Source organism: Streptomyces sp. NPDC045778, from assembly GCF_056431945.1.
Map to the genome: position 1 here is coordinate 1 of NZ_JBWKJZ010000053.1, position 43,620 is coordinate 43,620.

The 43,620-nt window shown below is 72.5% G+C and carries 34 protein-coding genes and 1 pseudogene; 22 read left to right on the forward strand and 13 right to left on the reverse strand.

Features of this window, described 5'->3' with window-relative positions; translation table 11 throughout:
- The 5 genes and pseudogenes from AC07GB_RS37795 to AC07GB_RS37815 all read left to right on the forward strand — a co-directional run.
- Positions 1-153: pseudogene (locus AC07GB_RS37795) on the forward strand (flavodoxin-dependent (E)-4-hydroxy-3-methylbut-2-enyl-diphosphate synthase); the annotation flags it as partial.
- A gap of 707 nt (positions 154-860) precedes the next feature.
- Positions 861-2,657 carry an alpha-L-fucosidase gene (locus tag AC07GB_RS37800; protein WP_478853736.1) on the forward strand — a complete coding sequence of 599 codons (1,797 nt, stop codon included), beginning with the start codon at positions 861-863 and terminating at the stop codon, positions 2,655-2,657.
- A gap of 104 nt (positions 2,658-2,761) precedes the next feature.
- Positions 2,762-3,610: a GNAT family N-acetyltransferase gene (locus AC07GB_RS37805; RefSeq protein WP_478853738.1), complete on the forward strand. Its 849-nt coding sequence runs from the start codon at positions 2,762-2,764 to the stop codon at positions 3,608-3,610.
- Between the two features lie 40 nt (positions 3,611-3,650).
- Positions 3,651-4,199 (forward strand): GNAT family N-acetyltransferase, encoded by a 549-nt coding sequence (locus AC07GB_RS37810; RefSeq protein ID WP_478853740.1) that lies wholly within the window; start codon positions 3,651-3,653, stop codon positions 4,197-4,199.
- Positions 4,200-4,353: 154 nt separating this feature from the next.
- Positions 4,354-6,048: a proline--tRNA ligase gene (locus AC07GB_RS37815; protein WP_478853742.1), complete on the forward strand. Its 1,695-nt coding sequence runs from the start codon at positions 4,354-4,356 to the stop codon at positions 6,046-6,048.
- 175 nt (positions 6,049-6,223) lie between these two features.
- Here AC07GB_RS37815 and AC07GB_RS37820 read toward each other — a convergent pair whose 3' ends face one another.
- The 3 genes from AC07GB_RS37820 to AC07GB_RS37830 form a co-directional block, all read right to left on the reverse strand.
- The gene (locus tag AC07GB_RS37820; RefSeq protein WP_478853744.1) at positions 6,224-7,129 is read right to left on the reverse strand and encodes an aminoglycoside phosphotransferase family protein; all 906 of its coding nucleotides are present in this window, start codon (positions 7,127-7,129) and stop codon (positions 6,224-6,226) included.
- Positions 7,130-7,192: 63 nt separating this feature from the next.
- Positions 7,193-7,657 (reverse strand): DUF4439 domain-containing protein, encoded by a 465-nt coding sequence (locus AC07GB_RS37825; protein WP_478853746.1) that lies wholly within the window; start codon positions 7,655-7,657, stop codon positions 7,193-7,195.
- Positions 7,654-8,187 (reverse strand): hypothetical protein, encoded by a 534-nt coding sequence (locus AC07GB_RS37830; RefSeq protein ID WP_478853748.1) that lies wholly within the window; start codon positions 8,185-8,187, stop codon positions 7,654-7,656. The genes AC07GB_RS37825 and AC07GB_RS37830 overlap by 4 nt, the downstream gene beginning before the upstream one ends.
- Positions 8,188-8,460: 273 nt before the next feature.
- Here AC07GB_RS37830 and rimP point away from each other — a divergent pair, with 273 nt between their 5' ends.
- The 9 genes from rimP to AC07GB_RS37875 all read left to right on the forward strand — a co-directional run bounded on the left by rimP (position 8,461) and on the right by AC07GB_RS37875 (position 20,491).
- Positions 8,461-8,970 carry a ribosome maturation factor RimP gene (rimP, locus tag AC07GB_RS37835; protein ID WP_478853750.1) on the forward strand — a complete coding sequence of 170 codons (510 nt, stop codon included), beginning with the start codon at positions 8,461-8,463 and terminating at the stop codon, positions 8,968-8,970.
- A gap of 2 nt (positions 8,971-8,972) precedes the next feature.
- On the forward strand, positions 8,973-9,977 hold the full coding sequence (nusA, locus tag AC07GB_RS37840) for a transcription termination factor NusA (RefSeq protein ID WP_478853752.1): 1,005 nt from the start codon (positions 8,973-8,975) through the stop codon (positions 9,975-9,977).
- Between the two features lie 135 nt (positions 9,978-10,112).
- A complete protein-coding gene (locus tag AC07GB_RS37845; protein WP_478853754.1) occupies positions 10,113-10,412 on the forward strand; it encodes a YlxR family protein in 300 nt (99 codons plus the stop codon).
- A 147-nt stretch (positions 10,413-10,559) separates the two neighbouring features.
- The gene (gene infB / locus AC07GB_RS37850; protein ID WP_478853756.1) at positions 10,560-13,649 is read left to right on the forward strand and encodes a translation initiation factor IF-2; all 3,090 of its coding nucleotides are present in this window, start codon (positions 10,560-10,562) and stop codon (positions 13,647-13,649) included.
- A 212-nt stretch (positions 13,650-13,861) separates the two neighbouring features.
- Positions 13,862-14,155 (forward strand): DUF503 domain-containing protein, encoded by a 294-nt coding sequence (locus tag AC07GB_RS37855; RefSeq protein ID WP_478853758.1) that lies wholly within the window; start codon positions 13,862-13,864, stop codon positions 14,153-14,155.
- Between the two features lie 48 nt (positions 14,156-14,203).
- On the forward strand, positions 14,204-14,659 hold the full coding sequence (gene rbfA, locus AC07GB_RS37860; protein WP_478853760.1) for a 30S ribosome-binding factor RbfA: 456 nt from the start codon (positions 14,204-14,206) through the stop codon (positions 14,657-14,659).
- Positions 14,656-15,564, forward strand: a complete 909-nt coding sequence (gene truB / locus AC07GB_RS37865) for a tRNA pseudouridine(55) synthase TruB (RefSeq protein WP_478853762.1) — start codon at positions 14,656-14,658, stop codon at positions 15,562-15,564. Before rbfA ends, truB begins: the two co-directional genes overlap by 4 nt.
- A 295-nt stretch (positions 15,565-15,859) precedes the next feature.
- Complete coding sequence (locus AC07GB_RS37870; protein ID WP_478853764.1) at positions 15,860-19,390, forward strand: serine protease; 3,531 nt, start codon at positions 15,860-15,862, stop codon at positions 19,388-19,390.
- A 141-nt stretch (positions 19,391-19,531) separates the two neighbouring features.
- Entirely contained in the window at positions 19,532-20,491 is a 960-nt protein-coding gene (locus tag AC07GB_RS37875) for a bifunctional riboflavin kinase/FAD synthetase (RefSeq protein WP_478853766.1), read from the forward strand.
- Between the two features lie 25 nt (positions 20,492-20,516).
- Here the strand turns inward: AC07GB_RS37875 and AC07GB_RS37880 are convergent, their stop codons facing one another.
- From AC07GB_RS37880 to AC07GB_RS37915, 8 genes are all read right to left on the reverse strand, one after another.
- On the reverse strand, positions 20,517-21,557 hold the full coding sequence (locus AC07GB_RS37880; protein ID WP_478853768.1) for an ABC transporter ATP-binding protein: 1,041 nt from the start codon (positions 21,555-21,557) through the stop codon (positions 20,517-20,519).
- A 55-nt stretch (positions 21,558-21,612) separates the two neighbouring features.
- Positions 21,613-22,602, reverse strand: coding sequence for an ABC transporter ATP-binding protein (locus tag AC07GB_RS37885; protein ID WP_478853800.1), 990 nt, complete (start codon positions 22,600-22,602; stop codon positions 21,613-21,615).
- Positions 22,603-22,685: 83 nt separating this feature from the next.
- Positions 22,686-23,612: an ABC transporter permease gene (locus AC07GB_RS37890; RefSeq protein ID WP_478853770.1), complete on the reverse strand. Its 927-nt coding sequence runs from the start codon at positions 23,610-23,612 to the stop codon at positions 22,686-22,688.
- Positions 23,609-24,703 (reverse strand): ABC transporter permease, encoded by a 1,095-nt coding sequence (locus tag AC07GB_RS37895; protein ID WP_478853772.1) that lies wholly within the window; start codon positions 24,701-24,703, stop codon positions 23,609-23,611. Before AC07GB_RS37895 ends, AC07GB_RS37890 begins: the two co-directional genes overlap by 4 nt.
- A 41-nt stretch (positions 24,704-24,744) precedes the next feature.
- Positions 24,745-26,625 (reverse strand): ABC transporter substrate-binding protein, encoded by a 1,881-nt coding sequence (locus AC07GB_RS37900; RefSeq protein WP_478853774.1) that lies wholly within the window; start codon positions 26,623-26,625, stop codon positions 24,745-24,747.
- A gap of 393 nt (positions 26,626-27,018) precedes the next feature.
- Positions 27,019-29,877: an SCO5717 family growth-regulating ATPase gene (locus tag AC07GB_RS37905; RefSeq protein ID WP_478853776.1), complete on the reverse strand. Its 2,859-nt coding sequence runs from the start codon at positions 29,875-29,877 to the stop codon at positions 27,019-27,021.
- Positions 29,878-30,249: 372 nt separating this feature from the next.
- The gene (locus AC07GB_RS37910) at positions 30,250-30,558 is read right to left on the reverse strand and encodes a DUF397 domain-containing protein (RefSeq protein ID WP_478853778.1); all 309 of its coding nucleotides are present in this window, start codon (positions 30,556-30,558) and stop codon (positions 30,250-30,252) included.
- Positions 30,559-30,669: 111 nt separating this feature from the next.
- A complete protein-coding gene (locus AC07GB_RS37915) occupies positions 30,670-31,533 on the reverse strand; it encodes a hypothetical protein (protein ID WP_478853780.1) in 864 nt (287 codons plus the stop codon).
- A 209-nt stretch (positions 31,534-31,742) separates the two neighbouring features.
- Between AC07GB_RS37915 and AC07GB_RS37920 the strand changes: the two genes are divergently transcribed.
- From AC07GB_RS37920 to AC07GB_RS37945, 6 genes are all read left to right on the forward strand, one after another.
- Entirely contained in the window at positions 31,743-33,377 is a 1,635-nt protein-coding gene (locus tag AC07GB_RS37920; protein WP_478853782.1) for an outer membrane protein assembly factor BamB family protein, read from the forward strand.
- Positions 33,378-33,748: 371 nt separating this feature from the next.
- A complete protein-coding gene (gene rpsO / locus AC07GB_RS37925; RefSeq protein WP_055568703.1) occupies positions 33,749-34,036 on the forward strand; it encodes a 30S ribosomal protein S15 in 288 nt (95 codons plus the stop codon).
- Positions 34,037-34,473: 437 nt separating this feature from the next.
- Positions 34,474-36,702, forward strand: coding sequence for a polyribonucleotide nucleotidyltransferase (locus tag AC07GB_RS37930; RefSeq protein WP_478853784.1), 2,229 nt, complete (start codon positions 34,474-34,476; stop codon positions 36,700-36,702).
- Positions 36,699-38,078 (forward strand): M16 family metallopeptidase, encoded by a 1,380-nt coding sequence (locus AC07GB_RS37935; RefSeq protein ID WP_478853786.1) that lies wholly within the window; start codon positions 36,699-36,701, stop codon positions 38,076-38,078. The genes AC07GB_RS37930 and AC07GB_RS37935 overlap by 4 nt, the downstream gene beginning before the upstream one ends.
- Before the next feature lie 60 nt (positions 38,079-38,138).
- Positions 38,139-38,891 carry a 4-hydroxy-tetrahydrodipicolinate reductase gene (dapB, locus tag AC07GB_RS37940; RefSeq protein ID WP_478853788.1) on the forward strand — a complete coding sequence of 251 codons (753 nt, stop codon included), beginning with the start codon at positions 38,139-38,141 and terminating at the stop codon, positions 38,889-38,891.
- Positions 38,892-38,905: 14 nt separating this feature from the next.
- The gene (locus AC07GB_RS37945) at positions 38,906-39,358 is read left to right on the forward strand and encodes a tetratricopeptide repeat protein (RefSeq protein ID WP_478853790.1); all 453 of its coding nucleotides are present in this window, start codon (positions 38,906-38,908) and stop codon (positions 39,356-39,358) included.
- A gap of 20 nt (positions 39,359-39,378) precedes the next feature.
- Here the strand turns inward: AC07GB_RS37945 and AC07GB_RS37950 are convergent, their stop codons facing one another.
- Both AC07GB_RS37950 and AC07GB_RS37955 read right to left on the reverse strand, forming a co-directional pair.
- A complete protein-coding gene (locus AC07GB_RS37950; protein WP_478853792.1) occupies positions 39,379-39,939 on the reverse strand; it encodes a PH domain-containing protein in 561 nt (186 codons plus the stop codon).
- Positions 39,940-40,093: 154 nt separating this feature from the next.
- Positions 40,094-40,333, reverse strand: coding sequence for a hypothetical protein (locus tag AC07GB_RS37955; RefSeq protein ID WP_478853794.1), 240 nt, complete (start codon positions 40,331-40,333; stop codon positions 40,094-40,096).
- 428 nt (positions 40,334-40,761) lie between these two features.
- On the opposite strand from AC07GB_RS37955, the gene dapA reads away from it, so the two are divergent.
- Positions 40,762-41,661 carry a 4-hydroxy-tetrahydrodipicolinate synthase gene (dapA, locus tag AC07GB_RS37960; protein ID WP_478853796.1) on the forward strand — a complete coding sequence of 300 codons (900 nt, stop codon included), beginning with the start codon at positions 40,762-40,764 and terminating at the stop codon, positions 41,659-41,661.
- Between the two features lie 129 nt (positions 41,662-41,790).
- Positions 41,791-43,476 (forward strand): ribonuclease J, encoded by a 1,686-nt coding sequence (locus AC07GB_RS37965; RefSeq protein WP_478853798.1) that lies wholly within the window; start codon positions 41,791-41,793, stop codon positions 43,474-43,476.
- The last annotated feature ends 144 nt before the right edge of the window (positions 43,477-43,620 follow it).

Here is a 43,620-nt window from a genome sequence, read left to right on the forward strand (position 1 = left end):
GGCAAGGGGCAGATCTTCGTGAAGGGCGAGGTCATCAAGACGGTGCCCGAGTCGAAGATCGTGGAGACGCTGATCGAGGAAGCGATGAAGATCGCTGAGCAGATGGAGAAGGACGGCATCCCTTCGGGCGAGCCTGAGGTCACCATCAGCTGAGGCCTGGCCTCACCGGGGCGGGGCCTGGGCGGCGGCCCGCCCGTCCCGTCGGCTCGGCCGGCCTGTCTTTCCCACCCGCCCGCCCGTACCTCCCGGGCTTCGCGGGACGGGCCCCGACGCGTTGCGCTTTGCGTCCGTGCCCGTCCCCGCCGCTACCGCGGCGGTTTTCCCGCCCGCCCACCCGTGACGTCCTTGCTTCGCGGGCCCGGCCCGAAGCGTCGCGCTCTCCGTCCCTGCGACCGGGCCCACCCGCAGCGCGGAGCCGCGCCCGCCCCGCCTCGCTGTGGGCAATCGTCCCGCGGGGCGGGACGGGTGGGCACAGCGCCAGGTGCCGCCCGACCGTCGAGGTAGGGCCCGGGCTGGGTGTCGCACGGCAAGCGGCAGCCAGCCCCAGCGCCCCGCCCAGGCGCCGCCGGCCCCCGGGCCAAGACGCCCAGGCCCCAGCCCCAGGCCGAACCGCTCCCCGTTGCGCTGCACTTTCGTGATTCCACGAGCACACCGCCTTGACAGCTCCGATGTATGGCAGGACCTTGTTCGGGCGGCTCGACCACGGAAGCGCTCTCTCGCAGAGTCCTCGCACGTTGCCGGGCTGAACTCGGCCGGGTTCGAGTAGGCCTGGCGGTGATTCATCCGATGACGGGGGAGTCGGAGCTGCCCCGTGCCGAGGCGCCTCAGCCGCTCTTCGTCATCGGAACCGAGGTGCATCCATGAGACGCCGTGGTGCCCTGCCCCTGTGGGCCACCGTCCTGTCCCTCGTCGGGGGGCTGCTGCTTGCCGGGGCCGGGGCCGCGATCGGGACCCCCACCACCCGCCCGGCCCGGGCCGTTGCCGACCCGCCCCGCCAGCAACCGCTCAGGGACGCCACCGCCGGGCTCTTCCTGCACTGGGGCATGTTCACCAGCCCCAAGCACTACGACTGCGCGGCCTGGGAGAAGGCCGTCACCGACAGCGGGTGGACCCCCGGCTACTGGGTCGACGAGGCCAGGAAGCTGGGCGCGAGCTACCTCGTCCTCGCCACCTTCCACTCCCGCCTCGGCTACGCCCGGCCCTGGCCGTCGAAGATCCCCGGCAGCTGCTCCACGACCCGCGACTTCCTCGGCGAGGTCATCGCGGCGGGCGCGGCCGAGGGCGTCAAGACGATCCTCTACATGACCGACGACCCCAAGTGGCACGCCGAACAGGGCGTCGAGACCCTCGACTCGGCCGCGTACTCCGCCCACAAGGGCCGCGAGGTCGACCTCACCACCCGCCCCGGCTTCGGCGAGTTCAGCTACGAGAACTTCTTCGAGGTCATGGACAACTACCCGAAGCTGTCCGGCTTCTGGATCGACAACGACAACGAGTACTGGGAGCGGCACAAGCTCTACGAGCAGATCCGCGAGCGGCGCCCCGACCTGACCCTGAGCAACAACAACGAGGACACCCCGATCATGGACATGGTGTCCCACGAGCAGAAGACCGGCATGACCCCGCCCTACGACCAGCCGGCGGCGATCTGGACGCCCATGCCGCGCCTGACGGAGTCCTGCTACAAGGTGCCGAGCACCGGCGCCTGGTGGTACGACGGCCAGGACCGCCCCGTCGACACGGGCCTCAACGTCGGCCGGTACGTCGCCAACGCGGGCACCTCCATCAAGTCCCTCATGGACCTCCAGGCGATGGTCGACGGCCGCTTCCCGTCCCAGCAGCAGAACTTCACCGACTTCATGAAGGACTACCTGCCGCCGATCCGGGAGTCCCTGCACGGCGTCCACGGCGGCGGCTACGCCCACGGCGGCATGCAGCCCGGCGCCTGGAACGACGGCGCGTACGGCTACGTCACCGTCAGCCGCGCCCGGCCCACCACGCAGTACGTCCACGTCACCACCCGGCCCACCGGCGGCGACCGGATCCGCCTGCGCGACAACGGCTACCGCGTCACCGAGGTCACCGACCTGCGCACCGGCGAACGCCTGCCGTTCGGCCAGAGCGACGGCAGCCTCACCATCCGGTCGATCGGCCACTGGGACCCCTACGACACCGTCTTCAAGGTCGAGACGGCCCCGCGGCGCCACGGCATCTACCCCACCGGCTCGGTCAAGGCGAGCCAACCGCAGCTCACCGACGGCGACTTCACCACGTACACGGACAACGAAGGCACCCTGCCCGTCTCCTTCACGCTCGACCTCGGCCGCGTCAAGAAGGCCACCCGCCTCGGCGTCAACCAGCGCGAGTGGTCTCCCACCCACAACCGCTCCACCTTCGGCAGGCCCGAGGACTCCGCCCGGATCAAGGACTACACGGTGTCCGCGAGCCACGACGGCGCACACTGGCGGCAGGTCGCGGCGGGCGAGTTGGAGAGCGCCCGCGGCATCCGCTTCGTCGACCTCGGCGACCGCCTGCGGACCCGCTATCTGAGGCTCGACGTGGCCACCACCTGGAGCGCCCCCGGAGCCCCGGCCTTCCACCGCCAACTCAAGATCGACGAAATCCAGGTCGGCCACGACCACGTGCGGCGCCGCTGACCGACGGGCGCGGCTGCCCGGCCGCCCTCGGCGACCGGGCGGCGGCACGGAACCTCGCCAGGTACAGTGCGGAGATCAGCAGACCGTATGGTGAGGCCCCGCCCGTGTTGACCCAGACCACCACCAGGGTCCTCGAACCGAGTGACCTGGACGCCGCGCTCGCCGTGCTCGACCGCGAGCCCGTCGCCAACGCCTTCGTCACCGCCCGGGTGCAGGTCGCGGGCCTCGACCCGTGGCGCCTCGGCGGCGAGATGTGGGGCTGGTACGCCGACGGCATGCTGGAGTCCCTCTGCTACGCGGGCGCCAACCTCGTGCCGGTCTGCGCCACCCCGCGCGCCGTGCGGGCCTTCGCCGACCGGGCCCGCAGGACCGGCCGCCGCTGCTCCTCCATCGTCGGCCCCGCCGAGCCCACCGCCCAGCTCTGGCGTCTCCTCGAACCCTCCTGGGGCCCCGCCCGCGAGGTCCGCGCCCAGCAGCCGCTCATGGTCGCCGACCGGCTCCCCGACGACGTCACGCCCGATCCGTACGTCCGCCGCGTCCGCAAGGACGAGATGGAGACGATCATGCCGGCGTGTGTGGCGATGTTCACCGAGGAGGTCGGCGTCTCGCCGCTCGCCGGCGACGGCGGCCTGCTCTACCAGGCCCGGGTCGCCGAACTCGTCGGCTCAGGACGCTCCTTCGCCCGCCTCGACGCGGACGGCCGGGTCATGTTCAAGGCCGAGATCGGCGCCGCCACGCCCCGGGCCTGCCAGGTGCAGGGCGTGTGGGTGGCCCCCGAGTACCGCGGCCAGGGCCTCGCCGCCCCCGCCATGGCCTCCGTCCTGCGCTACGCCCTCGCGGACGTGGCACCCGTCGTCAGCCTCTACGTCAACGACTACAACACCCCGGCCCGGGCCACCTACCGCAAGGTCGGCTTCGAGGAAGTCGGCGCGTTCATGAGCGTGCTGTTCTGACCGAGCGCGGCCCCGTACGGCGGCGAAGTAGGGTTCCCGCATGACTGACGACGTCGTGATCGGCCCCCTCGACCTGGCCGCCAGGGTGGACGAGGCGCTGCGCGTGCAGGCGCTCGCCTTCGGGCTCGGCGACGACGAGGTGGCCGTACGGCGGCAGATCGTGCTCCGGCACCTCACCTACCCGGGCGCGCGCTCCCTCGGCGCCACCACCCCCGACGGGCGGCTCGTCGGCTTCGTCTACGGCATGCCCAACGACCGCGCCCACTGGTGGTCCACCGTCGTCGAGCCCTATCTGCGCGCCCAGGGCACCGACGACTGGCTCGACCACTCCTTCGTGATCACCGAGCTGCACGTGCGGCCCGGCTACCAGAACCAGGGCATCGGCCGCGCCCTGATCACCGACATCACCGACAGCGCCACTGAGCCCCGCTCGATCCTCTCCGCCATCGACGGGGAGAGCCCGGCCCGCGCCCTGTACCGCTCGCTCGGGTACACCGACCTGGCCTGCCAGGTGCTCTTCCCCAGCGCCCCCAAGCCGTACGCCGTGATGGGCGCCCCGCTGCCGCTCGCGCGCCGATCGGCCCACTGACCGATTTCCGCCCGCGCCCGTGCCCCGGATAACCTGCGCCCATCATCTTTAGGTAGCAGCCAGGGGGGATTCAGCCCGTCCGGCGCTTGAGGACGAGGCCGAAGGCCGATTCACGGCACCGGACGCCCCCGTCAGAGGAACGCAGGAGTTCATCATGGCCCAGGTCCAGCGCATGTCCCGGTTGATGGTCAAGACACTGCGCGACGACCCGGCGGACGCGGAGACGCTCAACCACAAGCTGCTGGTCCGCGCCGGTTACGTACGCCGCACCGCCGCCGGCATCTGGACCTGGCTGCCGCTCGGCAAGAAGGTCTACGAGAACGTCGCCCGGGTCGTCCGCGAGGAGATGGACGCCATCGGCGGCCAGGAAGTCCTCCTGCCCGCCCTGCTGCCCAAGGAGCCGTACGAGGCGAGCGGCCGCTACGAGGAGTACGGCGACCTGCTGTTCCGCCTCAAGGACCGCAAGGGCTCCGAGTACCTGCTCGGCCCCACCCACGAGGAGATCTTCACCCAGGTCGTCAAGGACCAGTGCGCGTCCTACAAGGACCTGCCGGTGATCCTCTACCAGATCCAGACCAAGTACCGCGACGAGGCCCGGCCCCGCGCGGGCGTCCTGCGCGGCCGCGAGTTCCAGATGAAGGACTCGTACTCCTTCGACACGACCGACGAGGGCCTCGCCGAGGCCTACGCCCTGCACCGCGCCGCCTACCAGCGCATCTTCGAGCGCCTCGGCCTCGACTACCGCATCGTCTCCGCGGTCTCCGGCGCGATGGGCGGCTCGGCGTCGGAGGAGTTCCTGGCCCCGGCCCCGGCCGGCGAGGACACCTTCGTGGACTGCCCGGCGTGCGACTACGCCGCCAACACCGAGGCCGTGACCTTCGCCCTGAAGCCGGTCGAGGGCGCGGAGCACCCCGCCGCCGAGGACCTCGACACCCCGGACACCCCGACGATCGAGACCCTCGCCGATCACCTCGGCGTCCCGGCCTCCGCGACGCTCAAGAACCTCCTCGTCAAGGTCGACGGCGAGATCGTCGCCGTCGGCGTGCCCGGCGACCGCGAGGTCGACCTCGGCAAGCTCGCCGAGCACCTGGCGCCCGCCGAGGTCGAGCTGGTCACCGCCGAGGACTTCGAGGGCCGCGACGACCTCGTCCGCGGCTACATCGGCCCGCAGGGCCTGGAGAAGGTCCGCTACCTCGCCGACCCGCGCGTGGCCCCCGGCACGGCGTGGATCACCGGCGCCAACAAGCCCGACACGCACGCGAAGAACGTCGTCTGCGGCCGTGACTTCGAGGTCGACCAGTACCTGGACGTCGTCGTGGTCGAGGAGGGCGACCCCTGCCCCGCCTGCGGGGCCGGGCTCAAGCTCGACCGCGCCATCGAGATCGGCCACATCTTCCAGCTCGGCCGCAAGTACGCCGACACCTTCCAGCTCGACGTCCTCGGCCAGCAGGGCAAGCCCGTGCGCGTGACCATGGGCTCGTACGGCATCGGCGTCTCGCGCGCCGTCGCCGCCCTCGTCGAGCAGACCGCCGACGAGCAGGGCCTGTGCTGGTCCAAGGAGATCGCCCCCGCCGACGTGCACGTCGTCGCCGCGGGCAAGGCCGTGCAGACCGAGCTGGCGCTCGACGTCGCCGAGCAGCTGAACGCCGCCGGGGTGCGGGTCCTCGTGGACGACCGCGCCGGAGTCTCCCCCGGCGTCAAGTTCACCGACGCCGAGCTGATCGGCGTACCGAAGATCCTGGTCGCGGGCCGCCGTTCCGCCGAAGGGGTCCTGGAGCTGAAGGACCGCCGCACCGGGGAGCGCGAGGAACTGTCGGTCGCCGACGCGATCGCCCGCCTCTCGGCGTAGGCCCGCGTGGGACGCCCCTGACCCGCCCCTTCCCGATCCGGGGGCCGCGCCCCCGCTTTTCCGGCGCTCCGCGCCTCGTCCTCAAACGCCGGACGGGCTATGAATAGCCCCTCCGGCGTTTGAGGAGCGGGGGTCTGGGGGCGGAGCCCCCAGGAATCGGGGGCTCCCGGCAGGGCTACAGCCAGCCCGCGAACTCCAGGAGCAGTTCCGCGTCCTGGGCGCGGCCCACGCGCAGGGCCCGGACACCCGACTCCACGGCGCGGAACAGCGTCCAGCCGCGCAGCCGCTCCTGCTCCACGTCGAGGGACTCGGCGAGCCGCTTGACGCGCCGCCGCGTCACCGCCGCCCCGGACGGCGTCGCGATCAGGTCCTCGACCCGGTCCCGCACGAGCCGCGCCAGGTCGAACGCGCACTCGCCCACCACCGGGTCGGGCCCCACGGCCAGCCACGGCACCCGCTCGGCCGCGAGCACCTTGCTCTGCCGGAAGGTGCCGTGCAGCAGCCGCTGCTCCGGCGCGTCCGCGAGCAGCTCCGCGCGCGCCGCGAGCGCCGCGTCCACCAGCGGGGCCACCTCCGGATCGGGGCAGGCCCGCATCGCGTCGGCCTGCCGTCCCGTCCGCTCGGCGACCGTCTCGAAGCGGTGCCCTTCGGGCGGGGCCACCCACAGCCGCCGCAGCGTCCCCGCGGCCTCCAGCATGGACTTGGCCTCGGGCAGGGAGCGTACGGAGACGTCCCGCTGGAGGCGTTCGAGCAGCAGCACACCGTCGGCCGCCGCCGCGTCGGCGTCGAGCAGCCGCACCGCCCCGAGCCCGCCCCAGTGCGCGAGCGCGGCCCGCTCGCTCGCGGGGCGCGAGCGCGGCGGCACCAGCTTCAGGACGGCGGGGGTCCCGTCGGCCCGCCGCACGAGCACCACGAGGCTGCTGCGGCCCCCGGGCACCTGCACCCGCTCGACGGTCAGGCCGAGCCCGGAGACGGCCTCACCGGCGGTCTCGGGCAGGTTCCGCAGCCAGTCGTCGGTGTCCGCGGCGCCCGGCGTCTCGCCGAGCGCACGGACGAGGCGCGGCGGCGGTTCGAAAGCCATGCGCGAGGTGTTCCTTTCCCAGGCCGGTCCCGGCCGCGCCGGGATGCGTGTGCGGTGGCGGGATCACGCCCGCGGTGCCGCGGACGGGTCCCCGGAACCGCCGGCCCGCTCCGCGAGCCCAGGGAAGGCTACGCTCCCGCCGCGCCACCGCGCCGCCCGGACGGCCGCCTCCCGCAGCGCCTCGGCCGCACCGTCGCGCCGGGCCCCCTCGGCGGCCCGCACCAGATCGGCGTACACCCCGGCGAGACGCTCCTCCAGGGCGACCGCGAGCCGCACGGCGGCCGCCGCGTCCGGCACCGCGAACGGCAGCGCGTACGCGGCCGCCGACGGCTCCGGGTCGCCGTCGAGCCGCCGCACCGCGCGGCGCAGCTCGTCCCGGCGCGCCCGGTGCGCGTCGTAGGCGGCGCGGGCCTCGTCCCGGCGCGCCGCGCCGACGCGGCCACCGACCACCCCGTAGCCGTACACGGCCGCGTGCTCGGCGCGCAGCGCCGCCTGCACCGCCGTCAACTCGTCGTCACGCGCGCTCACTTGTCGCCCCCCTTGCCGTTGCCCTCGGCACCCTTCTCCGTCAACAGGTACGCGTGCGCCGCGCCCGCGGCGGCGACGGACGCGAGCAGCCGGGCCAGCTCGCCCGGCGCCTCCAGGAGCTGCTCGCCGCGCCGCCGGGCCAGCTCGCGCTCGGCCCTCGCGAGCACCCGCAGGGCCTCCTTGCCGTCGCCGGGCACGGGCTCCGGCGCTCGCTCCGAGGAGGCAGGAGCCGGCTTCGGCCCGCCGTCCGCGAAGAGCTTCGCGTGCCGGGCCACCTCGTCCCGCAGCGGGCGCAGCCGGGCGGCCAGCGGGGCGTGGGCCACGAGCACGGCGTCGTAGCGGCGCAGCAGCGCGGCGCTGTCACGGGCCGCACGGGCGCGCAGCCGCTCTGCGTCGGCGGAGCGCCCGTCGCCGTCGCCGGGCCCGGTGTCCGAGCAGCCGGTGAGCAGCACCGCGCCGGCGGCCGAAGCGAGCAGACTTCTGCGGCGCGGCCCCGGTCGGGACCGCGAGGGGGTGGGAAACGACGGCACGGCAGGCGTCCTCGGGAGGCGGGCCGCGAGGGCACGGGGCAGGCGGCCCACAGGCGGCGAACGGTGGCGGCGGCACAGAACGGGCCGAGGCCCGGTGATCACCGTACCTGCGCCCGCTCCTCGCACGCGTGACCGGCTCGGTCCCGTACGCGCGTACGGAGCCGAGGGGCGGGCCCCGGGCCCGGTGGACGGCAACACCCTCCCGGACCGGATACCCTTTGACCTGACACGCGACGATCCCACAACAGCACACGCGGCCGAGGAGTCACCCGGATGAGCACCACCCAGAGCGAGAGGCTGCGGGAGCTGCTGGAACCGCTCGTCAGCTCCCAGGACCTGGATCTCGAAGAGATCGAAGTGGCCTCGGTCGGACGCAAGCGGGTGCTGCGAGTCGTCGTCGACTCCGAGGACGGCGTGGATCTGGACCGCATCGCGGATGTGAGCCGCGCGCTCTCCGCGAAGCTCGACGAGACCGACGCCATGGGCGAGGGTGAGTACACCCTGGAGGTCGGTTCCCCGGGCGCCGAGCGCCCCCTCAAGGAGCAGCGCCACTACGAGCGCGCCGTCGGGCGCCTCGCCCGCGTCCAGCTCGCCGACGGCGCGGAGCTGGTGGCGCGCATCGTGCGGGTGGACGACGAGGGCGTCGACCTGGAGGTGCCCGGCGTGAAGGGGCGCAAGCCCACCGCCCGCAGGCTGGCCTTCGGCGACGTCGTCAAGGCGCGCGTGGAAGTCGAGTTCAACCGCAAGGACGACAAGAGCATGAAGGAAGAGGAGGAGGCGTAGCCGTGGACATCGACATGAGTGCCCTGCGGGGCTTGGTACGGGAGAAGGAGATCTCCTTCGACCTGCTGGTCGAGGCGATCGAGTCGGCCCTCCTCATCGCCTACCACCGCACCGAGGGAAGCCGCCGCCACGCGCGCGTGAAGCTCGACCGGGACTCCGGGCACGTGACGGTCTGGGCGAAGGAGGACCCGGAGGACATCGAGGAGGGCCAGGAGCCCCGCGAGTTCGACGACACCCCGTCCGATTTCGGCCGGATCGCCGCCACCACCGCCAAGCAGGTCATCCTCCAGCGGCTTCGCGACGCCGAGGACGACGCCACGCTCGGCGAGTACGCGGGGCGCGAGGGCGACATCGTCACCGGTGTGGTGCAGCAGGGGCGCGACCCCAAGAACGTGCTCGTCGACATCGGCAAGCTGGAGGCCATCCTGCCCGCGCAGGAGCAGGTCCCGGGCGAGGACTACCCGCACGGCATGCGTCTGCGCAGCTACGTCGTCCGGGTGGCCAAGGGCGTGCGCGGCCCGTCGGTGACGCTCTCGCGCACGCACCCGAACCTGGTCAAGAAGCTGTTCGCCCTGGAGGTCCCCGAGATCGCGGACGGCTCCGTGGAGATCGCCGCCATCGCGCGCGAGGCCGGGCACCGCACCAAGATCGCGGTCCGCTCGACCCGCTCGGGGCTCAACGCCAAGGGCGCCTGCATCGGCCCGATGGGCAGCCGCGTGCGCAACGTGATGGGCGAGCTGAACGGCGAGAAGATCGACATCGTCGACTGGTCGGACGACCCGGGGGAGATGGTCGCCCACGCGCTGTCCCCCGCCCGGGTCAGCAAGGTCGAGATCGTCGACATGGCAGGCCGCTCCGCCCGTGTGACGGTGCCGGACTACCAGCTGTCCCTTGCCATCGGCAAGGAGGGCCAGAACGCCCGCCTCGCCGCCCGGCTCACCGGCTGGCGGATCGACATCCGTCCCGACACCGAGCAGCCGGGCCAGGACGGCGAGAGCCGTTCGTGACCGAGGGGGCGTCCGCGCGTCCGGAAAACCGGTTGCGCGAACCCCCCTCGTCCTGGTCACGTTACTGATCAAGACAACAACCGTTCGATTTTTGCCCCAAAGGGGTGAGGTCGCTACGGGGAGGTAGACTTAAGCGTGTCTGGCCGGACGCCTGCCCGCGCACGCCCTGAGCGCACCTGTGTGGGGTGCCGGGAGCGAGCGGCCAAGAGTGAGCTGCTGCGCATCGTGGCGGTCGAGGGCGCCTGCGTCCCCGATCCAAGCGGTACGCTGCCCGGCCGGGGTGCGTATGTACACCCCGCCCTGGTCTGTCTCGACCTGGCGGTCCGCCGCCGGGCGTTCCCTCGGGCCTTCCGGCTCCAGGGACCGCTCGACACGGCGGAGCTGCGCGGGAATCTCGAGGCAGCCGAGACCGTTGCCGAGCAGGCAACACCGTAAGACGTGCCGCACGGAGCCCCTGTGCGGTCCTGGTACCTCGCGAGTTGGAAGTAGGTCGAGATTGCGATGAGCACTCGATGAGTACGCGATGAGTACGCCCATGAAGTAGCGACGGTCCGGCGGTAACCCGGACCTAAAAGGAGCGAAGTGGCTAAGGTCCGGGTATACGAACTCGCCAAGGAGTTCGGAGTGGAGAGCAAGGTCGTCATGGCCAAGCTCCAAGAACTCGGTGAATTCGTACGTTCGGCGTCCTCGACGATCGAGGCGCCCGTAGTACGCAAACTGACTGACGCACTGCAGCAGGGCAACGGCTCCGGTAAGCCCGCCCCGCGCAAGTCCGCCGCGAAGCCCGCGGCACCGTCCCCCGCGCAGGCCGCCCGTCCGGGTCCGGCCGCGCCCAAGCCCGCGGCGCCGAAGCCCGCCGCCGCGGAGACCCCGGCGAAGCAGGCCCCGGCGGCTCCGGCCGCCCCCGCGGCCCCGGGTCCGCGCCCGACGCCGGGCCCGAAGCCGCCCGCCGCGCCCAAGCCGGCCCCGGCGGCTCCGGCCGCGCCCGAGTTCACCGCGCCGCCGTCGCCGAACCCGGCCCCGGCAGCGTCGTCCGGTGCCCCGGCAGCGCCGCGCCCCGGCGCCCGTCCCGGTGCCCCGAAGCCCGGCGCCCGTCCGGCGCCCGGCCAGGGCCAGCGCGGCGGCGACCGCCAGGGTGCCCCGCGCCCCGGCGGCCAGGGTGGCGCACCCCGTCCCGGCGGCCGTCCCGCGGGACCGCGCCCGGGCAACAACCCCTTCACGTCCGGCGGCTCCACCGGCATGGCGCGCCCGCAGGCGCCCCGTCCCGGCGGCGCCCGTCCCGGCCCCGGTGGACCCGGTGGCCAGGGCGGTCCCGGCGGCGCCCCGCGCCCGCAGGGCCAGGGCGGCCCCGGTGGCGCTCCGCGTCCGCAGGGCCAGGGCGGCGCCCGCCCGACCCCGGGCGGCATGCCCCGTCCGCAGGCCCCGCGTCCCGGCGGCGGCCCCGGTGGTAACCGTCCGAACCCGGGCATGATGCCGCAGCGTCCCGCCGCGGGCCCGCGTCCCGGCGGTGGCCCCGGTGGCGGCCGCGGTCCCGGCGGCGGTGGCCGTCCGGGCGGTGGCGGCGGCGGTCGTCCCGGCTTCGCCGGTCGTCCGGGCGGTCCCGGTGGCGGCGGCGGCTTCGCCGGTCGTCCCGGTGGTCCCGGTGGCGGCGGCGGTCGTCCGGGTGGTCCCGGTGGCGGCGGCGGTGGCTTCGGCGGCCGTCCCGGCTTCGGCGGTCGTCCCGGCGGTCCCGGTGGCCGTGGTGGCACGCAGGGCGCCTTCGGCCGTCCCGGCGGTCCCGCGCGTCGCGGTCGCAAGTCGAAGCGGCAGAGGCGCCAGGAGTACGAGGCCATGCAGGCCCCGTCGGTCGGCGGCGTGATGCTGCCTCGCGGCAACGGCGAGACCGTTCGCCTGTCGCGCGGTGCCTCCCTCACCGACTTCGCCGAGAAGATCAACGCCAACCCGGCGTCGCTCGTCGCGGTGATGATGAACCTCGGCGAGATGGTCACGGCCACGCAGTCCGTCTCCGACGAGACGCTGCAGCTCCTCGGCGACGAGATGAACTACACGGTTCAGATCGTCAGCCCCGAGGAGGAGGACCGCGAGCTGCTCGAGTCGTTCTCCATCGAGTTCGGCGAGGACGAGGGCGGCGAAGAGGCGCTCATGTCCCGTCCGCCGGTCGTGACCGTCATGGGTCACGTCGACCACGGTAAGACCCGCCTGCTCGACGCCATCCGCAAGACGAACGTCGTCGCGGGCGAGGCCGGTGGCATCACCCAGCACATCGGTGCCTACCAGGTCGCCACCGAGGTCAACGGCGAAGAGCGCGCGATCACCTTCATCGACACCCCGGGTCACGAGGCGTTCACCGCCATGCGTGCCCGTGGTGCGAAGTCCACCGACATCGCGATCCTCGTGGTCGCGGCCAACGACGGTGTGATGCCCCAGACGATCGAGGCGCTCAACCACGCCAAGGCGGCCGACGTGCCGATCGTGGTCGCGGTCAACAAGATCGACGTCGAGGGCGCCGACCCGACCAAGGTGCGCGGTCAGCTCACCGAGTTCGGTCTGGTGGCCGAGGAGTACGGCGGCGACACGATGTTCGTCGACATCTCCGCCAAGCAGGGTCTGCACATCGACTCCCTGCTCGAGGCCGTGGTCCTGACCGCGGACGCCTCGCTCGACCTGCGGGCCAACCCGGAGCAGGACGCGCAGGGCATCGCGATCGAGGCCCACCTGGACAAGGGCCGCGGCGCCGTCGCGACCGTCCTCGTCCAGCGCGGTACCCTCCGCGTCGGCGACACGATGGTCGCCGGTGACGCCTACGGCCGCGTGCGCGCCATGCTCGACGACAAGGGCGAGAACGTGGAAGAGGCGGGTCCGTCGACCCCGGTCCTCGTCCTCGGTCTCACCAACGTCCCGGGCGCGGGCGACAACTTCCTGGTGGTCGACGAGGACCGTACGGCCCGTCAGATCGCCGAGAAGCGCGCCGCCCGCGAGCGCAACGCCGCGTTCGCCAAGCGTGTCCGCCGCGTCTCGCTCGAGGACCTGGACAAGGTGCTCAAGGCCGGCGAGATCCAGCAGCTCAACCTCATCATCAAGGGTGACGCTTCTGGTTCCGTCGAGGCCCTGGAGTCCTCCCTGCTCCAGCTGGACGTCGGCGAGGAGGTCGACATCCGCGTCCTGCACCGTGGCGTGGGTGCGGTCACCGAGTCGGACATCGACCTGGCCATGGGCTCCGACGCCATCGTCATCGGCTTCAACGTCCGCGCGGCAGGCCGTGCCGCGCAGATGGCGGAGCGCGAGGGCGTCGACGTCCGCTACTACTCGGTGATCTACCAGGCCATCGAGGAGATCGAGGCGGCCCTCAAGGGCATGCTCAAGCCGGAGTACGAAGAGGTCGAGCTGGGCACGGCGGAGATCCGCGAGGTCTTCCGCTCCTCCAAGCTGGGCAACATCGCGGGTGTGCTCATCCGCTCCGGCGAGGTCAAGCGGAACACCAAGGCCCGACTGCTGCGCGATGGCAAGGTCATCGCGGAGAACCTCAACATCGAGGGCCTGCGTCGCTTCAAGGACGACGTCACCGAGATCCGCGAAGGGTTCGAGGGCGGTATCAACCTCGGCAACTTCAACGACATCAAGGTCGACGACGTCATCGCGACGTACGAGATGCGCGAGAAGCCGCGGGCCTAGCGCTCGCAGGGTCGGGGGTTGCTCCGGGGCTTCGGCCCCGGGCGGCCCCCGACCCCTTTTCGGCGCTCCGCGCCTCGTCCTCAAACGGGGCTGTTCCCCTGGGGCGGGGGCGAAATCCCGTCGAGCCGGGCCGCCGTTCGTTGTACGGTTCTGGTGACCCTGCCTACCACGCGCGGGGCGCGATCCCGCACCGGCGGGTTATCCGGGCACACATGTTTGTGGGGACTCTGTCCTTCGACCTGCTCCTCGGCGACGTACATTCGCTGAAGGAGAAACGCTCCCTCGTCCGCCCGATCGTGGCGGAACTCCAGCGGAAGTACGCGGTGAGCGCGGCCGAAGTAGGCCACCAAGAGCTGCACCGCAGGAGTGAGATCGGCCTCGCGCTGGTCTCCGGGGACGCGGCGCACCTCACCGAGGTACTGGACCGGTGCGAACGGCTCGTCGCCGCCCGGCCCGAAGTGGAGCTGCTTTCGGTACGGCGGCGCCTCCACGGTGACGACGATTGAACGACCTGAACGACCAGCGACGAGCACAGCACAGAAGGAGACGGAGCAGTGGCCGACAACGCGCGGGCGAAGAGGCTGGCGGACCTCATCCGAGAGGTGGTGGCCCAGAAGCTGCAGCGCGGGATCAAGGACCCGCGGCTCGGCACGCATGTCACCATCACGGACACCCGGGTCACGGGTGACCTGCGGGAGGCGACCGTCTTCTACACGGTCTACGGCGACGACGAGGAGCGCGCGGCCGCGGCCGCGGGCCTGGAGAGCGCCAAGGGCGTCCTCCGCTCCGAGGTCGGGCGCGCGGCGGGCGTGAAGTTCACGCCGACGCTGACCTTCGTGGCGGACGCGCTGCCCGACAACGCGCGCGCCATCGAGGACCTCCTCGACCGGGCACGCGCCTCGGACGAGAAGGTCCGCGAGGCCTCCGCGGGCGCCGATTTCGCCGGTGAGGCGGACCCGTACCGCAAGCCCGGTGAGGACGAGGAGACGGGCGGCGACGCCGCCTCATGACCAAGCGCACCACCACCACGCCGGACGGCCTCGTCATCGTCGACAAGCCGTCCGGCTTCACTTCGCACGACGTGGTCGCGAAGATGCGGGGCATCGCCAAGACCCGCCGCGTCGGCCACGCGGGCACCCTCGACCCGATGGCGACGGGCGTCCTCGTGCTCGGCGTCGAGCGCGCCACCAAGCTCCTCGGCCATCTGGCGCTGACGGAGAAGGAGTACCTGGGCACGATCCGGCTCGGCCAGTCCAGCGTCACGGACGACGCCGAGGGCGAGATCACGGCCTGCGCGGACGCCTCCGGCGTCAAGCGGGACGCCATCGACGCGGCCGTCGCCAAGCTCACCGGCGACATCATGCAGGTGCCGTCGAAGGTCAGCGCCATCAAGATCGACGGCAAGCGCTCGTACAAGCGGGCGCGCGACGGCGAGGACTTCGAGATCCCGGCCCGGCCGGTGACGGTGTCGTCCTTCCAGGTGTACGACATCCGCGACGCGGTCGCCGACGACGGCACCGCCGTGCTCGACCTGGTCGTGTCGGTGGTCTGCTCGTCCGGTACGTACATCCGCGCGCTCGCCCGGGACCTCGGCGCCGACCTCGGCGTCGGCGGGCACCTCACGGCGCTGCGCCGCACCCGCGTGGGGCCGTACAAGCTGGACTCGGCGCGGACCCTCGACCAGCTCCAGGAGGAGCTGGCCGTGATGCCGATCGCGGACGCGGCGGCGGCCGCCTTCCCGCGCTGGGACGTGGACGCCAAGCGGGCGCGGCTGCTCACCAACGGCGTGCGGATCGAGATGCCCGAGGAGTACGCGGGTGCGGGGCCCGTGGCGGTCTTCGACCCCGAGGGGCAGTTCCTGGTCCTGGCCGAGGAGTCGCGGGGCAAGGCGAAGAGCCTCGCCGTGTTCGTCTGACGGCTCGGCTCACGGGCGTGTCGCCGCGGGGGCGCTTTGAGCGCTGCTCAAGTCCGATGGGCCTGGCGGCGCTTGCCCCTCCCTGTCGTGGAGCGGCGCACAGTCGTCCGCCGCTCCACATCCCCCCCAAGGTAGGTGTATCCACGCCCGGCCGCCCTTTCACCCCAACGGGCAGGCGCTCGGAGTGAACCACAGGAGCGGAAGGGGGCGCGTTCGGCTCGCGTTCTGTCCCGCTGATCACCGCCGACCTACGGTCGGAGGAACGGGGGTCGGGAGCGGGCGGGGAGGTGCGCGCATGGCGGGACGGGGCCCGCGGGCCCGGGGCGGCGGGGACCGGACCCGGGGCCGCAGCGGAGCGACCAAGGAGCAGGACGACCGGGGCGCGCCCCAGTGGTCCCTGGTGCGGATCTGCGACCTGGCGGGGCGCCCGCGCGGCGCCGGGTTCGCCGCCGACGAGCTGGGCACCGTGATCACCAGCCACGAGGCCGTCGACGGCCTCGCCCGGATCGTCCTGCACGCGGCCGGCGAGCGCACCTGCGTCGTGGCCGCCGACGCCGTGACGGCCCTTCCCGAAGCCGACCTCGCGCTGGTGCGCACCGAGGGCCTCGGCCTCAAGCCGCTGCCCGTCACCGTGCGCGACACCGTGCCGGTGGGCTCGTACGTGCGGATCGCCGCGGGCGGCTGGCGGCAGGCCCGGGTCCTGGACTCCGTGGCGGTGACGTACGCGGCCACGGACCGCTTCCACGTCCTGGACGCCGCCATGGAGCTGGCCATCGGCACGGACGGCGCCGACGCCCTGCGGCTCGGCGGCGGAGCCGCGGGCGGGCCCGTCCTCGACGCCGCGTCCGGCGCGGTGCTCGCCGTCCTCGCCACCGCTCTGCACGCCCCGCACCGCGCCGCCGGATTCGCGGTCTCACTGCGAGAGGCCGCCGCCGCCGACCCGCAGGGCCCCCTCGCCGCGCTCCTCGACCGCAACGCGGCCACCGTGCCCGCGTACGGACCCGATCTGAACCTCGCGGGCGCCCTCCAGCTGACCGCCACGTCCCTGGGCTCCGACGGCCCGGCCCCTCCCGACCCCGACCCGGTCGAACGGCCGGACACGGCACGGGAGTTCACCGACTTCACCGAGGGCCCCGCGCGGGTACTCGGCCTTGTCGGCGACCCCGGCACCGGGCGGACCACGGAACTGGCCGCGCTCGCCGCCCGCCGCGCCCGGGGCGGCGCGCCCGCGCCCACCCTGTGGCTGCGCGGCGCCGACCTGCGCGACGCCGACACCTCCGTGGCCGACGCGGTGGCGCGCGCCCTGGAGCGGTCCTGCCGCATCCTCGCCGCCTCCGACGACGACCGGCCGGCGGGCGAGGGGCTCGGGGACGTCTCCGCGAGCCGTGTCGCACGGCTCGTAAGGGACGCGGGCCGGCCGCTCCTGCTGCTGCTCGACGGGCCCGAGGAGATGCCGCCCGTCCTCGCCCACCGGCTCGCCGAGTGGAGCACGGGCACCGCCGGCTGGCTGCGGGACACCGGGGCGCGGCTCGTCGTCGCCTGCCGCGCTGAGTACTGGGAGCAGGCAGGCGAGCACTTCCCCGCCGCCCTGCTGCACACCGGGGGAGAGGGCGGCCCCCACCCTCTGGGCGCGGCGGCCCCGGGCGCCTTCGGGGACGCGCTGCCCGGCTGCGTACGGCTCGGAGACCTGCCGGAGCCCCAGGCCCGCCGCGCCCGCGCGCGGTACGACATCCCGGACGAGGCCCTCGCCGCCGCCGACGCCCGGCACCCTCTCGCCCTGCGGCTGCTCTCCGAGGTGCGGGCCGCGCTGCCCGGCGCGCCACCGGGACGGCCGGGGCGGGAGGAGATCCTCGCCGCCCACCTGGACCTGATGAGCCTGCGCGTCGCCGTCCGCCTCGCGGCGGCGAACGGCCTGCGCGGGACGGCCGTGCGGCGGCTCGCCGCACGCGTCGCGGGCCAGATCCACGAGGCGGCGCGGCGCTGCCTCGGGCCCGGGCAGGGGGAGCTGGACCGGGCCGCGTTCGAGGAGGTCTTCCCGTGGGGCGCCCTGCCGGGGCGGGACGGCTGCACCGGCTGGGCCTCGGCCGTCCTGGCGGAGGGCCTGCTGGTCCCCGCGGGCGCCGGGTACCGCTTCGCGCACGAGGAGGTCGCCGACTGGCTCCAGGGCACCCACCTGGACGTGGAGGGCGCCCTGACCTCCCTGGTGTACCGCCACGCCGAAGGCCCGTCCCCGGCCACCCGCTCCCTGCCGGTGCCCCGCCACCGGATCGGCCCCGTGCTCCAGGCCCTGCTGCTCCTGGAGCGGCAGCAAGGGGCGGGGGAGCTGGCGGTCTGCCTGGGGCGGCTCGCGGCGGCCCTGGAGGCGCTCGACGCGGCGGCCTCCCGCGGTGCCGAGCAGCCGGAGGGCGCGCGGGACGCCACCTGGTGGGCCAGGCACCTCCTGGGCGAGGTCCTCCTCAGGGTCCCCGACGCGGGGCCGTACGTGGACGTGCTCCGCACGCTCGCCGCGCGACGGCGGTTCCCCCCGGCCTTCTGGATGACCCTCCCGCTGCCCCAGGCCACCCGCTACGACCTCCTGCGGGCCGTCGTGCCCCACGACGGCCCGCCCGGCACGGCCGGGCGCGTCCTCGACGCCGTGGCCGAGCACCTCGCCGCCGACCCCGGCGCCGTCCAGCGCCACCTGACGCGCTGGTTCACCGACGAGAGCCCGCTGCGGGCCACGCCGGACGCCACCGTCGCCTCCGCCGCACAGGCCCTGCTGTACACCCACCGGCACCGCGCCATCGACGACCTCACGGAGGCCCTCGCCGACTGCGCGCACACCCGCGCCGACGAACTGCTCGGCGCGCTCGCCGAGGACGAGCCGTCCGCCGTGTGCCGTGCCGTCGACCGCTGGGCGCGCGACGACCGTGCGGCGCGCCGCGTGGCCGCCGTGGTCTGGGGCCTGCGCACCGCCCGGCACGCCACCGGCGACGCCGACCGCACCCTGCTGCGGCACGCGGCCTACGCGCTGCTCGCCCGGCCCGGCGACGCCTCCCTGCACGGCGCGGCGCTCGCACTGCTCGTGCGGGACCCGCAGACCCGGGCCCGGCATCTGCCGACCGCCCTGAAGGCGTTCGCGGCGGGTGACCCGTGGCTGCCCGGGAGCGCGCTCGCCGCCGCCCTCACGACCGACCCCGAGCCGGTGCTCGCGGCCTTCCGCGCCCGCCTCCACGGCCCCGGCCCGGCAGCCGGTGACCTGCTGCGGGACCTCGCCGGAGTCACCTCGCCCGCCCTGGCGCGCCGCGTCGCGGCCCTGGTCCGCGACCACGCGGAGCAGTGCCCGGAGTCCGCGGGGGCCGTCGCCAGGTACGTCGACCTGCTCCTCGACCACGGCCCTGGCGTGCGGGCCGTGCTTTTCCCGACGGTCACCGGGCTGCTGCGGAGCGGCGCCGTGGAGGTGCGCCGGGCCCTCGCGCCGGTCCTCGCCGCGCCCGGCGGCCGGGCCTCGCGGCCGCTGCGCGCCGAGCTGCTCGACCTGCTGCTCGCGCGGGAGGAGGACCCGGACGTCGTCGAGGCCGTGCTGCGCGCGGTCGGTGAGCGCGGTGGCGACGCCGAGCACGACCGCCACCTCGTCCAGCGCGCGGGCCTGCTGCTCGGCCGCACACCGGAGGGCGCGACCCGGTTCGATCGCGCCCTGGTGGACCTCGCGCGGCGCGCGCCGGGCTTCGCCGCGCGCCTCGCCCGCTGGATGGCGGACGCCCCGCAGGACTGGGCGGCCCTCATCGGCCCGAGCGCCCGCCGCACCGTCGAGGGGCTCGCGGACGCGGTCCCCGTGTCGGCGTGAGCTTCCCAAGTCGGCGTGAGCACCACCACCCCGGCCGATGCGAGCGACAACCTGTCGGCATGGCACTCTTAGACCTGCGCAATCGGCAAGGGAACGTACACACGTACGGGACGTACACGGGTTCGGCGAGGAGCGAAGACAGTGCAGCGCTGGCGTGGCTTGGAGGACATTCCCCAGGACTGGGGGCGCAGCGTCGTCACCATCGGTTCCTACGACGGCGTGCACCGCGGGCACCAGCTCATCATCGGCCGCGCGGTGGCCCGCGCGCGCGAGCTGGGCGTACCCGCCGTGGTCGTCACCTTCGACCCGCACCCCAGCGAGGTCGTGCGCCCGGGCAGCCACCCGCCGCTGCTCGCCCCGCACCACCGGCGCGCCGAGCTGATGGCCGACCTCGGCGTGGACGCCGTCCTCATCCTGCCGTTCACGACCGAGTTCTCGAAGCTGTCGCCCGCCGATTTCGTGGTGAAGGTCCTCGTCGACAAGCTGCACGCCAAGGCCGTCGTCGAAGGTCCCAACTTCCGCTTCGGACACCGCGCCGCGGGCGACGTGGCGGTCCTGGCCGACCTCGGCGAGACGTACGACTACGAGGTCGAGGTCGTCGACCTGTACGTCAGCGGCGAGGCGGGCGGCGGCGAGCCGTTCTCGTCGACGCTCACCCGGCGCCTCGTCGCCGAGGGCGACCTCGCGGGCGCCCGCGAGATCCTCGGCCGCCCGCACCGCGTGGAGGGCGTGGTCGTCCGCGGCGCCCAGCGCGGCCGCGAGCTGGGCTTCCCCACGGCCAACGTGGAGACGCTCCCGCACACCGCGATCCCCGCCGACGGCGTGTACGCGGGCTGGCTGCACGCCCAGGGCGAGGCCATGCCCGCGGCGATCTCCGTCGGGACGAACCCGCAGTTCGACGGCACGGAGCGCACGGTCGAGGCCTACGCCATCGACCGCGTGGGCCTCGATCTGTACGGGTTGCACGTGGCCGTGGACTTCCTGGCCTTCGTGCGGGGCCAGGCCAAGTTCGAGTCCATCGACGCGCTGCTGGTCGCCATCGGCGACGATGTGAAGCAGGCGCGGGCTCTGGTCGAGGGCTATGAGGCCGACCGGGGCTGAGGCGGATCGCCCTTCGGGCTCGTCCTCAATCGCCGGACGGGCTGATGGGGTCGCTCGTCGTCGCCCAGTGGCAGGCCACTTGGGCACCGCCGCCGCCCGACAGGACCGGCAGGTCCTTCGTGCGGCAGTCCCGGGCCACCCCCGCCCGCTCCGCCTCGCCGCCGGCGAGGACCTGGCAGCGGACGTGGAAGCGGCAGCCCGCCGGGACGCGGGACGGGTCCGGGGGCTCACCCGTGAGGACCACGGGCTCGCCGCCGGCTTCCGGCAGGACCGACAGCAGGGCCTTCGTGTACGGGTGCTGAGGCGCCGTCAGGACCTCGTCGACGGCGCCCGTCTCCACGATGCGGCCCAGGTACATCACGGCCACGCGGTCGGCGATGTTCCAGGCGAGGCCCAGGTCGTGGGTCACCACGAGCGCGGAGAGGCCGAGTTCCTCGCGCAGCCGCAGCAGCAGGGCGAGGATCTCCCCGCGTACGGACGCGTCGAGGGAGGCCACCGGCTCGTCCGCGACGATGAGTTCGGGTTCGAGGACCAGCGCGCCCGCGATGACGACGCGCTGGCGCTGGCCGCCGGACAGCTCGTGCGGATAGCGCAGGAAGAACCGCTCGGGCGGGCGCAGGCCGGCCCGTGACAGGGCCCCCGCGACGGCCGCCCGCTCGTCCCCCGCGTACTTGTGGATGCGCAGCCCCTCGGCCACCGCGTCGTACACCGTGTGCCGCGGGTTGAGCGAGCCGCTCGGGTCCTGGAGCACGAGCTGGACGCGCTTGCGGTACGCCTTCAGGGCGCGGGACCGGTATCCCAGCGGCTCGCCGCCGAAGGTGACCCGGCCCGACGTGGGCGGCACCAGGCCGAGCAGCGAGCGCGCCAGCGTCGTCTTGCCGCAGCCGGACTCGCCGACGAGCGCGACGATCTCACCCGGCCGGATGTGCAGGTCCACGCCGTCCACGGCCCGCGCCGGATCCGCGCCGCGCCGCCCGGGGAACGTGACGTGCAGGCCCTCTGCCGCGAGCAGCGGCGCCGCGTCCCCGGGCGGGGCGGGCGGCGTGAGGGGGGAGTGGATGGTCATGCGCGTCTCCTCGCGGCCGGGGGCCAGGGCGGGCGGATCGGGGTGCGCGGCCCGGTCACGGCGCCCCGTCCACGGCCGCCGGGGCCTGCTGGGTGGGGACGGGGGAGCCCACGTGCACACAGGCCGCATGGTGGGCCGGGCCCGCCGCGCGCAGCGCCTGGTCCTGCGTGGCGCAGGAGTCGAGGGCCACCGGGCAGCGCGGATGGAACGTACAGCCCGCCGGGAGCGCCGACGGGTCCGGCGGGTCGCCGGGCAGGCCGCGCGGCGCGAACCGTGAGGCGAGGTCCCCGACGCGCGGGAACGCCGCCGAGAGTGCCTTGCCGTACGGGTGCTGCGCCCGCTCGTACACGTCCCGGGCCGGGCCCTCCTCGACCACGCGGCCCGCGTACATCACCGCGAGCCGGTCGCAGGTGTCGGCGAGCACCGCCAGGTCGTGGCTGATCATGATCAGGCCGAGGTCCTGCTCGGCCACGAGCTGTTCGATCAGGCGCAGGATCTGCGCCTGGATCATCACGTCGAGGGCGGTCGTCGGCTCGTCCGCGATGATCAGGCGCGGGTCGCAGGCGAGCGCCATGGCGATCATCACGCGCTGGCGCTGGCCGCCCGACAGCTCGTGCGGGTAGGCGTCCGCGCGTGCGCCGGGCAGGCCCACGTGCTCCAGCAGCTCCCGGGCCTTCTTCTTGGCGCCCGCCGGGGTCGCCTTCTTGTGCAGCAGGATCGGCTCGGCGATCTGGTCGCCGATGCGGTGCACCGCGTTCAGCGAGTGCATGGCGCCCTGGAACACCACGGACGCGCCCGCCCAGCGGACCGCGCGCACCCGGCCCCACTTCATGGTGAGCACGTCCTCGCCGTCGAGCAGCACCTCCCCGGTCACCCGGGTCCCGGCGGGCAGCAGCCGCAGCAGGGCCAGGGCGAGCGTGGACTTGCCGCAGCCGGACTCGCCCGCGACGCCGAGCTTCTGCCCGGCGCCCACGGTCAGGTCGACCCCGCGCACGGCCGCGGCGCCGGACGCGTACGTCACTTCGAGGTTCCTGACGTCGAGCAGCGGCTGCCCGGCGCCTCGCCCGGACGCCTCGGGGGCGTCGGTCGCGGTGTGGGCGGTGGTCACGGCGGCCTCCGGTTCGGCGGTCAACGGGACACCCCGAGGCGGGGGTTGAGCACGGACTCCACGGCCCGCCCGCACAGCGTGAACGCGAGCGCGACCACGGCGATCGCGATGCCGGGCGGCGCCAGGTACCACCAGTCGCCCGCGCTGACGGCGCCCGCCTCGCGGGCGTCCTGGAGGAGACCGCCCCAGGAGACCGCGGTCGGATCGCCCAGGCCGAGGAAGGCGAGCGTGGCCTCGGTGAGGATGGCGCCCGAGATGACGAGGGTCGTCTGCGCGAGCACCAGCGGCATCACGTTCGGCAGCACGTGGCGGAGCATGATGTGGGTGTGCCCGCCGCCGAGGGCCCGGGCCCGCTCGATGTACGGGCGGGACTCGACCGCGAGGGTCTGCGCGCGCACCAGGCGGGCCGTCGTCGGCCAGGTCGTCACGCCGATGGCCAGGATGATCGTGCTCAGGGAGCCGGACAGCACGACGGCGAGGGCGATCGCGAGCACCAGCGTGGGCATCACGAGGAACCAGTCGGTGACGCGCATCATCACCGTGCCGTACCAGCCGCGGTAGTGCCCCGCCGTGATGCCCACGACCGTGCCGATCGCCACGGACAGGAAGGCGGCCAGCAGCCCGATGGTGAGGGAGATCCGCGCCCCGTACACCAGGAGCGCCAGCAGATCGCGCCCGAACTGGTCGGTGCCGAGCGGGAATTCGCCGTTCGGGGACTCCATGGCGTCGCCCGGCGCGTGGGTGACGCTGTCCGCGTCCGAGCCCACGAGCAGCGGCGCGAAGACCGCGGCGAGCGAGATCAGGACGAGCACGGCGAGGCCGAAGAGCCCGGCCTTGTGCGTGCGGTACTCCCGCCAGAAGCGGGCCGCGGAGTGCCGCCTGCGCGTCCAGGCGAGCGCCCGCGGGTTCGGTGCCGGGGGCGGTGCGGCAGGCGTCTCGGTCGTCATCGGCCCACCCTCGGGTCGAGCAGCGGATACACCACGTCGGCGACGGTGTTCATCAGGATCACCGCGGTGGCGAAGACGAAGAACAGGCCCTGCACGAGGGGCAGGTCGGGCACGCTCAGCGCCTGGTAGAAGAGGCTGCCGAGCCCCGGCCAGGAGAAGACGGTCTCGACCAGGATCGCGCCCGCCACCACCGTGCCCAGGTTCACGAACATCAGCGTGACCGTCGGCAGGAGCGCGTTCGGCACGGCGTGGCGGCGGCGCACCAGGTCGTCCCTGAGCCCCTTGGCGCGGGCGGTCGTCAGATAGTCGCTGCCCATCTCGTCGAGCAGCGAGGAGCGCATGACGAGCAGCGTCTGCGCGTATCCGACGGCGACGAGCGTGACCACCGGCAGGATCATGTGGTGCGCCACGTCCACGACGTACGCGAGGCCCGTCTCGTCGCCGCTCTCCATGCCGCCCGTCGGGAAGAGGCCGGGCAGCGGCCCCGCGCCCACCGAGAAGGTGATGATGAGCAGCAGGCCGAGCCAGAACGACGGCACCGAGTACAGCGTCAGGGCGAGCCCGGTGTGGAAGCGGTCCCCGAGGCCTCCGTTGCGCCACGCCGTGCGCGTGCCGAGCCAGATGCCGATCACCGTGTAGAGGACGTACGCCGTCCCGGTGAGCCACAGCGTCGGCCCGAGCGCCTCGGTGATCTTGTCCATGACCGGGGTGTGGAACTGGTACGACGTGCCGAAGTCCCCGGTGAGGACGTTGCCGCAGTAATCGGTGAACTGCTTCCACACCGGGTCGTCCAGCCCGAACTCGGCCCGCATGGCGGCCAGTTGCTCGCTCGACACGCGCCGCCCGCCGGTCATCTGTTTCACCGGGTCGCCCGGGATGAGCCGGAAGAGGAAGAAGCTCGTGACGAGCACGGCGAACATCGAGACGAGCGCGCCGCCGATCTTGCCGGCGACGTACGTCAGATAGGCGGTGGTGTCGCGTGCCCGGGGGCCGCGGCCCCGTGGGCGGACCGGTCCTGCCGGTCCGCCGGGTGCCTCGGCCTCGGCCTCGGCGGCGAGGATCGCCGCCGGACTGTTGTCGGCCGCGGTCATGCGCTGCTCACGGTGTCGGTCGCGGGGTTCTTCGTCATCCGTTACTCGCGGTCCTCTGCGGTCGAGCGGCGGCGCAGGGCGATCAGGGCTCCGCCGCCCACGACCACCGCCGCGGCGACGGCGATACCGATGATGACACCGGTGGAGCCGCCCCCATCGGAACTGCCGTCCCCACTCGCCGGGGTCGCCGACCACCAACTCCAATAGCCGTCCTGGCCGTAAATGTTGCCCGCGGCCTCCGGCATGGTGGTGATGGACTTGATCTGGTCGGTGCGATAGGCCTCGACGGCGTTCGGGTACGCCATCACGTTCATGTAGCCCGAGTCGTACAGCCAGGACTGCATCTGCTTGACGATCGCCGCGCGCTTGGCCGGGTCGTACTCGGCGAGCTGCTTCTCGTACAGTTCGTCGAACTTCTTGTCACAGATGAAGTTGTCGGTCGCGGCGCTCTCCTTGGCCTTCTCCGGCAGGGCGGCGCAGGTGTGGATGCCGAGGACGAAGTCCGGGTCCGGATTCACCGACCAGCCGTCGAAGGCGAGGTCGTACTCACCGGCGTACCAGGGCACGGAGACGTCGTCGAGACAGTTCACCTTGAGCCCGATGCCGAGATCGCCCCACCACTCCTTGAGGTACTTCCCGACGGCCTTGTCGTTGGGGTCGGTGGCGTGGCAGAGGATGCGGAGGTCGAGGGGCTTGCCGTCCTTGCCGACGCGTTTGCCGTCGCCGTTCTTCTTGTAGCCGGCCTGGTCGAGGAGGGACGCGGCCCGCTTCGGGTCGTACGCGAGCTTCTGCTCCGGGGACGGCTGCCAGGCGTAGTCGGAGAAGCGCGGCGGGATGTAGCCGGCGCCTTCGACGGCGTTGCCCTGGAAGACCTTGTCCACGATCGTCTTGCGGTCGACGGACAGGAAGAGGGCCTGCCGGACCCGCTTGTCGAGCAGCGCCGGGTGGCCGTCGCCGAACTTCTTCCCGTCCAGGGTCCGCGCCCCCGGATTGGTGGCGATGGCGAAGAAGCGCCGTCCGGGGCCGTTGTTCACCTTGACGTCGGGCTCGCCCTTGAGGCCGTTGGCCTGCGCGGGCGTGAGGGCGGGCTGCCCGGCGACGAAGGACACCTCGCCCTTCTTGAGCGCGGCGACGGCCGCGTCCTGGTCCTTGTACGTCTTGAAGACCAGCTCGTCGAATTTCGGCTTCCCGCGCCAGAAGTCGTCGTTGGCCTTCAGCTTCACATACGAGTCGACCTTGAAGTCGTCGAGGACGAAGGGGCCGTTCCCGACGACGGGGAAGTCCTTGTCGTTGTTGAACTTGGACAGGTCGCCGACCTTCTCCCAGACGTGCTTGGGCACGATGGGCACGTCGAGCGCCGCCATGGTCGACTGCGGCTTCTTCAGCTCGATGACCAGCTTGGTGGGGGACGGCGCCGTCACCTTCTTGAAGTTGGTGACGAAGTTCGAGTTGGCGGTGGCCGTGCCCTCCTTGGACATGATCTTGTTGAACGTCCAGGCGGCGTCCTCGGCGGTCGCCTTCTTCCCGTCGGACCAGGTGGAGTCGGTCCGGATGGTGTACGTCCACGTGAGCTTGTCCGCCGACGGCTCCCACTTGGTGGCGAACCCCGGGACGGTGTGGTTGTCCTTCGCGTCGTAGTTCGTGAGGTACTCGTACGTCAGCCGGTGGATGCTGGTGCTGAGCAGCCGCTGGGCCAGGAACGGGCTGAGCGAGTCCACGCTCTGTGCGACCGCGACGGTGAGCGTCTTCTTGCCGTCGGCCTTGGCCTCGGCCTGCTGCGGGGCCGGGTTGAGCGGTGTCGCGAGCCCGGCCGTGAGACCGAGGGCGGCGAGGGCGCCGCCCGCGACGAGGAGCCGGGACCGTGCGGAGGGTGCCGGGTGGCGCCCTGTACGGGTTCTGCCGTGCTGATCTTGTCTGTCCATGGGTCGGTGACCTCGCGTCATCGCTCGCGCAGGGATGGCTGCTTACGACTGAGTTGCGACTGAGTACGGCTGGTGTACGTGTGGTCGATCAAGGAGGGGCCCGCTGGATGCTGTGTGTCTACCAGCGCCAGTCTGCACGCGTCAACGGCCGGTGAACCCCATGTGGCCTGCGGAAATAACGAGTTGACCGGGATTTCATCCGCATTGGTCAAGACCAGTGACGCCCTCCAGGCCAGAGGATGACGCCCTTCCTGCTGTGGGCAGCTGGTCCGCCCAGGGGGCGGAACGGGTGGGCACAGCCCGCGGCGCCGAGCAACCGTCGCGCCTGGCATCAGCCCAAATGGGGCAGGCCCGCACCGAGGACGGCACGGGCCTGCGAAGTAGGGCGAAGGGCTACGGCTGCGGCGGAGGCACCTGCCCCGGCTGCGGCTGGGCCTGAGGCTGCTGGGGGTAGCCCCCGGGGGCGCCCCCGTACGGCTGAGCCCCCGGCGCGGGATACCCCTGCTGCCCCGGCAGCGGCGGAGCCACCCGAGGCGGCGGGTTCCCGTCCGAGGTCCACAGCCCCTGTGCCTGCTGCGCCCGGGCGAAGTCCTCACCCACCATCGCGGCAAGGGTGAAGTAGGCCTCCCGCACCTTCGGCCGCATCATGTCGAGATCGACCTCGGCCCCGGCGGCGAGGTGCTCGTCGAAGGGCACCACGACCACCCCCCGGCACCGCGTCTCGAAGTGCGACACGATGTCCTCCACTTTGATCATCTTCCCGGTCTCGCGCACCCCGGAGATGACCGTGATGGAGCGCTGCACCAGCTCCGCGTACCCGTGCGCGGAGAGCCAGTCCAGCGTGGTGGAGGCGCTGGACGCCCCGTCCACGGACGGCGTGGAGATGATGATGAGCTGGTCGGCGAGGTCGAGCACCCCGCGCATCGCGCTGTAGAGGAGCCCCGTGCCCGAGTCCGTGAGGATGATCGGGTACTGCTTGCCGAGGACGTCGATCGCGCGCCGGTAGTCCTCGTCGTTGAAGGTCGTGGACACGGCCGGGTCGACGTCGTTGGCGATGATCTCGAGCCCGGACTGCGCCTGCGAGGTGAAGCGCCGGATGTCCATGTACGAGTTGAGGTACGGGATGGCCTGGACGAGGTCGCGGATGGTCGCCCCGGTCTCGCGCCGCACGCGCCGCCCGAGCGTACCGGCGTCCGGGTTGGCGTCGATGGCGAGGATCTTGTCCTGCCGCTCGCTGGCGAGGGTGGAGCCGAGCGCGGTCGTCGTGGTCGTCTTGCCGACGCCGCCCTTGAGGCTGATGACGGCGATGCGGTAGCAGGAGAGCACCGGGGTGCGGATCAGCTCCAGCTTCCGCTGCCGCTCGGCCTCCTCCTTCTTGCCGCCGAGCCGGAACCGGGAGCCGCCGACGGGACGGCTGCTCTTGGTCCGCTGCTTCTTGTTGTTGAGCAGCCGGTCGGAGGACAGCTCCACGGCGGCGGTGTACCCGAGCGGCGCCCCCGGGTTGGTGCGCTCGCGCTGATCGTGCCGCACGGGCTGCGGCCAGGCGGCTCCGGCCCTCGGGTCGACGGGTACCTGCGGCGGCTGCGGCTGTGCCTGCTGCGGCTCGGGCAGGGGCTGCGCGGGCGGGAGCGGCTGCGGGGCGGCCTGCGGCGGCTGGGCCTGGTGGGGGATCGATGCCGGGAAGCCGTAGCCCTGCTGCTGCTGCGGCTGCTGTTGTTGCGGCGGTACGGGCGCGGGCTGCGCGGGGAAGCCGTAGCCGCTCTGCGGCTCGGGCGCGGCCGGGGCGGGCGGCTGCGCGGCGGGCGTGCTCCAGGCCTGCGGCACGGGCGCGGGCGCCTGCGGCTCGACGGGCGGCTGGGGCTGCGCCGCGGCCGGGGGCTGGGCCTCGGGGCCGGGCGCGGCCTGGCTCTGCGCGGGCCACTGGGGCGCGGCCGTGGGTGCGGCGGGCTGGAACGCGGGGGGCAGCGGCGGGAGCCCGCCCTGCGGCGCGGGCGGCGCGGGCGGCGGGGTCCAGGTGGGGGGCGTGGCGTCTTGTACGTCACCGGGGCCGGCCTCCGGCGCGGCTGCGGCGCGGGGGTCGACGGGGGCCGGGGGTTGGGGCTGTGCCTGTTGGGGCTGGGCCTGCTGCGGCTCGGGCTGCGCGGCGAAGGGGGGCGGCACGTCGGCGGGTACGCCGGAGGGTGGCGGCGCGTCGACGGGCGCTCCGGAGGGCGGCGGTGCGTCGGCCAGCGCGGCAGCGTGAGCCGGTGCCATGGGGGGAGGTGCCAGAGGGAGAGGGGTATCCGCTGCGGTTCCGCCGGCAGCTTCGGCCATAACGCTCGCGGGGTCGACGGGAGCCACCGCCTCGGGAGCCTCTGCCTTGGGGGCCACGGTCTTGGGAGCCTCCGCCTCGGGGGCCACGGTCTTGGGAGCCGAGTCGTCGGGTGCCATGTCGCTGGGGGCCGCGTCGTCGGGAGCCCCGTCACTGAGGGCTGCCTCGTGGGTGCCCTCCTCGTCCGAGGCCGAGGTCTCACCAGCCCCAGACCCGTCCTCGGCTTCGGGCTCAGCCTCACCGTCTCCGGCGGCGGCTTCGCCCGGGGTAGCGGTCGCGTCCGGGGAGGGCTCATCCGAAGCCGCCGCCTCAGCCGGAACCTCGGCGTCGGCCTCGGCCGAGCCCTCCGCCCGGGCGGCCCCCCGCTCACTCATCTCCCGCTTCAGCGCGGCAGCCGAGAACCGCACGGTGGCACCGCTCTCCAGGTCGCCGCCGTCGTCGCCGTCAGCATCTGCGGCCCCTACCCCCCGTACGGGAACGGACGGAGCGGCGGTCCCCGCGACCGCCCCGCTCCAGTCCGAGGCTCCGCCGGACACCGGCGGCGCCGCCGGAGGGGGCGGGAGCAGCGGCTGCCCCGTGGGAGGCGGCGGCACGGTCCAGTCCTGCTGGAAGCCGCTGCCGACGGGAAGCTTGGGCACGGCTGGCACGGGAGCGGGCGTACCGCCGGACTCGCCGGAACCGGAAGCTCCGGCAGCCTCGTCCCCGGAGGGCTCGCCATCGCCGCCCGCCGCGAACGGCGTGGAGACGGGCGGGGGCGGCGTGGACACCGGCGGCGCGGCCGACGTGTCCTGGCTGCTGCCGGAGGCGTTCTGCGTGTACCAGGCGGGCGGGGCGTAGTCGATGGTGAACTCGCCCGTCGTCTCGGCAGCGGACTCCGCGTCGGACTGATCGTCGACGGGTGCGTCCCAGCCGCCGCGGATCTTGTCCCGATCGCTGTTCACAATGCCTCCTGGTGTGCTCGAGCACGCTCATGCCGTGGTGGGGGGCGACCGTTCCTGTCGTCCGATCCGCCTGGCTCTCCCCGTGTGACGGACGCGTGCACCCCACTCGCGGGTTCTGACGTCGCGCCCCGTCCCAGCCTAATCACCAAAAGCACGAGCACGGCAGGCAAGTCCGCCCCCCGAACGACGTCCTTCGCGCCATGTCTCACTCAAGGACGGTCACCGACTCCGCACCATCACGAGCAAACCGGTCGCACACCGCCAAACGCCATGAAATGCCCCTGGGGACACGGCGAAGGGGCGGAAGCGGTACGCACCGCTTCCGCCCCTTCCAAGGCTCCTGGCGAACCCGGCCGCCCGGCCGGGCCTGTCTCACTCCGACGAATCGGCCGCGGGCACGCCCCCGTTGTGCGGCGCGGGCTCCAGGTCGAACTCCCCGTCACGCGCCCCCAGTACGAAGGCGTTCCACTCGGCTTTCGTGTACCGCAGCACGGTCTCGGGTGCGAGCGAAGACCGCATCGCCACCGCGCCCTCCGGGAGATGGGCGATCTCCACCCGCTCCTCGTGCGTCTCGGTACCGGGGGCGCTCTGCCATTCGACCCCGGAGATGTCGAGAGCGTAGAGCTCGTTCTTCTCGCGCTCCTTGCGTGCCCTGACTTCCTCGTCCTGTGCCTCGGCCATGGCGGAACGGCCCCTTCCCGACGTACGAACGCGCTGTGCGCACACCCTACTTGGCAGCCGCGGCTCGCGGAGCGCATACGGCCGGTCACCCTCGGGCGGCCGCGCGCGGGGTCACGATTTCTTGAGCGCGGCCAGGGCGTCCCGGGCGTCCGACTTGATCATCTTCTCGACCTCCTGCTCGGAGGGCGCCTTCGAGCTGCCGCTCGTACTGCTCCCGTACCAACTCCACTGGAGTTCGAACGTGAACCACCCGTCACGCACGCCCAGCGTCATGCCGCCGAACTCCTTGGGGCCCGTCTTGCTGCCCGTGGCGGACCGCTTCTCCACGATGAGGTAGGCCTCGTCGCCGATGCCGCCGACGGACTTCGTCGTGTACGCGTACGTGCCTCCCGTCCGGTCCTCGAACCCCTTGTAGAGCGAGGCGAACTCCCCCTTGGGGTTGCTCTTCTTGTGCCACTGCGCGGTGCTGTTCACGAAGACGCTGCTGTAGTCGCTCGCGCTCGCGTTCTTGTCCTTGAGGCTCCAGCTGCAGTTGTTGGCGTCGAGGCCCCGCTGCTTGGAGGCGTAGTGGCTGTTCGGCTCGCTTCCGAGCCGTGGCTCGTAACGCTCCTTGAAAGCGTCGATGGTGACGGCGTCGCAGAGGTTCTTCTGGAAGTGATAGCCGGCGAGGTCGGCCTCGTCGTCGCCGCCACCCAGCGTGCCGCCCGCGAAGAGCACCCCCGCCCAGACCGCCGAGGCGACCACCGCGCCCCCGATGCCCCACACCCAGGCGGGCACCGGTCTCTTGGCCGCCGGCGGCGCGCCGTACGGCGGGAAGGCCGGTGGCTGCCCCACCGGGGCCGGCGGCTGCCCCGCGGGGGCCTGAGGCTGCGCGTAGGGGCTCGGGGGCACCGGGCCCGGAGGCTGCTGGGCGTACGGATTCTGCTGATACGGATTCGGCTGCTGAGGGCCGGGCTGCTGCGGCGGTATGGGCATGGTGGGCAACGTACCCAACGCCCGCGCCGGAACCTGCCAGTCCGGCGGCCCCGGCCGCCCGCGGTGCCACCGGCGAGCGGTCGGCGGGAGGACACCGGCGTACGGAGGCGCGCGGCCCTTCCGTACTCTGCCTTCGGCGCTGACCGGTTGACGTGCGGCGCCCCAGTGTCATCCCGCCTCTTGGTCGGCCCGGAGAAAGGCGCCCCAGCGTGAGCCAAGGCCCACCCCGTTCCCAGTTCACCCAGTCCGTCCTGGCCGTGGACGACGCGCGCAGACAGCGCCGCGCGCGCCTGCTCGCGGGCCTGGCCGGACTCCTGGCCCTCGTGCTGTGCGCGGGCGGCTGGATGCTCTGGGCCGCGGCCGACGAAAGCGAGGCGGGGAACCAGGACGCGAAGGCCGCCCAGCAGGCGCCGGACGACATCAGGGACACCGCCGAGACGGCTCCCGGCTCCCCCGTGGGGCACCTGGCCGTCGACTACCGGGAGAAGGAGTTCGAGAAGCGGTTCGGCCGGGACGCCTCCGTACGCGCCCCCGGCACCTGGGCGACGGACAAGACCCTCGTACGCGGCGTCGGCGGCACACTCAAGGGCTTCGCGTTCGGCACCTCCAAGGAGGTGTGGTCGACCGACCTCGGCGGAACCATCTGCGGCACGACCCGGCACGTCACGGCGGACGGACGCACGGCGGTCCTCTTCCAGGAGCCCACGAAGGAGCCTGAGAAGAAGCCCAAGGACAAGAAGAGCGACAAGAAGAGCAAGAAGGACGACAAGAACAAGAAGAAGGGCGACAAGAAGAAGGACGGCGACAAGAAGGGGAGCAAGAAGGGCGACAAGAAGAAGGGCAAGGGCAAGAAGGACAAGGCCAAGAAGGAGCCCGCTCCCGCCCCGCCCCCCTGCACCCAGCTCGCCCTCCTCGACCTCGACACCGGCAAGAAGCTCTGGCAGGTCGCCCTCCCCGACGCCAAGGACGCCTCCCCGACGAGCACGAACGTGACCCTGATCCGCGGGACGGTCACCGTCGCCTGGGGACGCGGATCCGTCGCGTACGACATGAAGGGCGGCGAGCGCCTCTGGCAGGACACCCGCCCCTCGGTCTGCCGGAACGCCGGAGTCGCCGGCGGGAAGGTGCTGCTCGCCCTGCGGGAGTGCGGCGCCGACGCCGACCGTACGTACCGCGTCCAGCGCCTCGACCCGCGTACCGGCAAGCCGCTGTGGACGTACAACGTCGCCAGCGGGGTGCAGCGCGTGCACCTCGTGTCGGCCGAGCCCGCCGTGGTGGCCGTCGCGGTCAGGGGCTCCGGCGTGGACAAGCTGCTCGCCCTCGACGACCTCGGCGCCTACCGGTCCACGGTCGACATGCCGGAGGGCCGCTACATCGACGACTGCTTCACGGCCCGCTTCGGGACCGTCGAGACCTGCGATGCCATCGTGGCGGAACGTGACCGCCTGTTCCTCGCGACCAAGCCCAAGGACCCCGAGGTGAACCGGATCGTCTCGTTCGACCTCGCGACGGGCAAGGTCGTCCAGAAGTTCGACTCGCGGGGCCGCGGCGCGATGTACCCGCTGGAACTCAGCGGCGGCAAGCTCCTCGCCTTCCGGGGGAGCGCCGACGGCGTCGCCCCCGACGCCGTCGTGAGCCTGGACCCCGAGTCGGGGAGGGAGACCCCCTTCCTGCTCTTCAGCGTCCCGGACGGCGCAGGCCCCGTGAAACCGGGGGAGACCGACGTGCTCGTCGAGGGAGGCCGGGTCTTCATCGCCCCCAAGGAGCTGCGCGCCGAGCGGGGCGACGGGAGCGAAGGAGACGAGGGGGCGGCTTACGGCGCACTCGGCGTCGAGGGGGCGTGACCGGCGGGCGCCCGGCGCGCGACCTGCGACGACGCATCGGGCCATACGCCAGGTGAGGCATCAGGCGAGGCATCATGGGACCAGGCCCGGCCCGCCTCCGAGCCGCCTCCCCACCGCTGCCGGCCCGCTTCCGGACCGCTCCGGACCAGCGGCACAGAGGCGCCACGCCCAGGCTGGTACGCTGTGTAACGCCCGCATGTCTGCGCACATCCCCCAGGCCCCCGGCCGGTGGACCGCGCCACGCGGCATCCCGCCGCAAGGCGGACCCCACCTCTCCCAGGTGGACCCCCTGCCTCCCGAGTACCGGAAGCACCCCTGAGAAGAAGACCAGGGGCACTCGGAGGCGACAAAAGACATCACAAGGAGTACGCGTGTCGCTCGACGCCGCCACGAAGAAGCAGATCATGACCGAGTTCGGCCAGAAGGAGGGCGACACCGGCTCCCCCGAGGTCCAGGTCGCGCTGCTCTCGCGTCGCATCTCGGACCTGACCGAGCACCTGAAGACGCACAAGCACGACCACCACTCCCGCCGTGGTCTGCTGATCCTGGTCGGCCAGCGTCGCCGTCTGCTTCAGTACCTGGCCAAGAAGGACATCCAGCGCTTCCGCGCCCTGGTCGAGCGCCTCGGCATCCGCCGCGGTGCGGCGGGCGCCAAGTAAGACGCCGTGAAGGGAGCGGTTCCCACTCGAAGCACTCGAAGGGGGCCGCTCCCTTTGCTGTACGTGCGCGGTGTCACCGACCCTTTGTAGTCTGGTGACGTCCGACACAGCCCCGGACGTGTGTGCCGGGCCGAGCGCGCCAGCGCGCGGGCCCCGTCGCACGACCGCGGCCACCACCGCATAAGCGGGCACACCGCATAAGCGGCACACCGCACAAGCGGGCACAACCACATAAGGAGAAGCGCACCCAGCCGCCGCCGGTCCTCGGTAGTGGCCTCCGGGATACGCGAGTACGAGTCCCCGGGGGCTTCGATCGAAGACCGGCCCGCACCCAAGGCGCGCTTCTCCGCACCGCTCCCACGCCACACGGGCAGGGGCGGACCCCGGGCCACACGGGCCCAGGGGTGAAAAGACGCTACGTAACGGAGAAACCGCTAGTGGAGAACGAGACCCACTACGCCGAGGCCGTCATCGACAACGGCACCTTCGGCACCCGCACCATCCGCTTCGAGACGGGCCGCCTGGCCCGTCAGGCCGCCGGCTCCGCCGTCGCCTACCTGGACGACGACACGATGGTCCTCTCGGCCACCACCGCGTCCAAGAAGCCCAAGGACCAGCTCGACTTCTTCCCCCTGACGGTGGACGTCGAGGAGCGGATGTACGCGGCCGGCAAGATCCCCGGCTCCTTCTTCCGCCGGGAGGGCCGCCCCTCCGAGGACGCCATCCTCACCTGCCGCCTCATCGACCGCCCGCTGCGCCCGTCCTTCAAGAAGGGCCTGCGCAACGAGATCCAGGTCGTCGAGACGATCATGGCGCTCAACCCCGACCACCTGTACGACGTGGTCGCGATCAACGCCGCCTCCTGCTCCACGCAGCTCGCCGGCCTGCCCTTCTCGGGCCCGATCGGCGGCACGCGCGTGGCCCTCATCAAGGGCCAGTGGGTCGCCTTCCCGACGCACACCGAGCTTGAGGACGCCGTCTTCGACATGGTCGTCGCCGGTCGCGTCCTCGAGGACGGCGACGTCGCGATCATGATGGTCGAGGCCGAGGCCACCGAGAAGACCATCGAGCTGGTCAAGGGCGGCGCCGAGGCGCCGACCGAGGAGGTCGTCGCCGCCGGCCTCGAGGCCGCGAAGCCCTTCATCAAGGTCCTGTGCAAGGCCCAGTCGGACCTCGCCGCCAAGGCCGCCAAGCCCACCGGCGAGTTCCCGATCTTCCTCGACTACGAGGACGACGTGCTCGAGGCCCTCACGGCCGCCGTCAAGCCCGAGCTGGCCCAGGCGCTGACCATCGCGGGCAAGCAGGAGCGCGAGACCGAGCTGGACCGCGTCAAGGCGCTGGCCGGCGAAAAGCTGCTCCCGGAGTTCGAGGGCCGCGAGAAGGAGATCTCCGCCGCGTACCGCTCGCTGACCAAGGCCCTGGTCCGTGAGCGCGTCATCAAGGAGAAGAAGCGCATCGACGGCCGCGGTGTCACCGACATCCGCACCCTGGCCGCCGAGGTCGAGGCCATCCCGCGCGTGCACGGCTCCGCCCTGTTCGAGCGCGGCGAGACCCAGATCCTGGGCGTGACGACGCTGAACATGCTCCGGATGGAGCAGCAGCTCGACACCCTCTCCCCGGTGACGCGCAAGCGCTACATGCACAACTACAACTTCCCGCCGTACTCCACCGGCGAGACCGGCCGCGTCGGCTCCCCGAAGCGCCGCGAGATCGGCCACGGCGCCCTCGCCGAGCGCGCCCTCACGCCGGTGCTCCCGACGCGCGAGGAGTTCCCCTACGCGATCCGTCAGGTCTCCGAGGCCCTCGGGTCCAACGGCTCGACGTCCATGGGCTCCGTCTGCGCCTCCACCATGTCGATGCTGAACGCCGGTGTGCCCCTGAAGGCCCCGGTCGCCGGCATCGCCATGGGTCTGATCTCCCAGGAGATCGACGGCGAGACGCACTACGTCACCCTCACCGACATCCTCGGTGCGGAGGACGCCTTCGGCGACATGGACTTCAAGGTCGCCGGCACCAAGGAGTTCGTGACCGCCCTCCAGCTCGACACCAAGCTGGACGGCATCCCGGCCTCCGTCCTGGCCGCCGCCCTGAAGCAGGCCCGCGACGCCCGCCTGCACATCCTCGACGTGATGATGGAAGCGATCGACGTTCCGGACGAGATGTCCCCGAACGCGCCGCGGATCATCACCGTCAAGATCCCGGTGGACAAGATCGGTGAGGTCATCGGCCCGAAGGGCAAGATGATCAACCAGATCCAGGAGGACACCGGCGCCGACATCACGATCGAGGACGACGGCACCATCTACATCGGTGCCGCCGACGGCCCGGCCGCCGAGGCCGCCCGCGCCACGATCAACGGCATCGCCAACCCGACCATGCCGGAGGTCGGCGAGCGCTACCTGGGCACCGTCGTGAAGACGACGACCTTCGGCGCGTTCGTGTCGCTGCTCCCGGGCAAGGACGGTCTGCTGCACATCTCGCAGATCCGCAAGCTCGCCGGCGGCAAGCGCGTGGAGAACGTCGAGGACGTCCTCGGCGTGGGCCAGAAGGTCCAGGTCGAGATCGCCGAGATCGACTCCCGCGGCAAGCTCTCCCTGATCCCCGTCATCGAGGGTGAAGAGGGCGACGACAGCGCCACCGACAAGAAGGACGACACCGACAAGTGACGTCGCGTAGCACCACGACGACGGCCCGCCCCTCCTCGGAGGGGCGGGCCGTCGCCCGTACCCAAACTTTGATCAAGGGCCAGAACGGCATCGGCACGGTCCGCAAGACCACCCTCCCCGGCGGGCTGCGCGTCGTCACCGAGACCCTCCCGTCGGTCCGCTCGGCCACCTTCGGCATCTGGGCCCACGTCGGCTCCCGCGACGAGACGCCGTCCCTGAACGGCGCGACGCACTACCTGGAGCACCTCCTCTTCAAGGGCACCCGCGAGCGCAGCGCCCTGGACATCTCCTCCGCGATCGACGCCGTCGGCGGCGAGATGAACGCGTTCACGGCGAAGGAGTACACGTGCTACTACGCGCGCGTGCTCGACACCGACCTGCCGCTGGCCATCGACGTGGTCTGCGACATGCTCACCGGCTCGCTGATCCGCCAGGAGGACGTCGACGCCGAGCGCGGCGTCATCCTCGAAGAGATCGCGATGACGGAGGACGACCCGGGCGACTGCGTGCACGACCTGTTCGCGCACACGATGCTCGGCGACACCCCTCTCGGCCGTCCGGTCCTCGGCACGGTCGACACGATCAACGCCCTCACCGCGGACCGCATCCGCCGCTTCTACAAGCGGCACTACGACCCCACCCACCTGGTCGTCGCCGCCGCGGGCAACGTGGACCACCAGAAGGTCGTCCGCCAGGTCCGCGCCGCGTTCGAGAAGGCGGGCGCCCTCACACGCACCGACGCCACGCCCATCGCCCCGCGCGCGGGCGTGCGCCGCGTGCGCGCCTCGGGCCACGTCGAGGTCGTCGACCGCAGGACCGAGCAGGCCCACGTCATCCTCGGCATGCCGGGCCTGGCCCGCACCGACGAGCGCCGCTGGGCCATGGGCGTGCTGAACACCGCGCTCGGCGGCGGCATGTCCTCCCGCCTGTTCCAGGAGGTCCGCGAGAAGCGGGGCCTGGCCTACAGCGTGTACTCGTACACCTCGGCGTTCGCCGACGCCGGTCTGTTCGGCGTGTACGCGGGCTGTCGTCCCAGCCAGGTCCACGACGTCCTCAAGATCTGCCGGGACGAGCTGGACCACGTCGCCGAGCACGGCCTGACGGACGACGAGATCAGGCGCGCGATAGGCCAGCTCGCGGGCTCCACGGTCCTCGGCCTCGAGGACACCGGCGCGATCATGAACCGCATCGGCAAGAGCGAGCTGTGCTGGGGCGAGCAGATGTCGGTCGACGACATGCTGGCCAGGATCGCGGAGGTCACCCCGGACGAGGTGCGCGAGGTGGCCCGCGACATCCTGGGGCAGCGCCCTTCGCTCTCCGCGATAGGCCCGCTCAAGGACAAGCAGGCCGCCCGCCTGCACGAAGCGGTGGCCTAGGCCCGGGACTCCCGGACCCAGGTCCCGTCCGACTCAGAACTCGGTTAAGGAAACAGGCAGATGAGCAAGCTGCGCGTGGCGGTCATCGGCGCCAAGGGCCGGATCGGCTCCGAGGCCGTACGAGCCGTCGAGGCGGCCGACGACATGGAACTGGTGGCGGCCCTCGGCCGCGGCGACAAGCTGGAGGCGCTGGTCGAGGCCGGAGCCCAGGTCGCGGTCGAGCTGACCACGCCCGCTTCCGTGATGGGCAACCTCGACTTCTGCGTCCGGCACGGCATCCACGCCGTCGTCGGCACGACGGGCTGGAACGACGAGCGTCTCGCGCAGCTGCGCACCTGGCTTGACGCCTCCCCGGAGACCGGCGTGCTCATCGCGCCGAACTTCTCCATCGGCGCGGTCCTCACCATGAAGTTCGCACAGCTCGCGGCCCCGTACTTCGACTCCGTCGAGGTCGTCGAGCTGCACCACCCGCACAAGGCCGACGCCCCCAGCGGCACCGCCACGCGCACCGCCCAGCTCATCGCCGAGGCGCGCAGGGCCGCGGGCAGCGCCCCGCAGCCCGACGCCACGGAGACCGCCCTGGAGGGCGCCCGCGGCGCGGACGTCGACGGCGTCCGCGTGCACGCGGTGCGCCTGAACGGCCTCCTCGCCCACCAGGAGGTCCTGCTCGGCGGCGAGGGCGAGACCCTCACGATCCGCCACGACTCGCTGCACCACAGCAGCTTCATGCCGGGCATCCTCCTGGGCGCCCGCCGAGTCGTGGCGACCCCGGGCCTCACCTTCGGCCTGGAACACTTCCTGGACCTGGACTGAGCCGAGCCGAACCCATGCGCGCAAAGATCACCTACGCCGTCACGGCCGCCGTCCTGGTCGTCTACTTCGTCCTGGTCGGCAGCCGTGGCGTGCTGCTCATCCAGCACGGCACCGTGCTGACCGTGACCTTCGGGGTCGCGGTGCTCGTCCTGCCGGCCATCGGCCTGTGGTTCCTGTGGCAGAACACGCGCTTCGTCCAGCGGGCCAACCGGCTCGCGGCCGAGCTGGAGGCCGAAGGCGGCCTGCCCGTCGACGAGTTGAAGCGCACGCCCAGCGGACGCATCGACCGCGATTCCGCCGACGAGGTCTTCGCCCGGCGCAAGGCCGAGACGGAGGACACCCCGGACGACTGGCGCTGCTGGTTCCGCCTCGCCATCGCCTACCACGACGCCCGGGACACCCCCCGCGCGCGAAAGGCCATGCAGCGGGCCATCGCCCTGCACGAGGGCAGGCCGCTGAGCGTCTGACCGCCGTACGCCTACGACGTCTAGGCCGTACGGCTGTATTCGTCCGCCCACACCTCGATGGTGTCGGCGGCCCGGTCGAAGGCCGTGCGGCGCGCGAGGAAGTCCGCCCCGCGGTCGGTCAGCAGCGTCGCCCGCTCGTCCGCGGGCCGGTCGACGCGGACGAGCATCAGGGCCTGCCCCTGCACCGTGCGGGGAAGCCCGAGCCACCGCACGGGCTGCTGGATGGTGCGCACGGAGGCGATCCGCGCCCACGGCACGGTCCGGGTGCGGAAGAAGGTCACGTGCCGCAGGCCGTGGGCGCTGACCCAAGTGCCCGCGCGCAGCAGCCGCAGGGCGGCACAGATGACGAGGACGGCCACGCCCACGCAGACCCCTGCGCCCGCCAGGCCTCCGGCGAAGGCGATGATCACGGCGGCCACGAGGACGTACGAGGCGAGGAGCAGCAGCACCGCGGCGGCGGCAACGCGCCACGGGCCCGGGCGGTAAGGCCGGCGCCAGTGGTCGCGGTCGTCGAACGGGAGCGCGGCGTCCGTGGCCGCGTCGTCGAAAGCGCGGTCCGCGGTCAGGAAAGGCAGGGGCACGGCTGGTCCTCACTCACTCCACGCACGGGCTGTGCCCGGTGAGGCTATCGAGCCGTGCCCCCCGCTACCAGCGTTGGGGGCCCAAGGGGGTACCCGACGGGGCCAAGGGGGTGCCTCGGCGCCCGTCCGTGTCGTACGCGGTCCTCAAGAGCCGTCAGCGGCCCTCGGAGGCCTCGGACTGCTGGGTCTTGGCCGGTGACTGGTCGGGGGACATCGCGGGCACGCCGAAGAGCAGGGAGCCCACGAGACCGGCGACCACGGTGAGCCCGATGAGCGTGCGGCCCACGACCTGACCGGCCGTGGCGCGCTCACGGGGTGGGGGAGTGACATTGCTGCGGAACTTGTCGGCTTCGGCGATGAAGGCGAACGGAACGGGCTCTCGCCGACGGAACATGGGGCGCGCGTCTCCTCACGAGTCTCGAACGGAACTCTGCTACCTGGACAGACGCTCGAATCGGCCAAAAGGTGCCCGCTTTCAGCAAATTCGCCGAAGATTGTCATGAGGGGTCGCCGCACGGCCGATTGTCGGCCCGCGTCCTCTTCGTCGCCCACCCCCCTCGCTGTCGCGCCCCGCGCACCGTGTCCCGCTCCGGTGTCTCCGCCTCCTGGGCCGGGGCACGGTCGGCCCGGCACGGCACAGATGTGCGGACGAACCGACAGAAGTGTCCGTATTGCGGCATTTCTAGAAGTTCATCTAGCCTGATCAAACGGACCCGGCACTGCTTGAACCCCCGAGCAGGCAGTGCCGGGCTCCCTGAGTGTCAGACCCAGCACATCCCCCGAGGGGCGACCCCGCGCTGAGCAGCGAGTAGCGTGTTACCCATGGCTCCGACCTCGACTCCGCAGACCCCCTTCGGGCGGGTCCTCACCGCCATGGTCACGCCCTTCACGGCGGACGGCGCACTCGACCTCGACGGCGCGCAGCAGCTCGCCGCCCACCTGGTGGACGCAGGCAACGACGGCCTGATCGTCAACGGCACCACCGGCGAGTCCCCGACCACCAGCGACGCGGAGAAAAACGAGCTCGTACGGGCCGTACTCGAGGCGGTCGGTGACCGCGCCCACGTCGTCGCCGGCGTCGGCACCAACGACACCCGCCACAGCATCGAACTGGCCCGCGCCGCCCACGAGGCCGGCGCCCACGGCCTGCTGACCGTCACCCCGTACTACAACAAGCCCCCGCAGGACGGCCTCTACCGGCACTTCACCGCGATCGCGGACGCCACCGACCTGCCGGTGATGCTGTACGACATCCCGGGGCGCAGCGGCGTACCGATCAACACCGAAACGATCGTGCGTCTCGCCGAGCACCCGCGTATCGTCGCCAACAAGGACGCGAAGGGCGACCTCGGCCGCGCCAGCTGGGCCATCGCCCGCTCCGGCCTCGCCTGGTACTCCGGTGACGACATGCTCAACCTGCCGCTCCTCTCGGTCGGCGCCTGCGGCTTCGTCTCCGTCGTCGGCCACGTGGTCACCCCCGAGCTGCGCGCCCTCCTGGAGGCGCACCTCAACGGCGACGTGCAGAAAGCCACGGAGATCCACCAGAAGCTGCTTCCGGTCTTCACAGGCATGTTCCGTACGCAGGGAGTGATCACCACGAAGGCGGCGCTCACCCTGCAAGGGCGCCCCGCGGGACCGCTGCGGCTGCCGCTGGTCGAACTCTCCCCGGAGGAGACGGCCCAGCTCAAGATCGATCTTGCGGCCGGCGGGGTACAGCTCTAAACACAGACTTCACAACTCAATACGCAACACACCGCGGGCCAAGTGCCCGCACCTATAACTGCTACTGCACGAACGTCACGCGCGCCACGTGCCCTGGAGGTACGTGGCGCGCGTGGTGAGGAGAGTCTTTTGAGTCATCCGCATCCTGAACTCGGCGCCCCGCCGAAGCTCCCGAAGGGCGGCCTGCGGGTCACCCCGCTCGGCGGCCTCGGCGAGATCGGCCGGAACATGACGGTCTTCGAGTACGACGGGCGTCTGCTGATCGTCGACTGCGGAGTGCTCTTCCCCGAGGAGGAGCAGCCCGGAATCGACCTGATCCTGCCGGACTTCACGTCCATCCGTGACCGCCTCGACGACATCGAGGGCATCGTGCTCACGCACGGCCACGAGGACCACATCGGCGGTGTCCCCTTCCTCCTGCGCGAGAAGCCGGACATCCCGCTGATCGGCTCCAAGCTGACCCTCGCCCTGATCGAGGCGAAGCTCCAGGAGCACCGTATCCGTCCGTACACGCTCGAGGTCGCCGAGGGCGACCGGGAGCGCCTCGGCCCCTTCGACTGCGAGTTCGTCGCGGTCAACCACTCCATCCCGGACGCCCTCGCGGTCGCGATCCGCACCCCCGCGGGCATGGTCGTGCACACGGGCGACTTCAAGATGGACCAGCTCCCGCTGGACCGGCGCCTGACGGACCTGCACGCGTTCGCGCGGCTGAGCGAGGAGGGCATCGACCTTCTCCTCTCCGACTCCACGAACGCCGAGGTGCCGGGCTTCGTCCCGCCCGAGCGGGACATCTCGAACGTCCTGCGCCAGGTCTTCGCGGGCGCCCGCAAGCGCATCATCGTGGCGAGCTTCGCCAGCCACGTCCACCGCATCCAGCAGATTCTGGACGCGGCCCACGAGTACGGCCGCCGGGTCGCCTTCGTCGGCCGCTCGATGGTCCGGAACATGGGCATCGCCCGTGACCTCGGCTATCTGCGGGTGCCGCCGGGCCTGGTCGTGGACGTCAAGACGCTCGACGACCTGCCCGACCACGAGGTCGTCCTGGTCTGCACGGGTTCGCAGGGCGAGCCGATGGCGGCCCTGTCCCGCATGGCCAACCGGGACCACCAGATCCGCATCGTCTCGGGCGACACGGTGATCCTGGCGTCGTCGCTCATCCCGGGCAACGAGAACGCGGTCTACCGCGTGATCAACGGCCTCACCCGCTGGGGCGCGAACGTCGTCCACAAGGGCAACGCCAAGGTGCACGTCTCCGGCCACGCCTCGGCCGGCGAGCTGCTGTACTTCTACAACATCTGCAAGCCCAAGAACCTGATGCCGGTCCACGGCGAGTGGCGCCACCTGCGCGCCAACGCCGAGCTGGGCGCCCTCACCGGCGTCCCGCACGACCGCATCGTCATCGCCGAGGACGGCGTCGTCGTCGACCTCGTCGAGGGCAAGGCCAAGATCGTCGGCAAGGTCCAGGCGGGCTATGTGTACGTGGACGGCCTCTCGGTCGGCGACGTCACCGAGCCGGCGCTCAAGGACCGCCGGATCCTCGGCGAGGAAGGCATCATCTCGGTCTTCGTCGTCGTCGACTCGACGACCGGCAAGATCACCGGTGGCCCGCACATCCAGGCCCGCGGCTCGGGCATCGAGGACGCGGTCTTCAGCGAGGTCATCCCGCGGATCCAGGAAGTCCTGGAGAAGTCGGCCCAGGACGGCGTCGTCGAACCGCACCAGCTGCAGCAGCTCATCCGCCGCACGCTGGGCAAGTGGGTGTCGGACAACTACCGCCGCCGCCCGATGATCCTGCCCGTCGTCGTCGAGGTCTGAGGCCTCCGGGGCCTGTCCGCCCTGGCTGACGACGTGTGCTCCGGAGCGGGGGGGGGGGGGGGGGGTGGAGGGGGGCCCCCCCCCCCCCCGCTCCCTCTTTTCCCCATAGAGGAACCCCCCCCACACCCACCACACGGCATCGCC

Coding starts and splice junctions, on each gene's coding strand:
- AC07GB_RS37800 (WP_478853736.1), top strand. CDS start 861: ATGAGACGCCGTGGTGCCCTGCCCCTGTGGGCCACCGTCCTGTCCCTC.
- AC07GB_RS37810 (WP_478853740.1), top strand. CDS start 3,651: ATGACTGACGACGTCGTGATCGGCCCCCTCGACCTGGCCGCCAGGGTG.
- AC07GB_RS37815 (WP_478853742.1), top strand. CDS start 4,354: ATGGCCCAGGTCCAGCGCATGTCCCGGTTGATGGTCAAGACACTGCGC.
- AC07GB_RS37820 (WP_478853744.1), bottom strand. CDS start 7,129: ATGGCTTTCGAACCGCCGCCGCGCCTCGTCCGTGCGCTCGGCGAGACG.
- rimP (WP_478853750.1), top strand. CDS start 8,461: ATGAGCACCACCCAGAGCGAGAGGCTGCGGGAGCTGCTGGAACCGCTC.
- AC07GB_RS37855 (WP_478853758.1), top strand. CDS start 13,862: ATGTTTGTGGGGACTCTGTCCTTCGACCTGCTCCTCGGCGACGTACAT.
- truB (WP_478853762.1), top strand. CDS start 14,656: ATGACCAAGCGCACCACCACCACGCCGGACGGCCTCGTCATCGTCGAC.
- AC07GB_RS37870 (WP_478853764.1), top strand. CDS start 15,860: ATGGCGGGACGGGGCCCGCGGGCCCGGGGCGGCGGGGACCGGACCCGG.
- AC07GB_RS37880 (WP_478853768.1), bottom strand. CDS start 21,557: ATGACCATCCACTCCCCCCTCACGCCGCCCGCCCCGCCCGGGGACGCG.
- AC07GB_RS37890 (WP_478853770.1), bottom strand. CDS start 23,612: ATGACGACCGAGACGCCTGCCGCACCGCCCCCGGCACCGAACCCGCGG.
- AC07GB_RS37895 (WP_478853772.1), bottom strand. CDS start 24,703: ATGACCGCGGCCGACAACAGTCCGGCGGCGATCCTCGCCGCCGAGGCC.
- AC07GB_RS37900 (WP_478853774.1), bottom strand. CDS start 26,625: ATGGACAGACAAGATCAGCACGGCAGAACCCGTACAGGGCGCCACCCG.
- AC07GB_RS37910 (WP_478853778.1), bottom strand. CDS start 30,558: ATGGCCGAGGCACAGGACGAGGAAGTCAGGGCACGCAAGGAGCGCGAG.
- AC07GB_RS37915 (WP_478853780.1), bottom strand. CDS start 31,533: ATGCCCATACCGCCGCAGCAGCCCGGCCCTCAGCAGCCGAATCCGTAT.
- dapB (WP_478853788.1), top strand. CDS start 38,139: ATGAGCAAGCTGCGCGTGGCGGTCATCGGCGCCAAGGGCCGGATCGGC.
- AC07GB_RS37945 (WP_478853790.1), top strand. CDS start 38,906: ATGCGCGCAAAGATCACCTACGCCGTCACGGCCGCCGTCCTGGTCGTC.
- AC07GB_RS37955 (WP_478853794.1), bottom strand. CDS start 40,333: ATGTTCCGTCGGCGAGAGCCCGTTCCGTTCGCCTTCATCGCCGAAGCC.
- dapA (WP_478853796.1), top strand. CDS start 40,762: ATGGCTCCGACCTCGACTCCGCAGACCCCCTTCGGGCGGGTCCTCACC.